Annotated in this window: 49 protein-coding genes, 1 tRNA gene and 3 pseudogenes (2 of these 53 running past the window's edge); 30 read left to right on the top strand and 23 right to left on the bottom strand. The window is 41.5% G+C overall.

Annotated elements, in window-relative coordinates:
- The 4 genes from ACM0OT_RS12175 to apcB form a co-directional block, all read right to left on the bottom strand.
- Positions 1-1,701: the 5' portion of a WG repeat-containing protein gene (locus ACM0OT_RS12175; RefSeq protein ID WP_414564593.1), read on the bottom strand. It extends 780 nt beyond the left edge of the window; the window shows 1,701 of its 2,481 coding nt (coding positions 1-1,701); its start codon is at positions 1,699-1,701; its stop codon lies off the left edge, out of view.
- Positions 1,702-2,020: 319 nt separating this feature from the next.
- Positions 2,021-2,356: a XisI protein gene (locus tag ACM0OT_RS12170; RefSeq protein WP_414564592.1), complete on the bottom strand. Its 336-nt coding sequence runs from the start codon at positions 2,354-2,356 to the stop codon at positions 2,021-2,023.
- The gene (locus ACM0OT_RS12165) at positions 2,344-2,763 is read right to left on the bottom strand and encodes an element excision factor XisH family protein (RefSeq protein ID WP_414564591.1); all 420 of its coding nucleotides are present in this window, start codon (positions 2,761-2,763) and stop codon (positions 2,344-2,346) included. The genes ACM0OT_RS12170 and ACM0OT_RS12165 overlap by 13 nt, the downstream gene beginning before the upstream one ends.
- A gap of 204 nt (positions 2,764-2,967) precedes the next feature.
- A complete protein-coding gene (apcB, locus tag ACM0OT_RS12160; RefSeq protein ID WP_414545029.1) occupies positions 2,968-3,477 on the bottom strand; it encodes an allophycocyanin subunit beta in 510 nt (169 codons plus the stop codon).
- A gap of 362 nt (positions 3,478-3,839) precedes the next feature.
- Between apcB and glnA the strand changes: the two genes are divergently transcribed.
- On the top strand, positions 3,840-5,255 hold the full coding sequence (glnA, locus tag ACM0OT_RS12155) for a type I glutamate--ammonia ligase (RefSeq protein WP_414564590.1): 1,416 nt from the start codon (positions 3,840-3,842) through the stop codon (positions 5,253-5,255).
- A gap of 169 nt (positions 5,256-5,424) precedes the next feature.
- On the opposite strand, the gene ACM0OT_RS12150 is transcribed toward glnA, so the two are convergent.
- Complete coding sequence (locus ACM0OT_RS12150; RefSeq protein WP_414564589.1) at positions 5,425-5,625, bottom strand: hypothetical protein; 201 nt, start codon at positions 5,623-5,625, stop codon at positions 5,425-5,427.
- Positions 5,626-6,027: 402 nt separating this feature from the next.
- Here ACM0OT_RS12150 and ACM0OT_RS12145 point away from each other — a divergent pair, with 402 nt between their 5' ends.
- The 11 genes from ACM0OT_RS12145 to ACM0OT_RS12095 all read left to right on the top strand — a co-directional run bounded on the left by ACM0OT_RS12145 (position 6,028) and on the right by ACM0OT_RS12095 (position 17,945).
- Positions 6,028-6,927 (top strand): ferritin-like domain-containing protein, encoded by a 900-nt coding sequence (locus ACM0OT_RS12145; protein WP_414564588.1) that lies wholly within the window; start codon positions 6,028-6,030, stop codon positions 6,925-6,927.
- 150 nt (positions 6,928-7,077) lie between these two features.
- Positions 7,078-8,409, top strand: coding sequence for a Rieske 2Fe-2S domain-containing protein (locus ACM0OT_RS12140; protein ID WP_414564587.1), 1,332 nt, complete (start codon positions 7,078-7,080; stop codon positions 8,407-8,409).
- Between the two features lie 115 nt (positions 8,410-8,524).
- Positions 8,525-9,367, top strand: a complete 843-nt coding sequence (locus tag ACM0OT_RS12135) for an FAD-binding domain-containing protein (protein ID WP_414564586.1) — start codon at positions 8,525-8,527, stop codon at positions 9,365-9,367.
- Between the two features lie 3 nt (positions 9,368-9,370).
- Complete coding sequence (locus ACM0OT_RS12130) at positions 9,371-9,787, top strand: hypothetical protein (RefSeq protein WP_414564585.1); 417 nt, start codon at positions 9,371-9,373, stop codon at positions 9,785-9,787.
- A 318-nt stretch (positions 9,788-10,105) separates the two neighbouring features.
- Entirely contained in the window at positions 10,106-11,176 is a 1,071-nt protein-coding gene (locus tag ACM0OT_RS12125; protein WP_414564584.1) for a molecular chaperone DnaJ, read from the top strand.
- 108 nt (positions 11,177-11,284) lie between these two features.
- Positions 11,285-12,199 (top strand): ATP adenylyltransferase family protein, encoded by a 915-nt coding sequence (locus ACM0OT_RS12120; protein WP_414564583.1) that lies wholly within the window; start codon positions 11,285-11,287, stop codon positions 12,197-12,199.
- Between the two features lie 140 nt (positions 12,200-12,339).
- Positions 12,340-12,413 (top strand) — tRNA-Asp (locus ACM0OT_RS12115).
- Positions 12,414-12,639: 226 nt separating this feature from the next.
- Positions 12,640-14,076 (top strand): glutamate--tRNA ligase, encoded by a 1,437-nt coding sequence (gltX, locus tag ACM0OT_RS12110; RefSeq protein WP_414564582.1) that lies wholly within the window; start codon positions 12,640-12,642, stop codon positions 14,074-14,076.
- A gap of 209 nt (positions 14,077-14,285) precedes the next feature.
- Positions 14,286-14,780 carry a hypothetical protein gene (locus tag ACM0OT_RS12105; RefSeq protein WP_414564581.1) on the top strand — a complete coding sequence of 165 codons (495 nt, stop codon included), beginning with the start codon at positions 14,286-14,288 and terminating at the stop codon, positions 14,778-14,780.
- A gap of 407 nt (positions 14,781-15,187) precedes the next feature.
- Positions 15,188-17,074 (top strand): ATP-dependent zinc metalloprotease FtsH2, encoded by a 1,887-nt coding sequence (ftsH2, locus tag ACM0OT_RS12100; protein ID WP_414564580.1) that lies wholly within the window; start codon positions 15,188-15,190, stop codon positions 17,072-17,074.
- Between the two features lie 409 nt (positions 17,075-17,483).
- Positions 17,484-17,945, top strand: coding sequence for a DUF29 domain-containing protein (locus ACM0OT_RS12095; RefSeq protein ID WP_414564579.1), 462 nt, complete (start codon positions 17,484-17,486; stop codon positions 17,943-17,945).
- Positions 17,946-18,128: 183 nt separating this feature from the next.
- Here the strand turns inward: ACM0OT_RS12095 and ACM0OT_RS12090 are convergent, their stop codons facing one another.
- The gene (locus tag ACM0OT_RS12090; RefSeq protein ID WP_414564578.1) at positions 18,129-19,814 is read right to left on the bottom strand and encodes a transglutaminase domain-containing protein; all 1,686 of its coding nucleotides are present in this window, start codon (positions 19,812-19,814) and stop codon (positions 18,129-18,131) included.
- A 255-nt stretch (positions 19,815-20,069) separates the two neighbouring features.
- Between ACM0OT_RS12090 and ACM0OT_RS12085 the strand changes: the two genes are divergently transcribed.
- The 12 genes from ACM0OT_RS12085 to ACM0OT_RS12030 all read left to right on the top strand — a co-directional run bounded on the left by ACM0OT_RS12085 (position 20,070) and on the right by ACM0OT_RS12030 (position 33,041).
- On the top strand, positions 20,070-22,976 hold the full coding sequence (locus ACM0OT_RS12085; RefSeq protein WP_414564577.1) for a cation-translocating P-type ATPase: 2,907 nt from the start codon (positions 20,070-20,072) through the stop codon (positions 22,974-22,976).
- Positions 22,977-23,128: 152 nt separating this feature from the next.
- A complete protein-coding gene (gene recF, locus ACM0OT_RS12080) occupies positions 23,129-24,262 on the top strand; it encodes a DNA replication/repair protein RecF (RefSeq protein ID WP_414564576.1) in 1,134 nt (377 codons plus the stop codon).
- A 62-nt stretch (positions 24,263-24,324) separates the two neighbouring features.
- Entirely contained in the window at positions 24,325-24,738 is a 414-nt protein-coding gene (locus ACM0OT_RS12075) for a hypothetical protein (RefSeq protein WP_414564575.1), read from the top strand.
- A 775-nt stretch (positions 24,739-25,513) separates the two neighbouring features.
- Complete coding sequence (locus ACM0OT_RS12070; RefSeq protein WP_414564574.1) at positions 25,514-27,244, top strand: SulP family inorganic anion transporter; 1,731 nt, start codon at positions 25,514-25,516, stop codon at positions 27,242-27,244.
- A gap of 183 nt (positions 27,245-27,427) precedes the next feature.
- Complete coding sequence (locus tag ACM0OT_RS12065; protein WP_414564573.1) at positions 27,428-28,816, top strand: cation:proton antiporter; 1,389 nt, start codon at positions 27,428-27,430, stop codon at positions 28,814-28,816.
- Positions 28,817-29,021: 205 nt separating this feature from the next.
- A complete protein-coding gene (locus tag ACM0OT_RS12060) occupies positions 29,022-29,357 on the top strand; it encodes a cation:proton antiporter subunit C (protein WP_414564572.1) in 336 nt (111 codons plus the stop codon).
- Positions 29,354-30,781: a cation:proton antiporter gene (locus ACM0OT_RS12055; protein WP_414564571.1), complete on the top strand. Its 1,428-nt coding sequence runs from the start codon at positions 29,354-29,356 to the stop codon at positions 30,779-30,781. Before ACM0OT_RS12060 ends, ACM0OT_RS12055 begins: the two co-directional genes overlap by 4 nt.
- Positions 30,778-31,167, top strand: coding sequence for a Na+/H+ antiporter subunit E (locus ACM0OT_RS12050; RefSeq protein WP_414564570.1), 390 nt, complete (start codon positions 30,778-30,780; stop codon positions 31,165-31,167). Before ACM0OT_RS12055 ends, ACM0OT_RS12050 begins: the two co-directional genes overlap by 4 nt.
- Entirely contained in the window at positions 31,164-31,421 is a 258-nt protein-coding gene (locus tag ACM0OT_RS12045) for a hypothetical protein (RefSeq protein ID WP_414564569.1), read from the top strand. Before ACM0OT_RS12050 ends, ACM0OT_RS12045 begins: the two co-directional genes overlap by 4 nt.
- A 72-nt stretch (positions 31,422-31,493) precedes the next feature.
- Positions 31,494-31,772, top strand: coding sequence for a monovalent cation/H(+) antiporter subunit G (locus ACM0OT_RS12040; protein WP_414564568.1), 279 nt, complete (start codon positions 31,494-31,496; stop codon positions 31,770-31,772).
- On the top strand, positions 31,765-32,382 hold the full coding sequence (locus ACM0OT_RS12035; protein ID WP_414564567.1) for a DUF4040 domain-containing protein: 618 nt from the start codon (positions 31,765-31,767) through the stop codon (positions 32,380-32,382). The genes ACM0OT_RS12040 and ACM0OT_RS12035 overlap by 8 nt, the downstream gene beginning before the upstream one ends.
- Complete coding sequence (locus ACM0OT_RS12030; protein ID WP_414564566.1) at positions 32,379-33,041, top strand: Na(+)/H(+) antiporter subunit B; 663 nt, start codon at positions 32,379-32,381, stop codon at positions 33,039-33,041. Before ACM0OT_RS12035 ends, ACM0OT_RS12030 begins: the two co-directional genes overlap by 4 nt.
- A 56-nt stretch (positions 33,042-33,097) precedes the next feature.
- Here the strand turns inward: ACM0OT_RS12030 and ACM0OT_RS12025 are convergent, their stop codons facing one another.
- The gene (locus ACM0OT_RS12025) at positions 33,098-34,537 is read right to left on the bottom strand and encodes a carotenoid oxygenase family protein (RefSeq protein WP_414564565.1); all 1,440 of its coding nucleotides are present in this window, start codon (positions 34,535-34,537) and stop codon (positions 33,098-33,100) included.
- A gap of 69 nt (positions 34,538-34,606) precedes the next feature.
- Between ACM0OT_RS12025 and ACM0OT_RS12020 the strand changes: the two genes are divergently transcribed.
- Positions 34,607-34,912 carry a hypothetical protein gene (locus ACM0OT_RS12020; RefSeq protein WP_414564564.1) on the top strand — a complete coding sequence of 102 codons (306 nt, stop codon included), beginning with the start codon at positions 34,607-34,609 and terminating at the stop codon, positions 34,910-34,912.
- 125 nt (positions 34,913-35,037) lie between these two features.
- On the opposite strand, the gene ACM0OT_RS12015 is transcribed toward ACM0OT_RS12020, so the two are convergent.
- A complete protein-coding gene (locus ACM0OT_RS12015; RefSeq protein ID WP_414564563.1) occupies positions 35,038-37,986 on the bottom strand; it encodes a zinc-dependent metalloprotease in 2,949 nt (982 codons plus the stop codon).
- A gap of 656 nt (positions 37,987-38,642) precedes the next feature.
- On the opposite strand from ACM0OT_RS12015, the gene ACM0OT_RS12010 reads away from it, so the two are divergent.
- A complete protein-coding gene (locus tag ACM0OT_RS12010; RefSeq protein WP_414564617.1) occupies positions 38,643-38,915 on the top strand; it encodes a hypothetical protein in 273 nt (90 codons plus the stop codon).
- A 16-nt stretch (positions 38,916-38,931) separates the two neighbouring features.
- On the opposite strand, the pseudogene ACM0OT_RS12005 reads toward ACM0OT_RS12010, so the two are convergent.
- A pseudogene (locus ACM0OT_RS12005) lies at positions 38,932-39,089 on the bottom strand (MarC family protein); the annotation flags it as partial.
- A 200-nt stretch (positions 39,090-39,289) separates the two neighbouring features.
- On the opposite strand from ACM0OT_RS12005, the gene ACM0OT_RS12000 reads away from it, so the two are divergent.
- Together ACM0OT_RS12000 and ACM0OT_RS11995 are read left to right on the top strand one after the other, a co-directional pair.
- Positions 39,290-40,105 carry a carbon-nitrogen hydrolase family protein gene (locus ACM0OT_RS12000; protein WP_414564562.1) on the top strand — a complete coding sequence of 272 codons (816 nt, stop codon included), beginning with the start codon at positions 39,290-39,292 and terminating at the stop codon, positions 40,103-40,105.
- 144 nt (positions 40,106-40,249) lie between these two features.
- A complete protein-coding gene (locus tag ACM0OT_RS11995; RefSeq protein WP_414564561.1) occupies positions 40,250-41,485 on the top strand; it encodes a PQQ-dependent sugar dehydrogenase in 1,236 nt (411 codons plus the stop codon).
- 32 nt (positions 41,486-41,517) lie between these two features.
- Here ACM0OT_RS11995 and ACM0OT_RS11990 read toward each other — a convergent pair whose 3' ends face one another.
- The 10 genes and pseudogenes from ACM0OT_RS11990 to ACM0OT_RS11945 form a co-directional block, all read right to left on the bottom strand.
- Complete coding sequence (locus ACM0OT_RS11990; protein WP_414564560.1) at positions 41,518-42,108, bottom strand: HMA2 domain-containing protein; 591 nt, start codon at positions 42,106-42,108, stop codon at positions 41,518-41,520.
- A 115-nt stretch (positions 42,109-42,223) separates the two neighbouring features.
- Positions 42,224-42,523, bottom strand: coding sequence for a DUF5132 domain-containing protein (locus ACM0OT_RS11985; RefSeq protein ID WP_414564559.1), 300 nt, complete (start codon positions 42,521-42,523; stop codon positions 42,224-42,226).
- Positions 42,524-42,584: 61 nt separating this feature from the next.
- Positions 42,585-42,958, bottom strand: a pseudogene (locus tag ACM0OT_RS11980) (hypothetical protein); the annotation flags it as partial.
- A 538-nt stretch (positions 42,959-43,496) separates the two neighbouring features.
- Positions 43,497-44,654, bottom strand: coding sequence for an ABC transporter permease DevC (gene devC, locus ACM0OT_RS11975; RefSeq protein WP_414564558.1), 1,158 nt, complete (start codon positions 44,652-44,654; stop codon positions 43,497-43,499).
- Between the two features lie 21 nt (positions 44,655-44,675).
- On the bottom strand, positions 44,676-45,890 hold the full coding sequence (locus tag ACM0OT_RS11970) for an ABC exporter membrane fusion protein (protein ID WP_414564557.1): 1,215 nt from the start codon (positions 45,888-45,890) through the stop codon (positions 44,676-44,678).
- 78 nt (positions 45,891-45,968) lie between these two features.
- Positions 45,969-47,375, bottom strand: coding sequence for an FAD-binding protein (locus ACM0OT_RS11965; RefSeq protein WP_414564556.1), 1,407 nt, complete (start codon positions 47,373-47,375; stop codon positions 45,969-45,971).
- A 159-nt stretch (positions 47,376-47,534) separates the two neighbouring features.
- Complete coding sequence (locus tag ACM0OT_RS11960) at positions 47,535-48,149, bottom strand: hypothetical protein (protein WP_414564555.1); 615 nt, start codon at positions 48,147-48,149, stop codon at positions 47,535-47,537.
- 393 nt (positions 48,150-48,542) lie between these two features.
- Positions 48,543-49,547, bottom strand: a complete 1,005-nt coding sequence (gene hemF / locus ACM0OT_RS11955; protein ID WP_414564554.1) for an oxygen-dependent coproporphyrinogen oxidase — start codon at positions 49,545-49,547, stop codon at positions 48,543-48,545.
- A gap of 59 nt (positions 49,548-49,606) precedes the next feature.
- Positions 49,607-50,590, bottom strand: a complete 984-nt coding sequence (locus ACM0OT_RS11950; protein ID WP_414564553.1) for a Rieske 2Fe-2S domain-containing protein — start codon at positions 50,588-50,590, stop codon at positions 49,607-49,609.
- Positions 50,591-50,722: 132 nt separating this feature from the next.
- Positions 50,723-51,790: a Rieske 2Fe-2S domain-containing protein gene (locus ACM0OT_RS11945; RefSeq protein WP_414564552.1), complete on the bottom strand. Its 1,068-nt coding sequence runs from the start codon at positions 51,788-51,790 to the stop codon at positions 50,723-50,725.
- A 491-nt stretch (positions 51,791-52,281) separates the two neighbouring features.
- Here ACM0OT_RS11945 and ACM0OT_RS11940 point away from each other — a divergent pair, with 491 nt between their 5' ends.
- On the top strand, positions 52,282-52,491 hold the full coding sequence (locus ACM0OT_RS11940) for a plasmid partition protein ParG (RefSeq protein ID WP_414564551.1): 210 nt from the start codon (positions 52,282-52,284) through the stop codon (positions 52,489-52,491).
- A gap of 257 nt (positions 52,492-52,748) precedes the next feature.
- On the opposite strand, the gene ACM0OT_RS11935 is transcribed toward ACM0OT_RS11940, so the two are convergent.
- Positions 52,749-54,350, bottom strand: coding sequence for a peptide ligase PGM1-related protein (locus ACM0OT_RS11935; RefSeq protein WP_414564550.1), 1,602 nt, complete (start codon positions 54,348-54,350; stop codon positions 52,749-52,751).
- A gap of 462 nt (positions 54,351-54,812) precedes the next feature.
- Between ACM0OT_RS11935 and ACM0OT_RS11930 the strand changes: the two genes are divergently transcribed.
- On the top strand, positions 54,813-55,751 hold the full coding sequence (locus ACM0OT_RS11930; protein ID WP_414564616.1) for a phosphoribulokinase: 939 nt from the start codon (positions 54,813-54,815) through the stop codon (positions 55,749-55,751).
- Positions 55,752-55,902: 151 nt separating this feature from the next.
- Here ACM0OT_RS11930 and ACM0OT_RS11925 read toward each other — a convergent pair whose 3' ends face one another.
- The 3 genes and pseudogenes from ACM0OT_RS11925 to ACM0OT_RS11915 form a co-directional block, all read right to left on the bottom strand.
- The gene (locus tag ACM0OT_RS11925; protein ID WP_414564549.1) at positions 55,903-56,133 is read right to left on the bottom strand and encodes a hypothetical protein; all 231 of its coding nucleotides are present in this window, start codon (positions 56,131-56,133) and stop codon (positions 55,903-55,905) included.
- 200 nt (positions 56,134-56,333) lie between these two features.
- A pseudogene (locus ACM0OT_RS11920) lies at positions 56,334-56,507 on the bottom strand (acyl carrier protein); the annotation flags it as partial.
- 539 nt (positions 56,508-57,046) lie between these two features.
- Positions 57,047-57,671, bottom strand: the 3' portion of a protein-coding gene (locus ACM0OT_RS11915; RefSeq protein ID WP_414564548.1) for an ROK family protein. The gene runs 323 nt beyond the window's last position; the window shows 625 of its 948 coding nt (coding positions 324-948); the start codon falls outside the window, past its right edge; the stop codon is at positions 57,047-57,049.

The raw sequence follows: 57,671 nt of genomic DNA, 5'->3' as shown, positions 1-57,671 counted from the left end.
AAACCAATGAGGAAAGTTCCAAGCAAGACTGACATGAAATACGGGAACTAATAGCAATCCAAAAATTATACTAGCGATTGGGCCTGCTGCTGCTGTAAAGCTAGACCATAAACGGTTCCGAAGCTGCTCAAATTCAATATAGACTGCTGCACCAGGTAAAGCTAATCCACCTGTGACTAAGAAAATGCCTGGCAGAATAATACTGTGTATAGGATTAATGTATCGACGCGGGTCAAAGCTTAAATATCCTTTGTCTTTAACTGAAGAATCCCCACCCCAATAAGCTACAATTGCGTGTCCAAACTCATGACAGCTAATAGCAACAATCCACAACAAGCAAGCCATTACTGAAGTTAGAAGTTTGATTCTAACTGGATAGAACTTGCTCAAATTAGCAGTGGTGATCATTTGTGGAAATGTTTTACCATCACGAGTGATGTAAAAACCATCATAGTCATTCTGATAAACTTTAGCGACCCCGTATTGGTCAAACTGCTCACACCGAGTAAATTGAGGTTGAATGGCGAATTTACCAGTTTTATCGATATATCCACATTTATTATCTTTCCCTACAGCCGCAAGCCCATTAGAAAAGCGATATGGCATTACTTCGCTTGGTTGAAGCTGATCAGGATATTGTTTAAATTGTGATTTCAAAGACTCTGAAGATGATATTAAACTTGAACTTGGGTCAAACTGTGGTTTAATAACAACCTTGCCTGTTTTGTCAATAAAACCAATCTTGCCATGAGAAACCACTAAACCAAGTTCTTCAACTAAGCTATCAGCATAATCGAATTGTGGACTAATAGCGAACTTGGCTGTTTTGTTAATATAGCCCCATTTTGTATCTAATTTATCTCCCACTTTTTTAACAACTCTAACGGCTGCTAATCCTTGTGAAAAACTTTTACAACCGTTAAATTGTGGTTCTATGACCACTTTTCCTTGTTTATCTTGAAAGCCACATTCAGTCCACGAGTAAGATAAATATTCTGAGGTTATTACTTCAGGCGGTAAATCTTTCCGCAATATTTGAATTATTGCAAGTCCTTCCTGAAACTCTTTAGCTAACTGAGGTGGGCTGTAGAAGTTGCCCACTAGCTGCCCTGATTTATCCCAGTAAATGTTGGGATTACCAATTGGCTGCCCTGATTTATCCCAAGAAATTAAATAATTAAGTTTGGTTATTCCTTGAAAAAACCGAATTGGAGATTTATCTACAGGCTCAATGATCCATTTGCCCTGTGAATTGATTACGCCCCATAGACCATTTTCTTTAACAGTTGCTACACCACCAGAGAATCGCTGAACTTTATCGTATCGGTAAGGGATTACTAATTCACCTTTTTGATGAATAAATCCCCATTTCCCGTTAAGTTTTACACCTGCCAAACCTTCCGAAAAAGAACTTGAGAAATAATCTTTATCGCCACCATAAAGAGACCTTGATTCACCAACCGTATCATACTGTGGGGGAATGGCTATTTGTCCCTGAAGGTTTATAAATCCCCATTTTTTATTGATTCTTACAGGTGCAAATCCCTCAGAAAATTCGTTGGCATAATCAAATTGAGGTTCAACAACCATCTGTGCAGCTTGGTTAACATAAGCATACCCGCTTCTCTTTCCCGCCATATAAAACTGCACAGGATATAAGTTTTCAGTCTTACTTCCATATCCCTTTTGCAAAACACTCATGGGATATAGTTTTTCAGTCTGGGAGACTTGGATTATATGAAAAGCGATCGCACCTACTAATGACAGCAAAAACAGAACAAGCAACCAAGTCCTTTTCTGGAACCCCATTAGTAGAACTTCTCCTTATCATTGGTATATGTAGCGAGTACTATTCTTCACTACCCAGTAGCAGCAAACCTTATAATCCCATAATTCTAGATATTCTCGTAGATGATTTTGAGAAAATATACACTACGATTTGCGTTAGCGCAGCCCACCGCAGGCATCGCCCTAACTTCTCGCTTCTTTTATTCTTTGTAAATACACAATATCAAGATAATTAAGATACAGCAAAATCCGTGTATTGCCGTAGTTCAGCAGGATGAAAACCCAAAACAATATCTTCGCGCAAGATACCTGCTTCTAATAATGCCTCTGCCACTGGAACAGAAGTACCATCATATTGAATCCACACTTTATCATTAATAATATCTATATGTACCACAGAACCATGTACTCGGCGCACGCCATCCCAACCGATATGTAACACTTCGTAGTGGTCTCGCTCCGAGTCAATGACTGCTTCTGTCTCTATTTGACCGTTAGCAGGCTTGTGACCAGCATAGTCAAATATCAACTGACGAATAATTTCACGATACCGAGCTAGCTTATCCATTTGATAATCCTTTCTAGTTGCTCGTCAAAGACAATTAGGTTTATTCCTATACTATGAAGAATTAGCTGACCAAAGCGTTCGGAAAATATACCTTCATAAACTCGCTTGGGAACTGCTAAATAAAGTTGGCGTTTTGGTTGTAGTTCTTTAAGCACACTGCGATAAACTTCATACTGTCCTACAGCTTCCTGGAGATCATTCACGGGAGAAGGACTCAGAAAACTTTTGATTTCAACAGCTATTTTTTGATTGTCTCTCTCAGCAGCAATAGTAACTCTTTCTGCTCCAATATCTACGTAAAGTTCTCTACCTCCGTATGCAAGGTATAATGGATCGTTGGTTATTGTCCAACCATCTGCTATGAGTGCTTTAATGACTGCGGCGTGGTAGATGTCTCTGGCTGGCATTAGTCAAAAGATAGTTCCAAAAACACAGCTTTAATCTAGCAAAGTTATTTGACAGAGGCGCGATGTTACCATCTGGCGGCGAAAACTTAAATAAAGTCCTTTTCAACGCCTGGTAGGGTTCATAAAAAAGCGATCGCCCCATAAAACCAAAGTGCGATCGCTATTTATAATTCTTATGGGGCAGACACCTTGCCCACCTAAAATCTAAATATCTTTCTCGCTCAATTCACGAGTCATATAATCAAACGGCTCATCAACAAAGGCAGTATCTGCAACACCGTCCGCGGCTACTTGAGCCTTCACCAAGTCCTTAAGAATCTGGATACCATAAACAGTGGGACCAATGGGTACACTTAAAGAATTGTAAGTTTCTCTTAGCCCTTGCAGTACGCGCTCATCCAATACATTCATGTTGCCAGCAACCAACGCATAGGTCGCATAGCGCAGGTAGTAGTCCATATCTCGTAGACAAGCGGCATAACGACGAGTAGTGTAGGCATTGCCGCCTGGACGAATCAACTCTGGCTGTTCTTCAAATAACTTAGAACCAGCCTGTTTTACCAATGAAGCAGCATTTGAGTTAATAGCCGCCGCTGCTTTTACTCGTGCTGTACCACTTTCAAAATAAGATTTAAGGCTATCAATTGCATTCCGGTCAAAATACCGACCAGCAACGTCATAATTCTTAATCAAGCTTGTAACTGCATCGCGCATTCCTTCTTCTCCCAATCATTACTATCTATGGTTTGATATTAATTTGGCTGCACTTATGCACCCGTAAATTTTTGTGCCATTTAAAATAGATGCGGCACAAAAACAATTCATCCGCTATTTAAGGATTCTATGCCAAAGTTGTCCCCTAATGAGATGAACTTTAAGTTTTGTGCAGATGTTGGGGAAAAGGTTAATATAACCTGTAATCCGGATAAGCTGTAACAAAAACTACAAAATCCTCTAATGTCTAGGATTTATGATATTTCAGGTGTGTCATCAACAACTTGGTTCAGATCATCTGGGTTAGGATGCTTTGGAAGATTATGATTTTATGTTAGGAAATTGGTAGAGAAGGAGTAACAATGACAACCCCACAAGAAGTCTTGAAAATGATTCAAGACCAAAAAATTCAGATGATTGATCTGAAATTCATCGATACACCTGGTACTTGGCAGCACCTCACCGTGTACCACAATCAAATCGATGAAAGTTCCTTCTCTGATGGCGTAGCCTTCGACGGTTCCAGCATTCGGGGTTGGAAAGGCATCGAAGAATCAGACATGATGATGGTACTCGATGCCAACACTGCTTGGATCGACCCCTTCATGAAAGAGCCAACGCTCAGTATAGTTTGTAGTATTAAAGAACCCCGCACGGGCGAATGGTACAGCCGTTGTCCCCGTGTGATTGCTCAAAAAGCAATAGACTACCTAGTTTCTACTGGCATTGGTGACACAGCTTTCTTTGGTCCTGAAGCTGAATTCTTTATCTTTGATGATGTCCGTTTTGACCAAAATGCCCACGAAGGTTACTATCATGTAGACTCTGTGGAAGGTCGCTGGAATTCTGGTAAGAAAGAAAGCCCCAATTTGGGTTACAAACCACGCTTCAAAGAAGGTTATTTCCCAGTATCGCCAACGGATAGCTTCCAAGATATTCGTACAGAGATGCTATTAACGATGGCAGATTGTGGCGTACCTATTGAAAAACAACACCACGAAGTTGCTACTGGTGGTCAGTGCGAACTAGGCTTCAAGTTTGGTAAGTTGATTGAAGCTGCTGACTGGCTGATGACTTACAAATATGTCATCAAGAACGTTGCTAAGAAATATGGCAAAACAGTCACCTTCATGCCAAAACCCATTTTTGGCGATAACGGTTCTGGGATGCACTGTCACCAGTCCATCTGGAAAGATGGCAAACCCTTATTTGCAGGTGATAAGTATGCTGGTTTGAGTGAAATGGGACTTTACTACATTGGTGGTATCCTCAAGCACGCACCAGCACTTTTGGCTATTACCAACCCCACAACTAACTCTTACAAACGTCTAGTACCTGGCTATGAAGCACCAGTGAACTTGGCTTACTCTCAAGGTAACCGTTCTGCTTCTGTGCGGATTCCTCTATCTGGCGATAACCCTAAAGCCAAGCGATTGGAATTCCGTTGTCCTGATGCAACTTCTAACCCCTACTTAGCATTCGCTGCTATGCTTTGTGCTGGTATCGATGGCATCAAGAACAAAATCCATCCTGGTGAACCCTTAGATAAGAATATTTATGAACTTTCTCCAGAAGAACTGGCGAAGGTTCCTTCAACTCCGGGTTCTCTGGATTTGGCATTGGAAGCACTAGAAAACGACCATACTTTCTTGACAGAAACAGGTGTTTTCTCAGAAGACTTCATTGAAAACTGGATCGACTACAAGCTAGCTAACGAAATTAAGCAGTTGCAGTTGCGTCCTCATCCTTATGAGTTTCATCTCTATTACGATTGCTAATTCTCAAAACTAGTGAATTAGTGAATTTTTTGCCACCCTATATAGGGTGGCTTTTTTTCACATCTTGTGTCACGTTCACAACCTAGGTTTACTGCAACTCTAAAATCCACAATCTAGATTGTTAGTCTAGACATTGGTTTGCTCAGATTTTCTTGGCAAGGCTAAAAACCTAGCTCATTGCAGCATGGCTGCTTTCATAAATCAACCGAGTTGTAGGATCTATCTTCCCTTGAATAGGATTCCAATATTCGGATATTTCTTCAGGAAGACCGAGTTCTTGTGCAGCACGCATCAGCATTGATTGTTGCCGATTCTTGACTTGCTTGTATTGCAGCATTGTTAGCGCACGGGATCTATCTTGAATAGACATAACACAGTCCTCCTTATGGTTTTAGTTAGTGATATATGCTTAACTATTTATCTCTTCATTTACTAAACTAACACACAATTCTGTAACCAATGTTACAAAATAAGGTTTTGTAATAAAAATTCATGTAAAGAAAATTGTAGTAGCGATTGTCCAAGGCAAATTAGTGAAAAATTGCCCCTAAACTAACAAAAAAGCAATAAATTGTGGTTATTTATGCTTTTGCTTCGTGTCATGCCGAAGAATAGTCATTTCCCCAGGTAGATCATTTTATTCGTTACAATTATTTACACTTAGAAAATTAAACTCATATATCTGGAGTAGGAAAATTGCTTGATTTTTGGCAACTAAGTGCTATTGCCAGTTACCATCAAACTAATATAGTTAACAAAAATTAACCCAACTATGACAGTTATTTATCCACGTAAATTTCAAAATTCCTTGAGTGCCAGGGATATTCTCCAACAGGTAGTTAGCGATCGCGAAATCCATCTTATTACCCTCAATCGCTACCGCTACAGCGAACAACGCAGCTGTAAAGATTTAACCGGGGTCATTGAACAACTCAATGGCAAACCAAAGGAACTGTTACAGGACTTATCTCACCACATCTGTGATGAAGCTCGTCATGCTATGTGGTTAACTGATTTGTTACTGGATTTAGGCGCTGACATCGGTACTCCCCCTGGAACTTCCTATATTGACGAATTTGATCGTTTGATAGATAAAGAATCCTTCAAGACGGAAAGTGACCGAGAAGATGGCATCATTGCTGCATTGGCAGCGATTAATGTCACCGAAAAACGGGGTTGTGAGTATTTTTCGGCTCACATATACGCCCTCAAACAAGCGCCACAAACAACAGAAAACATCAAAATTCGCGAAACCATTGCCAAAATTCTGCCAGAAGAAGCAGGACATGTGCGTTGGGGGAACCGTTGGCTAACAGAAATCGCTCGTAAAAGTCCAGAACACCAACAAAAAGTAGAGCAAGCTAAACAAAAGTATGCAGCTATTGAACAGGCGGCATTTGAATCGGGAATGGATATCACTTTAGGTGCAGAACTACGCCGGGTGACTCATCTCGTGGAAATAGCAAATACAATGCCACTTTGGGAACGGCCCCAGTATTTAATGGAACGCTTACCACAAACTTTGTTAGCACCTGAGTTGCAATTTACGAGGATTCGCGCTGCTCAAACAGCTTGGCAACGTGATCCGCAAACTTTTATGGAGAAATTTGTGCCAATGTTCCTCAACGGCATCAAGGGGATGGAAAATAACCGTCAAAAATCCAGCATGTAAAATACTAGACTTGTTGAACAATTGTGGTTAAGTTGAACATCAAGCTATATATTCCTTTACATCTAACGCACTTCGTGGTGAGAACTACGGCACGCTGTGCGTCTTTGCATGAAATTTTCACATATTAATTCAGCACAGCCAATCTGAACAATGCCATCTGAATTCAACTTCTTCCAAAACTGGTATCCTCTCTCACCCATTGAAGATATTGATCCCACCCGACCAACTCCAGTCACACTTTTAGGAATACGCCTAGTTATCTGGAAACCTCAATCATCTGAAAATTACCAAGTCTTTATAGATCAATGTCCCCATCGTCTCGCTCCATTAAGTGAAGGGCGTATTGATGAAAAAACTGGTAATTTAACCTGTAGCTATCATGGCTGGCAATTTGATTCTCAAGGCATCTGTACCCACATTCCCCAAGCAGAAAATCCAAAAATTGTTAGCAATAATCAAAACAATTTTTGTGTAATTTCACTCCCAGTTTGCCAAGCAAATGATTTACTTTGGGTTTGGCCCGACGCTAAATCGGCTGAAGAAGCTACCAATACACCATTACCACTTTCACCTCAAATCGATGCCAACAAAGGATTTGTCTGGTCTTCCTATGTGCGTGATTTGGAATATGACTGGCAAACTTTAGTTGAAAATATAGTAGATCCTAGTCACGTACCTTTTGCCCATCACGGCGTACAGGGTAAACGAGAATACGCTAGACCCATACCGATGGAAATTGTGCAAGCCACACCAAAGTTAATTGAAGGAATTACTTCCGGACGCTTCAAAACCACAATCACTTTTACCCCACCTTGTTATCTGGAGTATGATATCAACTTTGGCGACTCCGAGAAAAAAATGGGACTTGTAACTTACTGCATTCCTGTATCTCCAGGTAAGTCTCGCATTGTCGCTCAATTTCCCAGAAACTTTGCCAAAACACTCCATAGTTTTACACCACGCTGGTGGTCTCACATCAAAACTCGTAATCAGGTACTTGATGGAGACATGATTTTGCTACATCAGCAAGAAAATTTTCTTCAACAAAGACAGTCAGTTGAAAGCTGGAAAACTGCCTACAAACTACCTACAAGTGCTGACCGTTTGGTGATTGAGTTCCGCAACTGGTTTGATAAGTATTGTCACGGACAGCTACCTTGGAACGAAGTAGGAATTAGTGTGACCGAGAAAGCAAAAATCAATGATAACCGCGCTGTATTGCTGGATAGGTACACACAACATACCCTACTTTGTCATAGCTGTCGTAATGCACTTAAAGTTTTCCAACGCCTACAGTTAGGACTTTTGGTATACAGCATTATTACTGTAGCCGGAGTTGCTTTACTTCCTGATGCAGTCAGAATTAAAGTTGGTTTACCCCTGATGATTACAGCAGCATTAAGTATGGGTGCTTATGCTTGGCTAAAATTTTGGCTAATTCCGAAATTTTATTTTATAGATTATGTCCATGCCCAAAAATAAATTTTTGTTCGTAGTGAGCGATTTATCGCTCTCTTACAAAGTTTTACAGGGCTAGAGTCGCTGACGACAAACTTTTATTTTTTTGAATATTTGTAAACTACATATTAGTTAAAACATGCGAAATGACTTTAGCGATCGTGATGAATTAATAGCCTATATCCGCGAACAATTTCCCCAAGCAGCAGAACGCGATGACCAAATCAGTGAAACCATCGGGGGACGCAAAGCTGCTGTACAAGTACTGCAAAAAGTAAATCCAGTAGCTTACGCCAAAACACGAAACTTGTTAACAGGTGCTGTCACGCGACTTTCACCCTACATTCGTTATGGGGTTTTGAGTTTACGAGAAATTAAAGATTATGTCCTTGACCAAGTAGAAAACCCCCAAGATGCCAGTAAACTAATTAATGAATTGGGCTGGCGTGATTATTGGCAGAGGTTATATGGCAAGCTAGGTAATGATATTTGGCAAGACCAAGAAGAGTACAAAACTGGTTACGCCCCATCAGAATACGCGCCAAATTTACCACCAGACATCATAGAAGGTAGTACAGGAATGGTTTGTATTGATAGCTTCAGCCATGAATTACGGTCAACTGGTTATCTACACAATCATATCCGAATGTGGCTAGCCGCTTACACTGTCCATTGGCGACGCATTCGTTGGCAAGCTGGGGCTAAGTGGTTTCTCCAACATCTGTTAGATGGTGATCCTGCTAGTAATAATATGTCATGGCAATGGGTGGCTAGCACCTTTAGCCATAAACCCTATTTTTTCAACCGCGAAAATTTAGAACGTTACACCAAAGGTATTTATTGTCAAAAGTGTCCACTTTATGGTCATTGTGATTTTGAAGGTAGCTACGAAGAATTAGAACAGCAACTTTTTCCTAAAGGTGAATTTACAAAGAAACCTAACAGTCAAAGTTGGCAACGGGGGAAGAAAGGTAAAAGCTAAAACATGAGTCAACCAATTGTTTGGATACATGGAGACTGCCTCAGTCCTGACAATCCTGGACTACAAGAATATCCTGATGCACCAGCAATTTGGGTATGGGATGAAGCTTTGATTGAAGAATGGCAATTAAGTCTCAAACGTATTGCATTTATTTATGAATGTTTACTAGAGTTACCTGTTGTTATTCGCCGTGGTGATGTGGCACAAGAAATTTTAGCTTTTGCCCAAGAACATGATGCTGATTTAGTGGTGACAGCAGCTAGTCCTAGTCCTCGGTTTAATGATATCTGTGACAAAATTGAGCGTTCTTTAAAGCTAGAAGTGCTGGAGATAGAACCGTTTTTTGTATACGATGGCTACATCGACCTGAAGCGGTTTTCACGTTATTGGAAAGTTGCTGAAAAATATGTTTGGGAATAACTTAACGTAAGTTCAACGTTCGACGGATTTTAAAAACCTCGCTTCCATTCCTCTTCCCTACAAGGCTACGGTGTACAAACATCTCTGTACTGGGTGCAAAATTTGGGTTAAGGGGGGATCAAAACTTTGTGGGATTGGATTTCGGACTTATGTGTACACGTAGCCTTGGTAAGCAGCTGGGAGTGAGGTTATCAAATTTTTGTCCAGGTATTGACTGATTCATCTTGATGTTTCAGTTGTAAAATCTGTATGGCTGTAGGATCTGTATAAGGTTTAACGGTCTTATGCCTTTTAAACTCATTCCCACTGAATCATCCCATGCCACGAAAATTATCATCCCCATACAGTACCAATTCCACGGCATCACTGGCGCTTTCATCCCTCCATATCCGCCTAGAAGCCCTAGACAAAGAACATCAATGGCTTTTAAAACAAATTAAGAGAAAAAGGACTGAACTCAACAATTTTGTTGAACAAATGCGTTCTTTAGCCACAGATATATTTCATCGGTGTAGTCCTAGTTTCCAAAAAGTAGTAGATATTGACCGAGAAATTCATACTTTGTTTGCGGAAATTTTTACTGTCAGAAAGTTTGGTAAACAAAGCAAAAAAGATGTTGAAACAGTTTATTATCAACTCCAGTTAGCGGGAATTATCAGCCCCAAACCAAGAACTAATGAAGAAGATGAAGATGAAGATGCAGAATTAGATGACTTATTTGCAGATGATGAACAAGAAGATGGTTTTTTTGGCGAGACGAATCAAGAATATCATCACTATCAAACATCACAATCAGCACCAGATATTCCCGCTAAAAATAAATCAGATTCCGCACGCAAAATTCGCCAGACATTTTTGAGTTTAGCTGAAATATTTCACCCGGATAAAGTCAAAGATGACGAAACTCAAATGCGTCATACAGAAATCATGAAAGAAATCAACAAGGCTTACCAAGAAGGTGATTTGGCGAGATTATTGGAAATTGAACAGCAACATCAGGTGGGAAAATTAATTGATACTAATAGTGAGGATGACTTAACTAGTACATGCAATCGCATAGAGCAGCAAAATGAATTACTCAAAACTCAATATGAAAAATTGAAACAAGAATTGCGCTTGGTGAAAACTACTCCAGAAGGCGCAATGGTGTCTGATTGTCGTAAAGCTGTTAAAGAGGGAATAGATCCAATTACTCAGATGTTGGCACAAGTAGAATCTGAGATTGAGGTTATTACTGCTATCCGTGATTTTGTAAAGAAATTTCGAGAACAGAAAATGACTATCAAAGAATTCCTGGGTGGCCCGGAGGTGCTGCGTCACATGAATCGGCAAACTATGGAAGATATGCTGGAAGAGATGTTTGCTGAGTTAAATGAAATAATATTTTAAATCAACAATTAACAGGGAACCAAAATAAATACTGCTTGTTCCCTGTTTTCGCCAAGAAGCTTGGTAAGCAATAGATGATCAGCCGCGCAGAAAACTAGACACTGAATTATGTCACAGCAAAAAATATTACTGAAATCAGGTACTTTATGGACAAGTGTCAAACAAACAACTGAACACGCTTTAAAATGCGGGGCGTTGCTATCAATACCAACAAAATTTGAATTTGTTGAGCAAGATGGGGTGAACTTCTTGGTACGTATTTTATCCAACCTAGAACGCAAGGATGCAGCCAAGCAGCAACAGCAGAAAAAAAACACTTCTACTCAGGAATTTAATCCCTTTCTTCCCTATGAAGAGGATTTATTTGTGGCAGATATTTCTGATACTCATGTCTGTATTTTGAATAAATTCAATGTTGTTGACTATCACTTGTTAATCATTACCCGTGCTTTTGAAGAACAAGAAAGTTTACTTACTTTAGAAGACTTTACAGCTATGTGGGTATGTTTAGCTGATTTTGATGGCTTGGCATTCTACAACAGCGGTAAGATTTCTGGAGCCAGCCAGCGACACAAGCATTTACAATTAGTACCTTTACCATTAGCACCATCAGGGATGCAAACACCTATGGAATTGTTACTTAAATCAGCCAAATTTACCAACGCGATCGCAACTATACCAGAACTGCCTTTTGTACACGCTTTTGCATTACTAGATCCCCATTGGGCCCAGTCGCCGCTTGTAGCCGCAGCTAAGACTTTGGAGCTTTACTACAGTTTATTAAGTAGTGTGGGTTTAAATATAGTCAACAGCAATCAATTATCTGCTGCTTACAATCTTTTAGCTACAAAAGAATGGATGATGATTGTACCGCGATCGCAGGAACATTTTGCTTCAATTTCTGTAAACTCTTTAGGATTTGCGGGTGCATTGCTGGTACGTAACGAACAAGAAATGCAAATCCTCAAAAACCAAGGGCCGATGAATATCCTCAAGCAAGTTGCTTTCCCAACCTCGCCATAGCGCGCAAAACAACACTTTCCCCTGTTTTTTAGGGTTTTCTGGACTTTATATCATGACGCGAAAACAAAGTTTTCAATTTTTCGGTAAAAGTACTTGACAAGTCGAAAGAAAATAGAGAAAATAACAAAGTTGCCAATCAAGGGACTGTAGTTCAATTGGTTAGAGCACCGCCCTGTCACGGCGGAAGTTGCGGGTTCGAGCCCCGTCAGTCCCGTTCTAACTTAGATTAATAGTGATTCATACATTCCTTAGCTTTTTCATTGAGGCAGGGAGTGGTGAGTAGGGAGTAGGTAATCAAAGGCAGGAGTGCAGGGTGCAGAGGGGAAGTTTCCCAATCCCCGCTCTTTATTTTTGACTTACCCGAAAGGGTTTCCCCAGTCCCCCGAATTGCAAATTGCTATAAGCTAATTGATCATGCTTCGTGAAAGAGAGAATTAACTGTGACTGTTAGAGTCCGTATTGCACCGAGTCCAACTGGTAATTTACATATTGGTACAGCCAGAACCGCTGTATTTAACTGGTTATTTGCCCGCCACCACGGTGGGAAATTTATTCTGAGAATTGAAGATACAGATTTAGAGCGATCGCGTCCCGAATACACAGAAAACATTCTGGCTGGTTTGAGTTGGTTGGGGCTGAACTGGGATGAAGGGCCGTTCTTTCAATCCCAACGCCTAGATATGTATAGAGAAGCGGTAGAAAAACTTCTAGAACAAGGATTGGCTTATCGCTGCTACACTACCTCAGAAGAACTAGACCTATTACGGGAAACCCAAAAAGCTAAAGGTGAAGCTCCCCGTTACGATAACCGTCACCGCAACCTCACACCAGAACAAGAAGCAGCTTACAAAGCCGAAGGACGTAGCTTTGTGATTCGCTTCAAAATCGACGATGCACGAGAAATCGTCTGGAATGACCTGGTACGGGGAAAAATGTCATGGAGAGGTAGCGATTTAGGCGGTGATATGGTCATTGCTCGCGCCTCAGAAACAGGTACTGGTCAACCACTGTACAACTTTGTCGTTGTGGTGGATGACATAGACATGCAAATTACCCATGTCATCCGGGGAGAAGACCACATAGCCAACACCGCCAAGCAAATTCTGTTATATGAAGCCTTTGGTGCTAAAATTCCCGAATTTGCCCACACACCCCTAATTTTGAACATGGAAGGGCGCAAGCTTTCCAAACGAGATGGAGTCACTTCTATTTCTGATTTTCAGAAAATGGGCTTTACATCTGAAGGCTTGGTAAATTATATGACATTGCTGGGTTGGTCTCCACCAGAGTCAACTGAAGAAATATTCACCTTAGAAACCGCAGCCAAAGAATTTACCTTTGAGCGTGTAAATAAAGCCGGGGCTAAATTCGACTGGGCCAAACTAGATTGGTTGAATAGTCAGTATATCCACAATATGCCCACAGATAAACTGACAGATCTAGTTATACCCTTTTGGCAAGCAGCCGGATTTACCTTTGCAGGAGGAAGAGAACGCCCCTGGTTAGAACAGTTAGTCACTTTAATGAGCCAGAGTTTGGCTCGTCTGACAGATGCTGTAGAAATGAGCAAACTGTTTTTTAGCGAAACAGTAGAATTGACTGAAGAAGGTAGCCAACAACTCCAACAAGAAGGTTCCGCTGTAGCTCTAAAAGCAATTCTCACAGCATTAGAAAATCAGCCCCAACTGTCAGAAGCAACAGCCCAAGAAATCATCAAACAGGTAGTCAAAGAGCAAAAATTGAAAAAAGGACTAGTCATGCGATCGCTCCGCGCCGCCTTAACCGGTGATGTTCATGGCCCCGATCTCATTCAATCCTGGTTACTCCTAAATCAGATTGGTTTAGACAAGCCACGTTTGCATCAGGCGATCTCTTGATGTAGGGAATAGGGACAGGGGACAAGAACCAAAATATTTTTTTCATCCCCTCATCCCCCTCATCTCTAAAGTTACACAAAACTGTTGGCCATTTACTAATGAATCATCTTCATTGCGAATCTAAAATAGGTAGTTAATTTCTCTCATTCTGGGAACTTGGTGTGTAAAAATCGTGTCTTGCAAAACACTGAGATACTTATATAATCGCAATGTCGAAAACAGTACTAAATAAAGGTATAAAATTATCGTTGATGATAGTTATGGTCAGCGTTACAGCAGCCATTCATGCCATCGCTAATGCTCAAGAATCGTCACCAATATTTGGAGATATTACTATTGATCGTCAATTTTCTCCAGACCCTTTGACAGTTCGGGGGATGAGTGGCGGTTCAGTACCTGGGAAACAAATTGCTGGTAGATCGGAAACACCTACTGGCCCATGTACTGGATTCGTAGATGAAACACCAGGACATACATTGAAATTAAAAAGTGCATTTGAATACCTGAAGTTGCTAGTACAAAGCCCTCAGGACACCACCATAATCATTAAAGGCCCTGGCGGAACTTGGTGCAATGACGATTTTGAAGGCAAAAATCCGGGAATCGTTGGTGAATGGCTCCCTGGAGACTACCAAGTTTGGGTGGGTTCATATCAACAAGGCAAGTATTTTCCTTACACTTTGCAAATTACAGAAGTTAAGTAGGGATTGGGGAACTCGGGGCCCCTCTGGGAATAAGGGACAAAAGGGGCAATGGGGATTGGGATATCAGGTGGATGTTTTACAACTGCTCACTCAGAATTTTTTTACGTGATCCAAAAATGCTGCAATGACGTGGGAATAGTTATTGCAGGAATTTGGCTTGTGTTGCCATCTGCTTGTACCTTCTCTTATTGTGCAATGTTGTATTAAAATTAAGTTAACTTTAATTAAGATTCTTGTTGGTATCGCCGTAATGCTTTATCGGCTACAGGGTGATTCACGATCAAAGATCAAATTAAACAAAATGGATTTATAAACGTCCGTTGCACATTTAATCTAGTAACAAGGTGATAAACATCAGTTACTAGAGAGAGATTGTTAATTGTATTGGCATCTAGAGGCAAATTAAAATGAAATTCTCCTGGAGAGTCTTAGTACTCTGGACATTGCCGGCTCTGGTAATTGGCTTTTTCTTCTGGCAAGGGGCCTTTGCTGGCGCTCCTGCTGATATGAGTAGAAATGCAGCCAATACCCGCATGACTTATGGCCGCTTTTTAGAATACTTGGACGCTAACCGTGTCACCAGTGTGGATCTTTATGAAGGCGGGAGAACGGCAATTGTCGAAGCCCGCGATCAAGATATTGAAAACCGTTCTCAGCGCTGGCGGGTAGATTTGCCGATTAATTCTCCTGAGTTAATTAGCAAGCTCAAAGAAAAACACATTAGTTTTGATGCCCACCCCATGCGTAATGATGGCGCTATCTGGGGATTATTGGGGAATCTCATTTTTCCAATTTTATTGATTACTGGATTGTTCTTTTTATTCCGTCGTTCTAGCAACCTTCCCGGTGGGCCAGGTCAAGCCATGAACTTTGGCAAATCTAAGGCGCGCTTCCAAATGGAGGCAAAAACTGGAGTCAAGTTTGACGACGTAGCAGGTATTGAAGAAGCTAAAGAAGAACTGCAAGAAGTCGTTACCTTCCTCAAACAGCCAGAAAGATTTACTGCTGTAGGCGCACGTATTCCTAAAGGGGTGCTATTAATTGGGCCTCCGGGAACTGGTAAAACTTTACTTGCAAAAGCCATCGCCGGGGAAGCTGGCGTGCCTTTCTTCAGCATTTCCGGTTCGGAATTTGTGGAAATGTTTGTGGGTGTGGGTGCATCCCGCGTCCGCGATTTGTTTAAAAAAGCTAAAGACAACGCCCCTTGTATCATCTTCATCGATGAAATTGACGCTGTAGGAAGACAACGGGGTGCTGGTATCGGTGGCGGTAACGATGAACGGGAACAAACCCTGAACCAGTTACTCACCGAAATGGACGGATTTGAAGGTAACACAGGTATCATTATTATCGCTGCTACCAACCGTCCCGATGTACTCGACTCAGCATTGTTACGTCCCGGTCGTTTTGACCGCCAAGTAACTGTTGATGCACCAGATATCAAAGGGCGTTTGGAAGTTTTACAAGTCCATGCGCGTAATAAGAAGCTTGATACCAGTGTATCTTTGGAAGCGATCGCTCGCCGGACTCCTGGTTTTACCGGTGCTGATTTAGCTAACTTACTTAACGAAGCAGCTATTCTTACCGCTAGACGACGTAAAGAAGCCATTACCCTCAGGGAAATTGATGATGCGGTAGACCGGGTAGTGGCGGGTATGGAAGGTACTCCTTTGGTAGATAGTAAGAGTAAGCGCTTGATTGCCTACCATGAAATAGGACACGCTTTAGTGGGGACATTGTTAAAAAACCATGACCCTGTACAAAAAGTGACACTAATTCCACGGGGACAAGCCCAAGGTTTGACTTGGTTTACTCCCAACGAAGAACAAGGATTAATTTCTCGTTCTCAACTCAAAGCCAGAATTACCGGTGCTTTGGGCGGTCGCGCCGCTGAAGAAGTGGTATTTGGCCCGGCTGAAGTAACTACTGGTGCTGGTGGAGACTTACAACAGTTATCGGCAATGGCGAGACAAATGGTGACCCGATTCGGGATGTCCAACTTAGGGCCGCTATCGCTAGAAAGCCAACAGGCAGAAGTATTCTTGGGTCGTGACTGGATGAGTAAATCTGATTACTCAGAATCTATTGCCGCCCGCATTGATGGTCAAGTCCGCGAAATCGTGGAAGAGTGCTATGAAAATGCTAAGAAAATTATGCGTGATCATCGTACTGCCTGCGATCGCTTAGTTGATTTGCTCATCGAAAAAGAAACCATTGACGGCGAAGAATTCCGTCAAATTGTCGCTGAATATGCTGAAGTGCCTGAAAAAGCACAGTATGTCCCCCAACTGTAATATTTGATTTTTTCCAGGCTCCGGTCTGGAAATCCACTAACAAATAATAAATCAACTGAGGATGTCTTATACCATCCTCATTTTTATTTCCGCGCAGCGGTACGGGCCCTTTCAAATTTGGCAACAGAGCAATAAAGCCCTCGCTATCAAAAAAAGTTATCTTACATTTAACGTAAGTTCGATTAACCTCTCCCCAACCCCTCTTTGACGCGGAAAGGGGCTTAAATATCCTGAATTACCAACGAAAAATTAAGCTTTTAAAGCCTCTAACGCCACTTGCTACAAGTCGGCAAAGCCTCCCAACGCAGTGGCTCCTCCTTGCAGGGGGAATGGAAGCGGGGTTTTTAAAATTCGTCGAACTGACGTTACATTTAACGTAGATTAAATTTTGGTAGGTTGAAAAAATTAGATGACATTACCTCAACCAAAAGTCCCGATAAATTCCCAACTTTATGACCAAGATTTTTATCTATGGCTAGAGACGACAGCGCAACAACTAAAAGCAGGCAAATTTGCTGAAGTTGATTTAGCCAATCTCATTGAAGAAATTGAATGCATGGGGAGAAGTGAAAAAAGAGCATTAGAGAGCAATTTAGTTGTGTTATTAATGCACTTACTAAAACATAAATATCAGCCAGAAAAACGCACCAATAGTTGGCTTTCGACTATATTTGAGCATCGGCGCCGATTAAATAAAAATTTGCAAGATAGTCCAAGTTTAAAAAATTACTTTTCCGAAACCTTTGGAGAATGTTATCAAGATGCACGTCAACAAGCAGCATTAGAAACCGGTTTATCACTTGATACCTTTCCTGTGGAATCTCCTTTCACTGCTGATGAATGCTTGCAGCAAGATTTTTTATCTGAGTAGTTGAACACCGAAGCCTGATTTTTGCATAAGTTGGGAGACAACGCCGTGGGAGTGTTCCCCGACTTGTAACAAGTGACAAAGCGACTTGCCGCGAGGCCACCCAACAGACAAAAATCTTGGTATTGTTGGGTTTTACTCTGTACTCCTACGGGAAACAAGCTACAACCCAACTTTGTATATTAACTAATTACTAAATGGCGGTAATTCGTTAACAATGGTAAAGCGAATGTGATTAATTGCTAAGTCACCAAGAGGGATATCATCTTTAGTCAACCTGACACCTTGACTGCTCAAAGTTTCAAAGGAAATACCTTTACCAATTTCAATGTGATACCAGCATAAGCCCATAAAAAAGCGTGTAGGATATGGGCCACCGTGACCCACATCATCAGGATTAGATTCCATTGGTAGCCAGCCGAAGCCGGGAATGTAAAACTCTAACCAAACATGATTAAAGTCTGGTTGTAAGGGCACTCCTTGGTGTTCGCTATGGGGAGGACATTTATATCTACCGACGGTGCGACAGGGAATGCCATTTAAGCGACATAAAGCTAGTAAAACGCCAACATATTCGCCACAGGAACCGACACCTCGTTCTAAGACCAAATCTGGGGTGTCAATGTAAGGCTTAATGCCATAAGACAACTCGTCATAAACGTAGTTGCGAATGTTGTACATTTTTCGCAGCACATTGGTTTCCGAACCAATAGCCTCATGGGCTGCACGACGGACGATGGTTGTATCCATTGCCAAATCGTCATCATCAACTAGGTAGCGCTCTTGAAATTCTGGTGATAGTTCAGGAATATGTTCTACATCTCTAGGTGTAATGCGATACTTAATTCCGCGAACTTCTAACAGGGCTTTCCAACCAAAGATATGTCTTTCGCCGGGAGTGAGGGCATCAAATTTAAAGACTGCTACACGTTGCCCATCAATGACTTCTTCGGTAAAAGGCATACCAATGGGTTCAATATGTTTCACCTGTTGACGTTCAGTTTCTGATGGTAGGGCAATGCGCCATTCTACCTCTGGCAAATACACCTCTTCTAAAGGGGCAATTTCCTCAGCATAGGACATTTCAATCAGGTAGCCGTTAGAGAGGGCGTAGTGCTTATCTGGATTGTGATGATAATGCAGCGGATGAATAAAAGTGCGATCGCGGTAAGTTAATTCATGATTCGGGTCAGCATTGGGATTATCCCGAATATAAGGCTCATCTGAGGCATAAGCGACAAACAGTGTTTCTTTACCTGTTTCATTATTGGTATGGATGGCAATGCCGGTAGGAGAGTCAAATGGCGTGAGGACACTAAATTGAATTTCCCCTGTAGCCCTATCCATCGCGTAAACTGTTTGCTCAGTGCGATCGCAAACCCAAAGGATATCTTGACTCACTGCCAAATTTTCTATACCCACTCCAGGTGCATAAAATCTAGTGATTTCTTTGCGGGTTTCGCGATCAAAAATGAGAATAGATCCGAGCTTCTGGCAGCTAACGTAAACTGTCGATTCCCAAACAGTAACGCCATCAGCAGCGTAAGGCAAGGTGGCAAAATGCTCTAGACCTAAAGACGAGAGCTTAGACAAGTAAACACTGTTTTCACGCGTTACCCACAATGAATCTGACCACACTGCTAAACCTGTAACTTCACTAAATTCCTTTACCTGGTGAGGATTGAGGATTTTGCTATTGTCAGAGGTGGGATCAATTTCCAGTAAATGCCCTTTAGGAGTATCAATGGCAAGTAGCGTATCTTTGATGAAAGCAATGCCACATAATGCGGCAGCTGTTAGCGGTCGAATTGTCCTTTGACCAAACATCTGGCTAGCAATCAAACTAGGGAGTGCAAAACTTATATTACGCATATTTATTTAACGGTTTAGCACGCCTAAAATTTTTTTTGGCGTATACTTTGTCATCCACCCAGTGAATTTTATAGTTCACTATCTTGAATAAAATGTCTAGAAAAATACTATGCATTAAGTAATAGTACATAAATAGAAGGAAAAAATATCAGCAAGTTACTGGCATCACAGCCCTGAATGTAACTTTAGTTGATGCTTTTCCCGTCATTCCTCAATTATGATCGAATTTTGTAACCATTTCCTCTGTCATACACAATGTCTGCTAATTCGTTGCCTGTTCACGAAGCATCTCCATCAGGAGAAGATCCCGCCGTTTGGCATAGTTTGGAAGTTGATAAAGCACTAAACCTGCTTGATAGTAACGCAGACGGTGGCTTAACATCTCCAGAAGTGCAACAACGGGTGCAAAAATATGGCCCCAATGAACTAGAAGAAAATGAAGGTCGCAGCGCTTGGGAAATTTTACTAGATCAGTTCAAGAACATTATGTTGTTGATGCTGATTGCCGTAGCTTTCATTTCCGGGTTTTTAGACTTCATTGCCTGGCAAGCGGGAGAATTTAAGCTAGGTGAAGTGCCATTTAAAGATACAATCGCAATTCTGGCTATCGTCATTCTCAATGGCGTACTTGGCTATGTCCAAGAAGCCAGGGCAGAGAAAGCTTTAGCTGCACTGAAAAAACTGTCTTCTCCTTTAGTGCGAGTCCTCCGTAACGGCAAATTGATGGAGATAGCAGGCAAGGAACTGGTACCAGGAGATGTGATGTTGCTGGAAGCCGGGATGCAGATAGCAGCAGACGGACGCTTGATTGAACAATCGAATTTACAAGTGCGGGAGTCAGCACTAACAGGGGAAGCGGCATCTGTAAACAAGCAAGCAAGTTTATTATTGCCTGAAGAAACATCATTAGGCGATCGCCTGAATTTAGTCTTTCAAGGCACAGAAGTCGTCCAAGGACGAGCCAAGGTATTGGTGACAAACACTGGGATGCAAACGGAACTTGGTAGAATTGCCACCATGTTGCAGTCAGTGGAAAATGAACCGACTCCTTTACAGCAACGGATGACCCAACTAGGTAATGTCCTGGTGACAGGTTCTTTGGTTCTCGTTGCTTTTGTTGTGGTTGGTGGGATTATTCAAGCCAGAGGTTTTAGCAACCTCCGAGATTTGCTAGAAATTTCCTTAAGTATGGCAGTGGCTGTAGTTCCCGAAGGTTTACCAGCAGTAATTACCGTCACTTTGGCATTAGGAACCCAGCGCATGGTACGTCACCATGCTTTGATTCGTAAGCTACCAGCAGTAGAAACTTTGGGTTCTGTAACTACTATCTGTTCTGACAAGACTGGCACCCTCACCCAAAACAAAATGGTGGTGCAATCAGTTTATGCCAATAATAATGCTTTTCGGGTCACTGGAGAAGGTTATGCTCCCACAGGCGATTTTCAATTAAATAGTCAAACAATCTCCGTAGAAGATTATCCAGCAATCTCCGCTTTGCTTGTAGCCTGTGCCGTCTGTAATGACTCGGTGCTACAAAAAGAAAAAGGTGAATGGGCAATTTTGGGAGACCCCACCGAAGGTGCATTGGTAACTCTGGCAGGTAAAGCCGGAATTGAAAAAGACCAATGGCACAGCAAATTACCCCGCATTGGCGAATTTCCCTTTTCGTCAGAACGCAAGCGGATGAGTGTAATTTGTCAAGTTGAAGAAGTTACCACGGGTGAAGCATCTTTAACAGCCGTTGATCCAATAATTGCTAGCTGCTTACAATCTGATAGCTTGAGTGGTGCATCCACACCTTATTTAATGTTTACCAAAGGTTCACCAGAACTAACCTTGGCGCGTTGTACTCAGATTCATTTGGGTGATCACTCAGATCCATTAACTGATGCACAACGCCAAAAGATTTTGGCAGAAAATGACCAGATGGCCAGTAAAGGTTTGCGGGTACTCGGTTTTGCCTACAAACCCTTAGAAGAAATTCCCCCGGAAGGGTCAGATGAGACATCGGAGACGAATTTAGTCTGGCTAGGCTTGGTGGGAATGTTGGATGCCCCGCGCCCAGAGGTGAGGGCAGCAGTACAAGAGTGTCGTGAGGCAGGCATTCGCCCCATCATGATTACAGGCGATCACCAATTAACTGCCCAAGCGATCGCCTTTGATTTGGGAATTGCCCAGGAAGGTGATAGAGTCCTCACAGGCCAAGAATTACAGCGGATGAGTACCCAGGAACTAGAGCAAAATGTTGACCTGGTAAGCATCTATGCTAGGGTTGCCCCAGAACACAAACTGCGAATTGTCCAAGCACTACAACGTCGGGGCCGATTTGTAGCCATGACCGGTGATGGTGTTAATGATGCCCCAGCCTTAAAACAAGCTGACATTGGCATTGCCATGGGCATCACTGGCACAGATGTGAGTAAAGAAGCTAGTGATATGGTGCTACTGGATGACAACTTTGCAACCATTGTCGCCGCTACTAAAGAAGGCAGAGTTGTCTACACCAATATTCGCCGCTTTATTAAATACATCCTCGGTAGTAACATTGGCGAAGTCCTCACCATTGCCTCAGCCCCACTTCTCGGACTGGGAGGTGTTCCCTTGACACCATTACAAATTCTCTGGATGAACTTAGTCACAGACGGTTTACCAGCCTTAGCATTAGCTGTGGAACCCCCAGAACCAGATGTCATGAAGCGCCCGCCTTTTAATCCCCGTGAAAGTATTTTTGCCAGGGGGTTAGGTTCTTACATGATTCGCATCGGGATTATCTTTGCCGTCATTTCAATTTTATTGATGCTGTGGGCTTACAATCACGTCCAGTTGGTAACCGGGCCAGGACTCGATCCGCAACGGTGGAAAACAATGGTATTTACTTCCTTATGTGTCGCCCAAATGGGTCATGCGATCGCTATTCGTTCTAACAACCGACTCACCATAGAGATGAATCCCTTCTCTAATCCTTTTGTCCTGGGGGCCGTGATTGTGACGACGCTTTTGCAACTCATGTTAATTTACGTCCCACCTCTACGAGCTTTCTTTGGTCTGCAATGGCTACCACTGAACGAATTAGCCATCTGTTTTGGTTTCAGTTCCTTAATGTTTGTCTGGGTTGAATTGGAAAAATTATTCTTCCGCTTTATGGGCAAGAAGAGTGTGTAAATGAATGAGGGAGTGAGGGGAGAAGAAGCAGGGGGGCAGGGGGCAGGGAGCAGGGGGAAAAAACTTCTAGCTATGACCAACATTTTCCCTATTGCCTTGTCCCCTTGTCCCCTTATCCCCTTCCAGAGGAGGCCCGATTTTCCCAATCCCTTATGTATCTAAAAAACCTACACCTGAGACATTTTCGTAACTACCAAGACCAGAAGGTTGAGTTTACTGCTGCCAAAACAATTTTGGTAGGTAATAATGCTCAGGGAAAATCTAATTTGTTGGAGGCTGTGGAGTTACTGGCAACATTGCGATCGCATCGGATGGGGCGCGATCGCGATTTCGTTCAAGAAGGTGAGGATATAGCTCAAATTCATGCCACTCTAGAACGACAAGCTGGTACCCATGATTTAACTCTCACTCTCCGTCGCAATGGTCGTCGGACTGTGGCTATCAATGGCGAATCTGTGCGCCGACAAATAGATTTTCTGGGGATGCTGAATGCGGTGCAGTTTTCTAGTTTGGATTTAGACTTGGTGCGGGGTGGCCCTGATCATCGTCGTAACTGGCTCGATACACTGTTAATTCAACTAGAACCGATTTATGCTCACATTTTGCAGCAATATAACCAAGTATTACGCCAGCGCAATGCTTTTTTAAAGCAAAATCAAGACTCAGCACTTAAGACTCAGCAATCAGCACTTGCTATTTGGGATGCTCAATTAGTTACTACTGGTACTAAAGTAATTAGAAGACGCGATCGCGCTCTTCAAAGACTCGCTCCCATCGCTGCGGCTTGGCACGCTAGTATTAGCGGTAGTACCGAAGTCTTGCAAATCAATTATTTGCCTAGTGTACCTTTAGCGCAAAACCAACCAGAAGTTATACAACAAGCTTTTTTAACCAAAATTCAACAACGATCTGCCGCCGAACTCTCCCGAGGTACTACCCTTGTCGGCCCCCATCGTGACGAAGTAGAATTAATTATTAATCAAACGCCTGCACGTCAATACGGTTCTCAAGGTCAGCAACGAACCCTAGTACTAGCTCTCAAATTAGCAGAATTACAACTAATTGAAGACGTTGTTCAAGAGCCGCCACTGCTCTTACTTGATGATGTCCTAGCTGAGTTAGATCCGTCCCGTCAAAATCAATTACTTGATGCTATTCAAGACCGTTTTCAAACTCTGATCACTACCACTCACTTGAGTTCTTTTGATGCCCAGTGGTTGAATTCTTCGCAAATTCTGTTTGTTAAATCAGGGGAAATATTATCGGGGTTAGGGACTAGGGACTAGGGAGATTTTAGATTGCTATCCAAAATTTGTTGCCTCATCCCCGCTTATAATTATCTGAATTTATGCTCAAAAAAAATCATGTTATAGATAAGAATGAGATTGCCTCACTAGGTGCATCCCTGCGAGAAATTGAGCAAAAGCTACTTAAACCAGGTCATCAAGCAGGTAATACTAAAATTTGGTTTCAGGGTGAGGAACCTTATTTTGATATTTTTTTTGAATGCAACAATGATGAAATATTATGGTTTCAATTTACATTAAGAGGTAAATCTCTTTCTTGGGATAAAAGAAAACCAGAATGGCAAACTGGTACTACTAACGAATTATGTCTGAATGATGTTGGCTTTTATGCAGCTACTAAAACAATTGATAATGATCATCAACCAGATTGGGATTTTATTTATTTAGTTAAATCAATTCTGGAAACTAGAGCAAAAGAACCAATTTTTGTTCGGGCTTTGGCATTGTTTAAATAATGCTACCTACATATTTCAGTTTGTCAATTCAGGGGACTTAAAGGTTGTAAATCATAACATAATTTACACACATTGATGATTATTATTTAAGCCGAAAATTATTCACACCTTTGGTGAAGTATATCTTATACTAATTTTTACTAAAAGTTTATTTTATATTGCCATAGGAATTACGTAACCCTAACTTATTTTCGTCATTGCGACCGTAGGGTAAAGCCCTAACAGGCATGGCTGCGCTTACCGCGTAGCGTGTCGGAGGCTCTAGCAATCTCAAAGCCTTGATTTTCGTAGCGAGTGCGTAAGTCCTATGCCAATGATCATAGGTAAATAATTATTAGCTTAATTTTTCTTTATATATTTTGGTAAAACTTATAACTCTAGAAATAAATATAAGTTTTACTTATATCATAAATTATTGCGGTCATTTTTTTAACATGTATAACCTTTTATCTATGAAAGCAATTTAATATTTATTTAATATTAAGGCTTGTAAATGAACAAAATTGACGTATAAGGCTGTAAGCTATTCTTAATCGCCTGAGGGGACTATAAATAAAACTTGCAATCTATGTAAGTTTTTCTTAGTTAAATTTTGAACTGTCTTTGATCTAAGCCTTATCTATGAGGATGTGTATTTAGCATCTTCTCATGTAGAAAGGCATTATAATTTGCTGCTTTACAAAGAATTAAGGTTTTCTTTGCCTGTTTTTTCATACCGATAAAACATGAAACTTACAAATCAAAATTTTGCTGTTTTTATAAACACAACCCCAGTATGTCATTAACTAATACAATCCATTTTAGAAACTTACGAGGCGATTTATTCGGTGGTTTAACTGCTGCGATCGTTTCCTTACCGCTAGCGTTGGCATTCGGTGCCGCCTCTGGTGCTGGGCCTGCTGCTGGTCTCTATGGTGCAGTTTGCGTCGGCTTTTTCGCCGCCTTATTTGGTGGGACACCAACCCTGATTTCTGAACCTACCGGGCCGATGACAGTAGTCATGACTGCTATTGTCAGTTCCAAGATCGCCGCCGCCGACGACATAGAAACCGGCTTGGCCATGGCATTTACAGTAGTGATGCTGGCCGGGGTATTCCAAATCTTATTGGGAGTATTCAAGCTGGGTAAATATATTACCCTCATGCCCTACAGCGTAATTTCCGGTTTCATGTCTGGGATTGGAGTCATCCTGGTCTTGTTGCAAATTGCTCCTTTTCTGGGTCAATCCAGTCCTAAAGGTGGCGTATTAGGAACGGTGCAAAGTTTACCCCAGCTGTTCGCCAATATTAATCCTGTGGAAACAGCTTTGGGAGCGATGACCTTGGCAATTATTTTCTTAATGCCATCTAAAATCAAGCGTCTTGTCCCACCACAATTAGTGGCATTAATAATAGTAACAATAGTTTCCCTAGTATTTTTCGGGGATGTTGATATCAGACGGATTGGCGAAATCCCTATGGGACTGCCAACATTGCAAATACCTACCTTTAATACATCTCAAATCATTGTAATGCTCGTTGATGCAGCAATGTTAGGGATGTTGGGTTGTATTGATACCTTGTTAACAGCAGTTATTGCAGATAGTTTGACTCGTACTGAACACAAGTCCGATAAGGAATTAATTGGTCAAGGTCTTGGTAACTTAGCATCTGGTTTATGTGGTGGACTCCCTGGTGCTGGTGCAACGATGGGAACGGTAGTTAATATCCAGACTGGTGCGAGAACGGCTGTATCTGGTTTGACTCGTGCTTTGATTTTACTGGTTGTAGTTTTGTGGGCAGCTGGTTTAACTCAACCTATCCCAATGGCAGTATTGGCTGGTATTGCTCTCAAAGTGGGGATTGACATTCTCGACTGGAGCTTTTTAAAACGCGCTCATAAGGTATCCCTCAAGGGTGCGCTGATTATGTACGGTGTCATGTTCTTAACCGTATTCGTTGACTTGATTGTTGCTGTCGGCGTAGGAGTTTTCATTGCCAACATCTTAACTATCGAACGTCTTTCTCAGTTACAAGCTCAGGATGTGAAGACGATTACCGATGCAGATGATGCCATTGTCTTGAACGAACAAGAGAAGCAATTACTTGATCAAGCTAACGGACGGGTGCTGTTATTCTATCTGAGTGGGCCGATGATCTTTGGAGTTTCCAAAGCGATCGCTCGTGAACATTCAGCAATGGCAGACTCTGATGTGCTGATTTTAGACCTCAGCGATGTCCCCATGTTGGGTGTGACAGCTTCTTTAGCAATTGAAAATGCTATCCAAGATGCTCATGAGCAAGGTCGTCAAATATTAGTTGTTGGTGCAGGTGGCAAAGTTAAACGACGCTTAGAAAAATTTGGCATTGAAAGATTTGTACCTTCACATCATTTCTTTATGAATCGTTCAGAGGCAATTAAGCAAGCTTTAGTTTTAGTTAATTCTGCTTTTGTCGGCAATGTTGCTGCTACTAGTGACTATGGCTCCACAGCTAGTGACCCTGATAACTACGGATATCAAACTTAATTAAGCCGGGTAGGCATAGCAAAAGTCAAAATTTAAATGCTTGCTGTGACAGGGTTTGGGGATTTTTTTATGTCCTAGCCACCTTGGAGATTGCTATAACTACCCACCATTTCACTATTACTTTTGTATTTTTCCAAGGACTTAATCTAACCGCAGAATTCATCAACACAATAGACAGATAACATGATTTTCTCAGAATTAATAGTTAACTCAGTGTGGCAGAATCCTTTACTCGCAACTACAAACGAAGCCGAAAATGCCCCAATTGTCTTAGCTGGTGTATTACTCAGTTTAATAGTTATTTATCTTGCTAGTAAAATTGGCGGTGAATTGTCTAAAATGATCGACTTGCCTCCCGTTTTAGGTGAGTTACTTGGTGGCGTGTTAGTAGGTGCTTCTGCACTAAATTTGGTTGTCTTTTCTGAAAGCGGTGCAGCTGCTTCAGACTCCATCATTATGACAATCCTGCAATTTATTAACAACATCAGTCCCGAAGCAGTCACATCAATTTTTCAAAGCCAGAGTGAAATCATTTCCGTTCTCGCTGAACTAGGTGTGATTATTCTGTTATTTGAAATTGGGCTAGAATCAGACTTAAAAGAATTACAGAAAGTCGGTTCCCAAGCCGTAGTTGTTGCTTGTGTCGGGGTGGCTGTTCCTTTTGCGGCTGGTACTACAGGATTGATGTGGCTATTTCATGTCCCAGTAATTCCAGCAATTTTTGCTGGTGCGGCACTGACAGCTACTAGTATTGGTATTACCTCCAAAGTTTTGTCAGAAATTGGGCAGTTAAAATCTCGTGAAGGACAAATTATTGTCGGTGCAGCCGTCATTGATGACATTTTAGGTATCATCGTGTTGGCAGTAGTTGCCAGCCTTGCTAAAACTGGTGAGATTGATATTCTCAACGTAATTTATCTAATTGTCAGCGCTACAGTCTTTCTCATTGGTGCAATTTTATTAGGCAAATATTTCAATCAGAGCTTTGTTGCCATTGCTAATAAATTGCAAACACGAGGAAACTTAATTATCCCAGCATTTATCTTTGCCTTCTTCATGGCTTTTCTGGGTAATGCCATTCATTTAGAAGCTATCTTAGGCGCATTTGCGGCTGGCTTAGTTTTGGATGAAACGGATAAACGCAAGGAGCTAGATGAACAGGTTAAACCCATTGCTGATATCTTCGTACCAATTTTCTTTGTAACAGTTGGAGCGAAAGTTGATTTAGGCGTTCTGAATCCTTTCATTCCCGAAAATCGCGAAGGATTAATTATTGCTACCTTTTTAATTGTGATAGCAATTATCGGTAAAATTGTCACAGGTTGGTCGGTTTTCGGCCAAGACGGAATTAATCGGTTAGCGGTTGGTGCAGGGATGATTCCCCGTGGTGAAGTTGGGTTAGTGTTTGCGGGAATTGGTGCAGCTAGTGGTACTCTTGATAAACCATTACAAGCTGCAATCATTATTATGGTGATTTTGACAACCTTTTTAGCACCGCCTTTATTGCGGTTTGCATTTAAACAATCGCTAGAAGAAAAAGAATCTTTAGAGAAAGCCAATTTAATAGGCTAGTACTGCAAGGAAAAAGTCAAAAGTTTATCCCGAGCGAAGTCGTAAAGCCTACGGCATAGCTGCGCTTACCGCGTTAGCGTCTCCGAAGGAGAGGGGTCAAAAGTCAAAAAGCTGATTATGTAGGCTTTTTGACTTTTGAATAATCTGTTTATTTACACCGTGCTTTAATAGCTAATTTTATCCCACTATCCAACAGGTCATTCCCGTGTTAGAAGCATATATATTCGCCACAATATTGTGCGGATTTTTCGGCATCATCCTGAAAAAGAACCTGGTGATGAAGATCATCTCTATGGATGTGATGAGTACGGGAGTTATCGCCTATTACGTGCTGATTGCATCACGAAATGGCTTTTTCACCCCGATTGTTGCCAACGTCGAAAATCGCGCTTACTCTGATCCGGTTCCCCAGGCGGTTATATTGACGGCGATTGTGATCGGATTTTCGATTCAAGCTTTAATGCTAGTTGGTGTGATGAAGCTAGCACGGGATAATCCGACCTTGGAAAGCAACGAGATTGAGAAAAATAACACGCCATGAATAACATTACTATTGCATGGATCGCACTACCGTTGTTTTTGGGATTCGTTATTTATCTGCTTCCCAAACTTGACCGATACCTCGCCCTGGGTGTAGCCCTGATTTCGGCTGGATATGCGTTGTCGCTATTTTTCAACCAGTCGCCGTTGACACTAAATTTACTGGATAGTTTCGGTGTCACATTATTAGCTGATCAATTGAGCGGCTACTTTATATTGACGAATGCGTTAGTAACAACTGCTGTCATCTTATACTGTTGGCACACTGATAAGACAGCTTTCTTTTATACTCAAACCATAATTTTACATGGCAGCGTCAATGCCGCATTTATCTGTGCGGATTTTATCAGTTTATACGTGGCGTTGGAGGTCATCGGTATTGCCGCGTTTCTCTTGATTGCCTATCCGCGAAGCGATCGCTCGATTTGGGTGGCCTTGCGCTACATGTTTGTCAGCAATACGGCCATGCTGTTTTACCTGGTGGGTGCGGTGTTAGTCTATCAGGCGAATCATTCCTTTGCTTTTTCCGGTTTGAGCAAAGCACCGACTGAGGCGATCGCTCTCATATTTTTAGGACTCTTGACAAAAGGGGGGATTTTTGTATCAGGCTTGTGGTTGCCATTAACTCACTCCGAATCGGAAACACCTGTGTCGGCCATGCTGTCAGGAGTTGTGGTCAAAACTGGTGTTTTTCCTTTGGTGCGTTGCGCTTTGATGGTGCCGGAGATTGATCCCATTGTCAGGATATTTGGAGTGGGGACAGCGCTTTTGGGAGTAGTTTATGCCCTTTTTGAAAAGGATACCAAGCGGATGCTGGCGTTAAGTACTGTTTCCCAGTTAGGCTGGATTCTCGCTGCACCAGGTGTGGGCGGCTTTTATGCCCTGGGCCACGGACTGGTAAAATCGGCGCTGTTTCTGATAGCAGGTAACTTACCGAGCCGGAACTTCAAGGAATTGCAAGATCAGCCGATGAATACCACCATGTGGATTCCTCTAGTTATGGCCAGTCTTTCAATTTCTGGTTTTCCCTTGTTCGTCGGCTTTGGGGCCAAGATGTTGACACTGAACAATGTACTCCCTTGGCAAGTTATTTTAATGAATATTGGGGCCGTGGGAACTGCGATGGTTTATGCCAAATTCATCTTTCTGCCCCACGGAAAAGGAAAGAATGTAAAACCCGGTTTGTGGGCACCAATAATTTTATTACTCGCTGCCCTCATTACTGCCAGCAGTCTGTATTCCGAGGCATATACTGTTGCAAATATCACAAAAGCACTAGCCATCATCGGCGTTGGCTGGTTAGCGCATTTTTTAATTTTTCAACGATTAGTAGTCACTTTGCCACGTGTGCTTGAGCAATTTGAGCATCTGATCGGGGTGATGAGTTTGATGTTGCTGCTACTGTTCGGGATGATATTGGCATGATTGGGCATTTAAATTTGATATTGCGACTGACCATTTGGTTTTTGCTCACTGCCGATTTCAGTGTGGCAAATATCATTATTGGTGTCAGCATCTCACTCTTATTGCCGGGTCGTCAGAAAGTCCCGGAAGCATTAAGGGATTGGCTGCGTGTGCTGGGTGAGGTAATTGTCGCCATTCCCCAGGCATATATAGAGGCGTTTGAAATCATCTTCCGTCCCCATAAGCACGAAGATGTGATCATGGAACGAGTCAAACCTCAACGAACACCTGGGCTGATATTCCTGGATATATTCTTAATTACCTTTACGCCCAAAACAATTGTCTTGAAATACCACGAACATGGTTGGTACGAAGTACACCGGATTCGACGGAGGAGAAAGGCATGAACCTAGTAATGATAGCGATGATTCTAGCCTTGCTCATACCCATGTACGAAGCCTGGCAAGATGATGATATTTGGCAAAAAATGTTGGCCTTTGCCAGTATTGCCACCAAAACATCAATCATGATTCTGATGGTATCCGTCTTACGTGATGATTGGATGATTGGTGTTGTCGGGATTATCATCCTCAGTGTGGGTAATGCCGGATTGATGTTATTGGCACATCTACTGAAACGGATGAATGATATCAGTGCCTAAACAAAATTAATTATACACATTGTCTTTCTGTACCCTGTCTCCATAAATGAATTTAATTTTGCCCAACTCCTTATGATCGACTTGTTTAGTTATACCTGCATATTTGTAGGCATCGGCTTCTGGTTTTGGGGAACCTGGCCCCTAGTCGGCGATCGCTCGGTCTTATTCAAGTTGCATAGTCTTTCGGTTGCAGATACCCTCGGATCAATGAGTATTGTTGTGGGACTGCTGCTGAAAATACCCAGCGAATGGCCGCTGCTCATTCTCGGTATCATCTCCTTAGCAATCTGGAATACAGTACTGGGGTACGTGTTGGCATATTGTTCTAGCAGCGATGACGACCATGAATGATAATTATGTCTATATCATCACTGCCCTGCTGCCGTTATCCGCGTTTATGCTGGTGCTTCAGGTCAATCCATATAACGCCCTCGTCATCCAGGGAATATTGGGATCTGTGGCCACATTGGTCTTTGCAGTCTTAGGCGCAGCGGATGTGGCTTTAACCCAAGCATTAATGGGGACTTTGCTGGGGATTACACTGTATGCGATCGCAGTGCGTTCTTCTCTGGTACTGCGTCTGGGTGTGCTGAAAGATGAGTCAGATGAAGCCGATGACAATTTTTTACCCGACGATACAGTCACAGGCCATTTTGGGCAAATGATGGATAATTTCCGCACAATTTTTAGCAAATACTATATGCGTCTTGAGTTAGTCCCTTACACAAATATGCAGGCTTTGCACCGGGCGCTAATGGATAAAGAAGTCCATGCAACTTGTGTCCGGCGATGGCCAGAACACAATGATCAAGACCTCGCAACTTGTGGAGAGGAAAAGCAACTCTATCACACCGAGACCAGGGTTCGACGCATTTATGACATCCTGCAAACCGAACTTTTATTACCAGACACAATATTGACCTATGTAAATGTACCAGAAGCAGGGGAGAAGCATCTATGAAATGGGTCTACATTGCAGCAGGAATAGCGCTTTACATCATATTTCTGATCATGCCCAATCGAACACCTGATTTATTGGATATTTCTATCGTCGAATCGGTTGTCAAAGATAGTGGAGTCCCCAATGCAGTTACAGCTATCATTCTCAGGAATCGGCTGTATGACACTATCTTTGAAGTAGTAGTATTTACCATCGCAGTTATGGGTGCGCGGTTTCTGCTGGCTGATGAAAGACCGTTCTGCACTATCTATCAGTTTACAGATGAACCATCCACGATTTTGGCGCGTCTGGGAGCGACTATTTGCTCATTGGTAGGGATTGAACTGGCGATTAGGGGTCATTTGAGTCCGGGCGGTGGTTTTGCTGCTGGGGTGGCGGGTGGTACGGCCATCGGACTGATTGCGATTACCTCATCATCGGAGTGGATGCAGGCGATCTACAAGCGCTGGAATGCCGCTAGATGGGAAAAGGTTTCGGTGCTGATTTTCATTGCACTCGCGGTGATAACTATGGCAGGATTTGAGTTACCCCACGGAGAGTTGGGCGCACTTGTCAGTGGTGGAGTGATCCCTTTGCTGAATATCTTAGTTGCAGTCAAGGTGGCGTTGGGGTCGTGGTCGGTGATGTTAGTTTTTATTCATTATCGCGGATTGTTGTAACTGTTCAAATTTTGCAAGTTTGATGAACCTCTCCCCAACCCCTCTTGGACACGGCTTTAATTTTTGGATGTCTGCCAATTACCGTGGAAACTGGGGGGAACGACACCGGGTAATCCTAATTTGCAAACGGGTTCTGCATCTAGGCGATCGCCATCAAATACCCACACTTCGCTACTATGAGAATTACCATCGTAAACCACTGTTAACACCCAACTTTGTTGAGGGTTTTGCCTATCTTGTACAGGTAGTGGCTCTGAAGGATAGCGATTTTCTCCTAAGTCTGCTTCGGTGAGGGTTTCCGTTTGGTGATCAAAACAGGCGATGGCATTTAATATTTCTTGGCTAATGTCTGTTCCTTGGCGAAATATAGACATGTATGTGTGCCGCGAAGCCTGACCTACATTTTGCGGTAGTACATTGGGAAATTCACAACTTCTGTCAAATAATGGCTGAATTGATGTCACCTTACCTGTTTGGGGTTGCAGACGCACTCTCGTTAGCGTACATTGCGCTGGGGTATGAGTTTCACCTGTAGCGACTTCTTGAAGATATTGATTTGTTTGAAAGTCTTGATAACGGGCAATATCCACCACCACTAAACCATCAGCATCTACATAACCATTACCAAAATGCCACTGATACCAAGGTTCAGCTTCTCCCCGACTTACCAAAGATAAAGTTTCTCGATCAATCACCAAAATTTGAGTTCCCGCTTGCGGTTGCCAATTCAGCGCCTCACTGTAGGAACTAAGTCCCACTAAGGCAGGAAATATATTTAACCGTACCGCAGGCAGAAAAAATATCAAATACTGTCCAGCTAAAACAAAATCATGTATGAGGGGAACACCCTCTAGTGTGAACTTGGCTTTTTGAATAATCTTGCCAGTAAAATCACTTTTATAAACATTCAGCGTGGCGTTGAGTCCAGGAGTAAGACCAAAGTTAAAAATTTCTTTGGTTTGGTAGTCAACTTTGGGATGTGCAGAATAAGGTGATTCTGGTGGCAAATTATCTAAGTTATCTAAACCCAGGGTTGCTAAAGTTTCCAAATCCAAGGCGTGAGGATTTCCGCCTTCCCAAAGTGCCAATAACTTATCAGGTAATGCCCACACCGAAGTATTAGCAGCATTTTTAATTGGTTTTAGCCATTGATGCCAAATTGGCCCCGGCGCAGTCATGCCATAATTGCCATATAGCCATTTACCTGCTGCGGTTTCTGCCTGATAACCAGCAGTTTGCACATAACGATAAACGCCAGTCACCCCGGCATCAGTAAAGTTAACTGCCAAAATTGCCCCATCACCATCAAACCAGTGTCCTACACGCACACCATCCCGTTCTAACCGTCCAGGGCCATTACGATAGAGTGTACCCCGCAAGCCATCAGGGACTTTACCTGCAATAATTGGCAATGGAGTGAGCGGAAATTCTGTTGCTGGTTCAGCGATCGCACCTGCCCAAGCTTTACGGGTTAATGGTTGAATGGTATTAATCATAGAGAAATTTTTTCTGTTTGCTCCTCGACAAACCAATGTATTATACAAATAACTTTATAAAAATTAACAATGGTAGAACGTCCTATTAAGAAATCGGAACGTCAGTCCCAAGCTAATACTGACAACAATGCCGAAAACTCAGAGTCTACACCTTCTATTGAATCTAATCCCAAAAGCGCAAAACCAAGCATTAATCTTAATCGCTCGTCTGGCGGTGACAAGAAAGCATCTTTTAAGGATGAAATTAAACAGCAGGGTAACCCTGCCCTAGCACGCGGGCCAAAACCCGCTAAAATTCAGCCTCCCGTCAAAAATGAATCGGAACCTGAATCGGAACCTGAATCAGAAGCTATTTCTGATGAGCCTCAAGAATAAAATAACACAATGTTAAATATCTCTCCTCTGTCCATTGGCTGAAGAGAGATTAGGGGGATGCGGGGAGATGGAGGAGAGAATCAATATTTTTGACTTCCCCGCAGGGGTTTTCCCCAATCCCCAACCTAATTACCCTGCAATGGAGCATTCAAGGCTTTTTCAACGCGATCGCGTGTTTCTAATAAGTGGGCTTTGGTATATTGATCTTGCGAATTTACTCGCCGCAATTGTCCATGAAGCTGTCTGAGATTATACCAAGCTAATGTGCGGGCATCTTCGGGTACATATTCTTTTCGCAATACCATACTAATTAAGATATCCAAATACTCGCGTTGCAAGCCTCGCCGCAAACTATTGATCTTCAGTGATCCGCCTTGGGGTTGAATTACTTCTGTCCAGACACCGTTTTGTAAGGTATCAAAAAGCTCTGGCATAGTCAGTGCTTCCCCTGGTTCAGTTTTGAGTTCAATATCCTTGAGGCGGGAAAGGCGATCGCCTGAGAGTAAATCCCGTAAAACCCCACTCTGCAACAACAACACTAAATCGTGAATGGGATAATCTAAACGACCAATCCGAGGAAAACTACCCCAATGATACCAACGAGAAGGTGCTAATTTATTCAGCAGTTCGGGAGAAAAAGTCATAGCATCTTCGGCAAATACATACTTTTGTAGTGTTTTTAATGCCTGCCGTTGTTGTTTCACACTCACTTGTTCAAATGGTAATCGGCGCGGTTGATTAGATGAAATATCACTAGGCCGCAGACGGTAAAACGATTGACCACCAATATACTTGGTAGCATAGTAAACATTCTGAAAATAGTTCCCCAACACTGTACTAAAACGTTCACTCAAATCGCTGTAACTATCGCCAGATGCCGGATAACGTTTTTTCAGACGTTCCCACATCAGCCGCGAATTATCTAATTGCCATTGCGAATACAGCAGCACATCATTACTATTGTCCCAAGCATCGGCTGTGGGGTCGAGGTCAAAAATATCTTCATCTGTGGCGTAACTCAACTCAGGCTTGTAAGACTTGCTAGCAATTTCTTGCAAAAATGGTTTTTCGGCCATGGGAGTTCTGGCGTTAGAGGGAGTATATCCATACTGAATCGCCCACTCATCATAAGGCCCCACTATACTGGGAAAATATTCACCCTGTTTTATTCCTTGAGAGGCAATGTTGGGTGGAATATAATCCATGACCGAAGATACCATTCCTTGAATACGGGTAATTTCGGGATTATTCATTTCCGCTGGTGATAGCATAGTACTACCCCGAAAATTGTGGCGTAAACCCAGAGTATGACCCACTTCATGAGCAATAATTAAGCGTAAGTATTGATGAATATACTTTTGCATCTGGTCTTGGGTGGGTGGAGTATCTTGCAGTAATGACATGGCCAAAGAACCGTAGGCCAATTGATTAGCTGCTTCCATGCCATAGCACAAATCATACTCCCCAGCTAATTTAGATAAATGCTGAAAAATCCCTTTTTGCTGTGGAGAAACTTCGTTACCTTTAGCGGTGAAACTATTACGGCATAGAAACCGATTTTGCACCCATGCAGTCAAGGAGTTTCGGTTGGATGTTTGCGTTTGATTGGGTTGGACAACTTTGCGATACTCACTCTTGAGTAAACGCACAAAACTGGCATCAACGAGGATGTCTGCGTCCAAAATTTCCCCATTTAAGGGATTAACGCGGGATGGCCCCATTGCAAAGAAACCATCTATGGTATTAATCCAGCGAATTGTATTGTAACGAATATCTGCGGGGTCCCATGTCGCATTATCTGGCATTTGCCGGACTTCGATAGCATCTTTGAATCCAGCTTGGAGAAAGGCTTGATTCCACATGAGTACGCCTTCTTTAATAGCATCACGGTACTCAAAAGGTACGGCGTTATCTACCCAAAAGACAATGGGTTGTTTGGGTGGAGAAATAGCAGCGTTGGGGTCTTGCTTTTCCAAATGCCAGCGATTGATGTAGCGTACAAAAGGATCACCGCGATCGTCTTTAGTTAAGTCTTGGTAGGCGGTGATAAAATAACCTACACGTTCGTCAGCCAATCGTGGACGGTAATTATTTTCTGGGAGTTGGGAAAGGCTGTAATGAATCCGCAAAGTGAAGCCTCGACTGTCAGCCAGAGCGCTAAAACCCGGCATTTCCGAGTCGCTGCTACTACCACCAGAGAAATTCAGCACTGATTCCACTTCTAAGTTTTGCGAAAAGGCTTTGGCATTACCAAAATAAGATTGGTCTGTATTGGCGGAAAGCCCTAAATTTAAAGATAGACCCGCTAAATCAGTCAGCAGCAAATCACCCAAATCAATCAGGAGAGTTTTGCGTTCTGGATGAATACTTTTAATGGAAATTGTGTAGAGAATAGAATCACTAAACGAACGGGCGAGCGATCGCGCTTGCGGATCTCCTGGACGGGTGCGAAAATTTACATTACGAATCACAAACTGTAAATTATTATTCACCCGTTGGAAATAAAATAAAAAATCTTGTAAAGGCATCCCACTATAAATACCTCTTTCCCCAATGCCTGATTCTAGGGTAGCCGTAGCCAGGTAGTTTTTGTTAAGCTGCTCTGGCTTAATTTCTAAATAGATTTTATTATTTTCTTTATGGCGATAAAGGTTAAATAGACCCGACAACTTTTCAGTGTCTTTTACTACTTCATCAAAAGGCTCTAATTCATCTTTACTTGTTGGTTTTTCTGACGTATCAGGCTTTTCAGTAGTGTTGTCAGCTTGTAAAAAAGGTTGCTGTCCGGCGATTTTCTGATCTGGAACTATCCAGGTAAAAGGCTGACTTTTTGCCTGTTTTTGCTGATTAATTACCCAAATTTGGTCGTAACGCCCTAGTAACTGATGGGGCTGTGATTCTCCCAAGACTTTTGTTCCTAAATTGCGTTCCCCATTTTTTTTTGTCTCTGGAATTGCCGATACTGCATTTGCTGGTTTCTGGGTGGATAAAACTGGAGTGACAGCAGCACTAGCAGTCATTACTCCTAAAAACAAACCATGCAACAAAAATATATAAAAAGTTACTTTATGCATTTTATTCATCCCTAATAACTATCGCTAGTTAATTTTTAATTTTGACCAAGTAAAGCATCCTTAGACAACCACTATGTTGCCATTATTTTTGACTTTTCACGTCGTGTGGAAAAGTCAACGGAAAATCTAACTTTTCAACCAGAAATTGAAAGTCTCCCACCTGCGAGGAGAGAGGTTTTCCAGATACCGTGAAAAGTTAGGCTGTTATTTGACTTCAGTTTTAATTTTTATTTCTAATTCATATTGCGCTGTTTTACTGTAGTATTTTTTCTAACAATCGCATTTGTAGCAAATGGTACGTATTATTCTGACACTAGATTGGCAAAAATGCCGTAAAAATCTCATAATTTCGCTAAAAATACGTTAATTTGCCGTAAAGATAGCCCAAATTTTTTAATTGATGCTCAATTTTCATCCAGTAATTCAAGCTACTCGCTTAAGGTTATAAAAAGGTTTTTACCTAGTCTCCACCTATGCAAATAGGTATGGCTAAGCCACGCCAGCTACAAAAATCAAGGCATGTTATTATATATTGGCTGATTCCTTGTGAGTATGCCTCTCAATATAGTCTTTAGCGCTCTAATTTCAGCAATTAGATGGTTGGAAACAGATTTGCCTGAATGTTTCAATATATTAAAGAATTGCAATGAAAAATGATGGAAAATACATTCATTAATAAAACATTCAGGGACAGCAATGGCGAGATTGTTTTAGCTCAGATGCCAAACCCACCGCTGATTGTTTGGATAGTAGCTAGTACATTCGCTCTAGTTTTTACAGAGGGCAAAATCAATACAGTGTTAGATGTACTAGCAAATGGCTCCTTATTTACTTGGGCGTGGATGGAATTATTTCAAGGCGTTAATTATTTTCGCAGAGCGCTAGGTTTTGCTGTATTTATTGGTATTTTTGCATCAAAAGTTATCTAGTTTACCTCTTGGGTTAAATTATTTGACCAGCAACAGCAAATAATCCAGTCGTGCGATCGCTACTATAATCGCTTGGGCTATAACTTGGGTTCTCTTTTCTGGTTTCATGCCCTTGGTCAAAACCAAAACTACTGGTATATTGCCTACAGCATCCGCCACACCAAACACAGCCATCAAGTTTAGACAAAAACATAGGTATCTACAACAAACAGGGTTTATCAAGGTTTGATAACAACCTGACCTGACTCTTGCTCAGTTTTCCATCACCATAGAGGAAAAAGGTGACCAAATTTAAGAAAGGCCCCGCAGCTCTGAAAGTAAGGATATATTTTTAAAATCTATCCCAGATAAATTCACTGTTTTTTGTTGAATCTATGAAGTCTTATTTAGCCGCCGCTATTCAAATGACAAGTGTGCCCAATTTACACAAAAACTTGGTACAGGCAGAAGAGTTAATTGATCTTGCTGTGCGTCGAGGTGCTGAATTAGTTGGGTTACCAGAAAACTTTTCTTTTATGGGAGAAGAAACAGAGAAACTCACGCAAGCAGCCGAAATTTACCGGGAAACTGCTCAATTTCTCAAAAAAATGGCGCAGCGCTTCCAAATTACCATCTTGGGTGGCAGTTTTCCAGTTCCTGTGGAAAATACAAGCCAAGTTTATAACACGACAATACTCATCGATTCCAGTGGGCAAGAACTTACCCGTTACTACAAAGTACATTTATTTGATGTTAATGTCCCAGATGGCAACACTTATCGAGAATCTAGTACGGTGGTGGCTGGCAAAGACCTACCCTCAGTTTATTTCTCAGAACATCTGGGTAATATAGGACTTTCGGTTTGTTACGATGTCCGCTTCCCAGAACTATATCGACATTTGTCAGATAAAGGAGCCGATGTCATGTTTGTCCCGGCGGCTTTCACCGCCTTTACAGGCAAAGACCACTGGCAAGTATTATTACAAGCCAGAGCGATTGAAAATACTGCCTACGTTATCGCTCCTGCTCAAACTGGCAATAACTATGGTCGTCGTCAAACCCACGGACACGCCATGATTATCGACCCCTGGGGAGTTATTTTAGCTGATGCTGGTGAAAAACCAGGCATTGCGATCGCAGAAATCAAACCCAGTCGATTAGAGCAAGTCCGTCGTCAAATGCCTTCTCTAGAACACCGCGTATTTAGTTGATATAGCAGGGAACGGGAAAGAGTGCAGGTAGTGGCTTGATTGTACTCCTGCACTTAATTTTTTTGGATAATATCTTTTAATCTGTCCATGAAGTATTAATTATGATCTAAGTTGTGTATAGATGAAAAACAGTTGAATTTCAACATGAAGCTACCAAAAACTAGCAAACTGCTAATTAGTCTCAGCCTCATGGGGCTTGTGTCTTGCAACGGTAATACAACTGGCTCCATCGGTACCAACAATAACCAAGAACCAACACCACCAGTGCAAACAACAGCCGCAACTACCGAAGCTGCAACCTGTCAATTTGTGGAAAACGGCGTTGGTTCCCCAGGACAGGTGAAAGTACGAGCAGAAGAAGTAGTCACAGGCTTAGAGGTTCCTTGGGGAATTGCCTTTTTACCTAATAACCGGATGCTGGTAACAGAAAGACCCGGTAGAGTGCGATTAGTGCAAAATGGAGAATTGCAAGAATCGCCTGTAGCTACTTTAGAAATAACAGCCTCAGGTGAGGGTGGGTTACTAGGAATTGCCGCTCATCCTGATTTTGCCACTAACCGATTTTTCTACTTGTACTACACTGTTGATAACAATGGCTCGCCCATCAACCGAGTTGAACGTTGGCAATTGTCATCAGATGGGCTGAGTGCATCATCAGACCAGATAATTATTGATGATATTCCCGCGGCTCTTTTTCATAATGGTGGTCGCTTGCGCTTTGGCCCAGATGGAATGCTTTATATCGGGACTGGTGATGCCAGAGAACCACAAATAGCTCAAGATGTTGATAGTTTAGCTGGTAAGATTCTGCGTGTAACTCCAGATGGAAAAGTTCCCGCAGATAATCCATTTCCAGGCAATCCTGTGTTTATTACGGGTATTCGTAATACCCAAGGTTTTGATTGGTACAATCCATCTACATTGTTTGTCACAGACCACGGCCCCAGTGGAGAATTAGGCAGAAGGGGTGAGGATAAACTGTCTGTTTTACAAGCAGGTGAAAATATGGGCTGGCCGGCAGTGGAAAACTGCGAAGCTGAACCAGGATTAGTACCTCCATCACTGGTTTGGCGTGAAGCTGTACCGCCAGGTGGAGCGGCAATTTATACAGGAGATTCTATTCCTGAGTGGAAGGGTAATTTAATTATTGGCACTCTGCGTTCCCAACATCTGCATCGAGTTGTATTTGACGCAGATAATCCTCGACAAGTGCAAACTCATGAAGTTTACTTTCAGGGAAGTTCGCCAAATGGTTTTGGGAGAATTAGGGATGTCATCATGGGTGCAGATAACGAATTATACATCACTACTAGTAATTGTGATGGTCGTGGCAACTGTCCTCCAGATCAGGATAAAATCCTCCGCATCACTCAACAATAAAATTTTTAGTCTGCCTCGTAGGCAGGCTGAGATTAGTTTTCTCTGGTGTAGGTGCTATTCTGTACTTGGTTGGTACTATTTAGTTTCATAAAACTATCAAATGCATACCATGCCAACACGTACCAGGGAATTATTTCTAGTTGCAAACCTTTAACCCAGATTTGCCGCATAGATAGCATAATCAGTCCTAAAGGGAACAGTAAGCGCAAATCAACTTCGCCATTTGTTGCCTGTTCAAATTGTTGGTTGAAATCAGCAAATGCGCTAGTGATACTTGTGACGGCTTCTGATTTACCCTCAGTAATATCTACAAAATTAACGCCTAAATCCAGTAGCGTGGTCAGCACTTTTTCTAAGGTTTCATCTTGACCATCATGGTTGATGATGATGCTGCCATAATTAATATTTGTCCGCACTTGACTGATGTCAGGTTGGGCTTTGAGGACATTAGTAATGCGCTGCATTTCCCTAGCATGACGATATGGTCGAGCAATTCTCAACCTGAGTCTTCCTGGGGTTTCACTGATGATTTTTGTAGATATAGGTCTAGATAATTTGTTTAAGCTTGCTTGCTCAATGATTTTGGCTATTTTGGTGGGATTACCATGATTATTTGTTAACACACAGTAGCCTTCCTATATTATGTTTGTGATTTTGCTAGATCAACTTATGGGTTGTAGTGAGGACTAATATTTTGAGGACTAAAGTCCTCACTACAAACTTTTCATGGCAGATAAATCAGCCATGATCTCCTGTGTTATCGCCAACAGCAGTTTCAAATGCTGGGGTTTCTTTTTCTTCGGCAATTTCAGCTTTGACTTCGGCCATAATGTCTTCCCAGGTTTCGCCCATTTCTGCAAAGGCGCCTTTACTCTTTTCGTAGGCGACAATGCCACCTTTAATCAGGGACTTGGCTATGGGTTTACCAATTCCGGCAACTACAGGAATAATCACAGGTGCTAATAGTACAGCGCCTATGCCGGCTATGATTCCAGGAGCGCCAGCATCTTCAACGAAATCAGTAATTTTAGGTGCCATAGTAAATTATCTCCATAGATGTGATAAAGCTTTTTAGGTTAGTCTGGGCGGTATGCTCATCTCATCCTGCTAATGGCAGAGTTCTGTTTCTGAGGATGGGACGTAAACCGTTGATTCCGGAAACAATGGTTGAGCCATTGTTAACTACTGTTACTGCTCAAGGAGTCAGACCAAACAAAACTGCGATCGCCATTGCTGCTATGTGAGGGATGGCAATAATATTGGTATTTTGCTGAATTAGTTTTTTGGCTTGACGCGCCATTGCGATCGCCTGTAATCAAATATTTTAGCTGTTCGCTTGTTGTCTTTGGTCAGCATGTCAACTTCCATGCTTTCTACCGCCAACAAATTGGCAATTACTTTTTGGCTTTTTGGGCGTAGTAGTATATCACTATATTTAATTATACCTTGAAGTTGACCGTTGAGAGCTACATAATTGAGAAATTAGAAATAAAATGTAGCATCAGAGATTGCTACCTCGCAGATGTATAAAGTAAGTCATAATCACAAATAATTAGTTATTCGACAAATACGCATGAGAAAAGGCTCGGCTAGGCCAAGCCCTTATGTATACCAAGCATTTACTACACCAATATTAATTTAAAACTTCTATTACTTTAGTTCATCCTCCTAAAGGATGTGTGCAAATATCTTAACTACTGATAATAAATTACTAGATGATATAGAAAAAAGGTTTGGCTGTGAACCAAACCTAAATAATTGCTGTGCTTAACAACGTACTAAATTAATTTAAACACACTCACTTTATAGTTCATCTTCCTTTGGTATGTAGCCAAAATTTTCCCATAAATCAATTATTGTCTGGTGATAATATTTACTGTTTATTATTGCGTAAAATTGCCATAATTATTGGGTTTAATTATTGTCATAGATTAAGCCAAAATACTATGAGAAAGTTTAATATTGATACCTAGTACCAGAAAGCGGAAGTCGAAAGTCTCAATGGTGTAAATTAAAAAATATCGGCTGGGTCGGCTGAGTTTAATTTTCGCATAGCGATCGCACCAGATATCAAACACATGATCATTGTCAAAATTAGAACTAAAATTATCCGGTCAGGAGTCATAAATAAGGGTAATTTGGTAACATTTCTGGTAAAGCCGTACATAAAAAACGAAACAAATCCACCAGGAATAAAACCACATACCGCTAAAATCAAAGCCTCTTGCAACACTACAAATAATAAGTAAGCATTGCGATAACCCATTGCTTTGAGGGTGGCATATTCCGGCAAGTGATCCATGACATCACTGTATATAATTTGATAAACAATAATTACACCAACTAGAAAGCCAATGGTGACACCCAAGGAAAAGATAAAACCAATGGCGCCATTTTCCTGCCAATATTTCTTTTCAAAATCAATAAATTCCTGCCGAGTAAAAACTTTCACATCATCGGTAAGGTAAGACTGCAATGCTTTGGCTACTACATCAGCATCGCTACCTGGTTTGAGGTTAATTAAACCTAGATTGACTTGACCTGGTTGCTGTGCAGAGAAAATTCGCAAGTAATTTTGGTCACTGGTGATGACACTACCATTAGCAACAAAAGATGCCCCAACTTCATACAAACCACCAATTTTCACTTTACGTCCTTGCAGTTCTGTAGAGACAGATTGACCTTGAGAAATTTGGGCGATCGCTTGTTCATATTTACCACTAGAGTTGCGATCAAATAACAATGTATTGGGATATTTAATCTGGTTTAACTTTTGGTTAACTTCTGGTAAATTAAATACAGGGTTTTCGGGATTAAAGCCAATGACCAAAATTGATTCATCTAATTTTGTTTGGGGACTTTTCCAAACTCCTATGCGAATATACAAGGGATTAACTGACTCAACTTCAGATAAATTGGCAGCTTGAAGTAACCGCCGCCGGGGAAAACTACTAAGTAATCCTAAATTTTGCCCTTGGCGACTCATTAATACTACATCTGCTGTTATCAATTCATGAAAGCGGGTATTGCTATCATATAAAGCCGACTGAAAACCTAATTGCATTAACATTAAAAAATCAGCAAAAGTAATTCCACAAAGGGCAACAATAAAACGCCCTTTTTTCTTCATTAATTGTCGCCAAGCTAGGGGGATTTTTGGTTTAAACATTAGAGGGAGTGGGTTCCTGATTTAAATATCTATTTCAATGTTGACTTGGAGGTTAGTAAATTTAGCTACTTGTTGACTGGCGGCTGGATCTAAACGGATTTTGGCTTCAATTACTCTGGCGTCTGTGGCTGCTGTGGGGTCGCTGTCTAAAACGTCTTTTTTGGCTACTTTTAAACCTATTTGATCAACTTTTCCTATTAAATTACCCTCAAAGGCGTTGCTAGGACTGGTAATACTAGCAGTTTGACCGGGGCGAATTTTGCCAATGTCACTTTCATAAATTTCTGCGATCGCATACATTTGATCAGTTTGTCCCAGTTCCACTATTCCTTCTTCGCCGATGGTTTCGCCGGGACGGGCTTGGATTCGCAGAATTTGGCCGGCTTTGGGTGCGCGGATATATGCTACCTCCAGTTCAACTAGCATTTTTTCAGCCGTAGCGATCGCACTATCTATTTCTGCTTGAGCTATGGCTATATCGGTAGGACGCACTTCTGCTGTTTGTTCTAGGGTGGCTTGGGCTTCTTGAATTTGGGCGGTGATTGTCCGTTGAGTTCTGGCTAAACTGGCTTTTGCACCATTTAATTCTTCTTGAGCGGTTCTTAGAGTTAATCTGCGACCGTCTAACGCTGAAGCGGCGATCGCGCCTGCTTGGTAAAGACTTTCATAACGGCCAAATTCTATCTCTGCATTCTGTAACTCTGCTTCTAAACGCGCAATATTGGCTTTTTGAGTCTGGATTTCTCCCTCTAACTGTGCTTGTAAATTGCTGACAGTTGCTTCTTTAGCCGAGATTTCACCTTGTTTGGCCCCGGCTTTCACCTGCGCCAGCTTTGATTGAGCCACGCGGATTTTCTGCTGTGCTTCTTTTAAATTAGCTTGCAGGCGATCGCGATTATCTAAAATAGCAATTACCTCCCCAGCGCGTACCTCTTTACCCTCACTTACCAACAGTTCAGCAACGCGACTACCACCACTAGGATCAGTAGGAGCGGAAATTCTAATTACTTCGCCTGCTGGTTCTAATCTTCCTAGTGCATTGATGGTTGACATGACAGGTTGATTAACTGGTGTAGTCACAACCGGACTTTTCGTATTAGTAGTATTAGATTGACGAGTTAGATAAACTACACCTGTTCCCATGGCCAACATACAAGTAACACCCAACGCAGCTAACCAACGCAAATTAGCTGGAAACAAAGACGATTTCTTAATTTCCTCAGAATTTCGCAACATCTCAAATCCCTTTTTTAACTAGGTCGGTGCAAATAAGGTTTACTGGTAAGGGTTGTCATTACTTAACCCGCGTATTGTTTAGCCGCAACTTCTAGTCGCCAGGACTGGATTCTGTGCTTCATACTTAAAGAAACCAGGATTAAGTATTTGCTGAGGGTCGTATTTCTGCTTTATTTCATTGACCTTAGGCCAGTAGTCACCGAATTGCGATCGCCATCTTGGTAAATCGAAGTCCGCCCAAGTCGCCAAATATCTTTTCCCACCCATTTGGAAACCCAAATCAGTCAGTAAATTTAACTGCTCTAACACAGGTGTAATCTGAGATTTAGACACAGTAGGATACATACCCAAGCCGATAATTAAATCATCATCGGGTAAAGGAAACATCGGCAATTTGTGATTGTCAGCTTTGAGACAAAATGAACCTACAGGTACAGTTCTAAAATCAACAAAAGAAGGTATGGACTGGAGAGCAATATCAATAAATTCTTTTGCCCGTTTACCAGGTAATAAAATATCAATCCAAGTATTAGCAGTACCCACAGGATGAGGTACCTGTCCTATGGGTTGAATAAACTGTTCAAAAGTCAAATCTTCGGTATGCACATGACGATAAAAATTCAAATCATATAGTGATTCCACATCATTAATATCATTGACAGAATCAACTTCTAGGGTAATTTGCATTCTGTAAAACCACTGTATTAGCGGTTTGATTTTACTTTCCGCCCTAGATACACCTTGTAAACAGGGAGAGAATAAAGATACTAAACCATCAATATACCCTTTTGAAACTAGATGATGTTCATCATGTAAAAGAGTATTTAAATCGTCATAGCAAAGAAAATAACTACGAGTATAAGGGCGATATTTCCTCAGACGACATTTGGCTTTAGTAATAATCCCAAACTGTCCATAACCACACAAAACGTGATAGAAAAGTTCACTATTTTCTTCTGGTGTACACCAAACAATATCTCCCGTTCCAGTGACAACTTCCAAACCCAAACAATTATCAGCTTGAGAACCGTAACGCAAAGAACTCAAACCTAAACCAGCAGCCGAGAGTGTTCCCCCTAAGGTAACCTCAAAGTTATTGGTGAGGACAGGCGGAATTACACCATGAGGTATAGCTGTATCAACTATCTGTTTCCAAGTCACACCAGGATCAGCTTGGAACCAAAATTCATCAGCGCAAAACTCATGAATTTGATTGAAATTTCGCATATCCAAGAGAATTCCACCTTTGTTCAAAGATTGACCACCTAACGAATGTCCTGCGGCCCGTGATGAAATAGTTAACCCTTGTTTAGCAGCATATTTGATAGCTTGAGCTACATCAGTAGCATTTTGCGGACGAATTACAATTTGAGGTTTTTTTTGAATAATGCCACCAAAATCTTGAGAAACCACCTCTAAATCTATCGTTCTATTACTAACTTCTCCAGCAATAATTTGTTTTAAATCGGTAATGATGCTGTTCATAAAATTGGTATTTTAAATTTTTTATCTACGAAAAATGTTTGTAGTGAGGACTCTAGTCCTCAGCTTGATTGCAAACTACAGTTATCAAAGCAGACAATCTTTATTCCTGCAATTGTACGAGATTGACGAAAACCTTAATTAATCGATATTTATCATTAATTAAAAATGCAATTTAATCATCTTCAAAGCAATTTTACACAAGTCAGGAATTAATCCCATAAAAGATAAAAAGCGATATTTTAAACTTAACTCTTTTGTATTAGTCAATATTGTTTTATTAGTTGCTCTTTCATACTTAAATACACAAACACAATCACCTGCTGCTTGTTTACTTAAAATCGCCGCTTTAATTCCCGGAAAAGCTCTTCTTGTGGCTTCTTGTTCCATCTCACAGAAGACAACACAGGGATGATCAAAACCGTATTCTTTGGCAAGAGAAAGAACCGGGCAAACTCTTTGAATTTCCAAAGCTGCATCTGTCCCCTGTTGAGAAACATCTACTACATCCATCACAAAACCCATCAAACCTAGTAGAGGAGCAGCTTGCTGAAAACCTTGAGCTAGAGTATTGTCATCAATAAAAGTACCCATCAACGCCTTTTGTTGTTCAGGATATTTTTCCATCATCTTTTCAAAAGCTGCTGCTTCTCCTAGTTCCTCTACCAGCTTTTTATATTTTTGAAATCGTTTTCTAAACAAATTCATGGATTTGGCTTCATCTAAATTGATGATGTCCTTCATGCGAAGATTACCCGTAACCAGTTCAGTTTCCATGTTCATAATTAATCAGGGAGTAGGGGTAGGTGGGGAGGTTGGGGGAGTGAATAAGCAGTCGCCCAATCCCCAGTCTCTAAATACTCGAATACAAGCAAAGTCCAACTATCCAAATCAGCCCATATTTACAAGCATTCAGGCAAGATAATGCAATATCTATTTCCAGTTCACTAGTTATTCCTTGTTGCCGTTTTGTTGTGTCATAGCTAAAGCCATTCGTCATTACTGACAGCGGTTGGTTGTGGGTAGTGGAGCGATTCCTCAACACATTTTTGGCTTTTTTCTTCAGTGATTTTGTTTTTTTCATCTCAAAAATGACTATGTTATTTACTATGCTGGGTCTTCTCGATTCAGGATTCCATCAGTTCCTAATAATGATCAGGCTCGGTAAATTTATAGCCAATTTCGAGGATTTTTCAATACTTCTTTGAGCATTGCTTCTTTGCTACCGGGTACGGGTTGGTCGTCGTATTCCCAGCTAGCCGCAGGCGGCATACAATTGAACACACTTTGCTGCTTCACCATACCACTGGCTAGACCAAAACGAATGCCGCGATCGCATGACAAAATAAATTCTACATAACGTCCCCGCACTAGATGCTGCCAATACTTGTTCTCTTTTGTAAAGGGCATATCTTTGCGTCTTTCAACAATGGGTATATAAGCAGGAAGAAAAGCATCAGCACAATTGGTCACAAAAGACAACAGTTTTTGGGAATTACCGTGATTGAGATGATCGAAGAAAATCCCACCTATACCTCGGTTTTCACCACGATGGGGTATGTGGAAGTACTCGTCACACGACTTTTTAAAGCGGGGGTAATAAGCAGAGTCGTACCTGTCACAAACTTCTTTATGCACCTGATGAAAATGAACTGCATCTTCCTCAAATAGATATGCCGGTGTGAGGTCAGCGCCACCACCCAGCCACCAATAAACTGGTTGGTTATTATTACTAATCTGAAAATAGCGGTAGTTCACATGAGCAGTCGGCGCCATCGGGTTATGAGGATGAATCACAAAACTAGAACCTGTGGCGAAAAAGCGGTTACCTCTTTTGGTAATCATTTGATCCGCTGCACCTGTAGCTAAGGCCCCTGATTGCTGAAAAGACATTCCCGGAGGTAATTCACCCTCTATCGCTACATAATTAGCTCCCACCTTTTCTAAAACATTGCCATTATGTAGCACCCGGTCAATATATATGGCTTCTTTAGTACTTTCACCAACTGTCCAGATACCCTTGTGGTCACGATTCCACGACTGTTCACATAAGTTTTGACCATCTATTACTGCTAGTGCTTGGCAAGTATTATCAAACATCTGTCTGAAAAACTTGTCAATTACCCCACGCATGGTTACTTGTTGAGTCACAGATTTTTCTAGGACATCAGTCATATTTATCTCCCCACTATTGATTGATGAAGTACATTTATTGAAGGGACTAGGGGTTAGCCCTAGCCTCTAGCCTCTTGTAAAAACTTGCGAAAAGTAATATCCAAAGCATCAGCCGCAACATGCAATTCATCTGATATTTTTGGCATTGATTGGGAATCTAAACTAGCAACTATTACTGTGTCTTCTTGGGCAAGTTTATGGTCAATTTTTCTAAAAAAGCCATCTAACCAAGGTATAGGTAAAACATTACGATATAAAACGCGTTTCACACGAGTATTATTTTCATCAATTGGTAGGTGAGCAACTAAAATTCCAAACTTGATATCAAATCGGCTACCTCTACCTACACTAATTTCTGCGAGGGTGACATTAGGCATATATAAGGTCAATTTTGTCTTTAATTCTGGTCGTCCACCTAGTAAAAGATTCAAAAAACTTTTCGAGTTACCTAATGACTCATAATTGACTTTAGCAACTGCACCCCAATCGTATTTTTCCACATCATAATTAATAGTTTTATTGAGAGGTATTCTTTGACCAAAAGATTTTCTATGGACTGCAATCACATGGGTAAAATCGAGATTAGCTTCCATGAGACGAGCATAGTTAGCATTATCTATGCCATCATCATACACAGGACGCATGGTGGAAACCATGTATTCTGGAAATGTTGGTAAGGGAGGACGTTGTGCTTCTGGTAAATCTCCATAAAATAGCCAAACAAAACCATATTTTTCTTTAATTGGGTAACTCTCTACACGAGCTTTTTTAGGAATAGGTGTCCCTGGTGTATTAGAAGGAATTTCATTACATTGTCCATCAGCTTGAAATTTCCATCCATGATAGGGACAACGAATACAATCTTTCTCAATCCAACCCAGAGAAAAGGCAGCACCACGATGGGGACATTGGTCTTTCAAAGCTATAATTTGTCCTTGAGAGTTACGATAGAGGACAAATCTTTGATTAAACATCACAACTTGCTGAGGCTTATTGGTAATAGCCGAGCTAAATTCACAAGCATACCAAAAGTCTTTCAACATATTTGTCTCCTAATGTTTGTTAAATATGTTGTCCTATCAAATTAATTCCAAGTTGTACTTGCAAGCTGGAAAATTAGAAAATTACCAACACAGCTAAATCTGTAATTTATGAAAATTAGAATCACTGTGAATTTAGTTCATCGATGATGTATATACAGGTTGTATTGGTTTTTGGTGAGAATTGTCTAATTTATTTTTATTAAAGTCCTCGCCCCAGCCCATAGATAAATATTTTTGGCGAAGCTGGCGATAAGCTAGGGTTAAAGCATCAGCAGGAACATGAACTTCAGTTGATAAAGTTTCCGGTATCAATTTGGGATATTGGGACTCGGTTACTACCCTATCTTCCAAACCAACTTTATGGTGAAAATTCACGAATAACCCATCAGCCCAAGAGTAGGTAAAGAAATTACGCAATTGAATGCGCTTGCTCAGTGTGGTGTACTTATCCACAGGAATATGGATAGCATAATTGATGATTTTGCCCCGACCAAAGTCACTTTCAATTTTAGTTATATTTGGCAGATAGAAGCTGGTTGTGGCATTTAATTGTGTCTGTTTTGGACGAAAAAAAGATTTAAATATACCATTTTTAGGCTTAGTATAGTTTTTGTAGATAATTTTGGTACTGAATCCCCAGTCTTCATCTTGAACTACATAGTTTTCAACTGTGGGATCTTGAGATAATCCCGCCCCAAAAGAATTAGCATGAACGGCATAAAGATGGGCAGGATCAAGAGAATTTTCTATGACACGAGTGTAGTGGGTTTGCATCTCGTATTCTAGATAAATAGGATGCATTTTGGGGTCATGATATTCTGGAAAAGGAGGAATTGGCGGTCTTTCTGATGGCGGTAAATCACCATAAAATATCCAGATAAACCCATATTTTTCCTGCACTGGATAACTGGTGATATTAGCTCTTTTAGGAATAGGTACTCCTGTTTCATTGGAAGGAATTTCTAGACATTGCCCATCAGCTTGAAATTTCCATCCATGATAAGGACAACGGATACAGTTATTTTCTAGCCAGCCCTGAGACAATGCTGCACCACGATGGGAACACTGATCCTTTAGTACGACTACTTGCTCTTGAGAATTGCGGTAGAGGACAAATCTCTGATTTAACATCACAATTTGCTTGGGCTGGTTGCTCACAGCTGAACTAAATTCACAAGCGTACCAGAAGTTCTTTAGCATCCCTAAGCTCCTAAGATTCTCGATAAATGACTGAACCTAAAGTGATTTTTCACTGGATGATGGTTTATTCGTGAATACAGGGATAGCTGCAAAGGTAAGTGTTTTTAGACAGTCACCGGATACCAGCAGATCAAAAATACCCGGAATAATGCCTACAGGCGATTTACCAATATTTCTCCCTCGGAAGTATTATTTGTGGTTTGTGGGCACATGAGCATTTGGTTTCATCGCATAAAAGTATTTATTTAACAGCAAATAAAGCCAAAATTTGCTTTTTTAGCTTCTAGAGTATTCGTTAACCCGCTCTGACACTTTCTGGCGTCTATTGCCTTTGTTGTGTGTCATCCTTTGGATAGAGTTGGAGTATCTTTCCTTGGGCATAGGTGATACTATACCAATGCACTGGTGCATTAGTCAACCAATGTATAATTTTTCCCGATAAACCATTACACCAATAAACTAGTAAATAGGTTTATTAGTTGGAGTATAGTGTGGCACAAGGAGAAGCTTCGATTCGGGTATACCTGCCCCCTGAAACGAAAGACAGGTTTAAAACAGTTTGCTTTTTTAAAGGGCTGAATATGTCCGACGTTTCAGCCGAACTTATTGAAGATTGGTTAGCAAAAAATGATATGGAACTGCCAAAATCTCAGAAAAACTCGCCCGCGCCTAAAAGTGAAAAAAGTAATAAATCGGCATGATTCAAGAAAGTAAATTAAATAAATTGCATCTCTAATTCTTTCTATAACTGGGCTGTGTAGTTTTACTGGTGCAGGAAGTCTTTATTGGGGACTGGGGATCAGGGGTAATGGGGACTGGGATGGAACAATTTTTTTCCCTCCGCACCCTGCACCCCTACTCCGTTTCACTCACTTTTGAACGCTAGTTGTTACAAGTCGGCATAGCCGACGACAGTCGCCCCAACGGACTGGCTTCTTTTGATTTTCTCCTTGACGTGCTAGCTATATCCTTCCCAAGCAATGGGAAAGGTGTAATCTGAAAATAGAGGAAAATCCGGATTGTCGCTGCGGGTTTCTTCGTCCAAAACTTTCACGACTTTGTTGTATATGTCTTCAGCTTGTTGTGGTGAATCGCCGATGCTGGTTAAGCCCAACTTGCCAAACTGGGAAAGACAACCCATGAGATGAAAGACTGTGCCTGTTTCTGTACCACTGTCAAAGTGCAATCGATGATGGGCGATAATATCCATTAAATCGTTGGGTAACAATCCGCGATAACGGTCTTTTTGTAGATTGTCGGTAGCTATATAGTATTTGGGTCGCCCTTGCTGACTGTAAAATAATCCTGTGGATAGGTCATAGCGACCGTTGGTTAATAATTTCAGTGTCATGAAAGGATGAGTTGTGCCACCTTTTCGCAAGTTAATTTCGATCGCCTGAATATCCCACTCGCCATTGCCCTTGTCAACGGTGATAAAATCAACACCAAAGCGCTCAAATGCACCTTTTTCGGAAAGTTTTCTGCCAATTTGTAATCCCCATTGCTGCAATTGCATCCGATAGCTGGGATCAGCAGGAAATCTGCAACCCAAATAAATTTGTCCGTCTGGCCCGCCGAGAATTTGGTCATGGGTGGAGACAATTTCTACTTCGCCAGTGGGTGTGATGCGTCCTTGGACACTAGGCGATCGCTTGATTTCTCCTTCTACAAAAGCTTCAGCTATGGCGCCCAATTCCGTAATCCGTCCGGAAAAATTCGCCCAACTCTCTTTTTTGGCTTGAAAGCGTAAATTTGTAAAGCGATCGCTAATTGCTGCTACTGTTTGCTCATGAGAAACTTTCCCTGGTGCTACATTCATAATTGGTCTCAAATCTAGCAGGGCGTTACCTTCTCCAGAAATGCCTTCATCAAGTTTCACGACTATGCGTTGTAATGTTGGTTGGCGTTCCCATAACTCACAAGCAACTTCTGCTAAATCTTCCTGATTCCACACCTTTTGACTTCCGTCTGGTAATGGTACTTTACTTTCCGCAAAGATTTGCCGACTACCACTTTTTGTCCCCCAAGTTTGTAAGTCTGGGGCGGCTGCATACAATGGCACATTTAATCTCAAAGATAATTCAGCTTCCAAAAATGTGGAATTGTAGCAAGTCATAAATGATTTTTCTAACCGCAGTGCTTGGCGAATTCGCTCTAGCAACCGGGGACGTTCTAAAATTTTGGCAGTTAGGGGTCTTAGGGAAGAATCATAAGTGGAAAGTAACAACAAACGATTGCGAGCATGGGAAAACGGAATACCCGGTAATAATTGCAAATAGTAATCAATAATACTCGGATGCAGAGGCATGGAAGTAACATAAATCAGCCTTGTGCGGGGATTTCGCAAGCGCATCAAAGAAAATAGCAATCTTTCTTCATAATGCTCACAACCTTCAATTTTTTGGAGTTCACGCTGGTCGATGCTGAGGGAGGGAATAATTAAAATATCCGCCTCACTATTGTCAAATAGTTCGATAGTTGGCCAGCGATCGCACAAAGTCAACTGAAGATGGCGAAACTTATCTACTTTGTCAAAATCTGTAATATTCAGCGTCACCATAATCCCTACCCCGTCATCGTCCCCAACACTGCTTTACTACTCTGGTATATACCAAAGAAAGTCAGATACCGCGAATATGCAACACTTCTTTGAGTGGAGATATTAGTAATCTAATTCTGTCACAGGGATTATTTTTATTACCTGTACCATGAGACTCATAAAATCGTACCAGTAAGCAGAGATTTGTTGATATTTGTCAATATCTGCCGCTTATTTACATATAAATCTTTTTGGTAAACAAGATTTGTCATCAAAAGCTATTAATAAAAATGAATAGCATTCTTATTTGATGTGGTAAAAATTCAGTAAATATTAATTCCTGATTCCTGACTGCCTGGGAAAATGTATAGAGATGTTGCGTACACTAATACACCTGATTTATTTGTCAATTACCTTCTAAAATAAAGAACATTATCTGAACAAGTTGATTACTGTACTTATTGCTCGTATCGGGAGGGTATGATGAGCCGTCCAATAATTCTGGGGATTGTCGGTGACAGCGCCGCAGGCAAAACAACGCTGACTAGGGGAATTGCTCAAGTACTTGGTCCAGAAAATGTCACGCTTATTTGTACCGATGATTACCATCGTTATGATCGCCAGCAACGTGCAGAAATTGGCATCACAGCCCTCCATCCTGACTGTAATCATCTAGATATTATGCAGCAACATTTATCGCTGCTACGCACAGGACAGCCAATTCTCAAGCCAGTTTACAGCCATAAAACCGGGACATTTGAGGCGCCAAAGTACATCAAGCCCAATAAATTCGTAATTATTGAAGGATTACTTGGTTATTCTACCCGTGCAGCTCGTGAAGCTTACGACGTGAAGGTTTATCTTGCACCGCCAGAACCGCTACGCGCTCAATGGAAAGTCAAGCGGGATACCCAAAAGCGCGGCTACACGGCTGAACAAGTCTTAGCAGAACTAGAAAAGCGTGAACCAGACTCAGACAGTTTTATTCGTCCGCAACGGCAATGGTCGGATATAGTTGTGAGTTTTTATCCAGCCAGTGATGATGCTGATGGTAGTAATGGACATTTAAATGTCCGGTTAGTATTGCGACCAACAATCCCTCATCCTGATTTTACACCAATTCTTAATTTAACTAATGGTAATTCTCAGTCAGCCATCCGCTTGGGATTAGACCGGGATATGAGTAAACCTGTGGATGTGTTGGAAGTTGATGGTCATGCGACTTTAGAACAGGTAAATAAATTAGAGCATATTTTATGTTCGGATATGCCTTACCTACTCAATGTATGCGATCGCGAAAGTAATCCAGAATTGGGCAAAATCGCAGGGACAACTGGAGAGACATTGCAAAGTTACCCTCTGGCGCTAACTCAGTTGATTATTACTTACCATATGCTGAAAGCGACGCAAATTTATCAATAACTGCCATCGGGAGTGGGGAGTTGGGAGTATTGCAATTAATTTAAAGACGATTTACGAGAAAGCCCATAACCGATAATTTTTCTAGCACTTTGTCTGATATGGTCGCTCAAATGCCGATATTCAGACCAAAAAGAGGGCAGTACTGCCGATTTCATAGTTGATCATAATCCAAAGCCTTAGCCTGTCCCTCTGCGATTTCTTGTTTAGCGCGTTGTGCAGCTGCTACCAGTTTTTGTTGCGTTTTCTGGAAAGATTCGCTCCATTGAATTTCATCTTGCATATCATTAATGTAATCTCGAAGATGGTCAGCAACTTGTTTCTGTACCTCAATCGGTAAAGACTCCATCATTTTCACTACTGTAGTGATAGGTGCTGAAGACATAGTGTAATTCTCTTATTTAACTATTCATCATTTTGACGCAGAATCGGGTAAGTCTTCATCTAGCTAAGATTTTGCTCAGAAATTTGCTGGTGAATATAGTCCAATATTTCTCCAACGGTGCAAGCTACCGGTTCCGAATCACCAAGACTATTATAGTTGTAAGACGGAGGCCATTTCTTCACTGAGTCTAAAAGACTATGATCATCAGGTATTTCAATATCAAATTCTTCTTCTAGTGCCATTGCAAGTTCACGAGTATCAATTTCATCTGCACCTAAGTCATTAGATATGTGACTACTTAAAGTAAGTTTATCCGACTCAACGCATAACTGTTCAATTAGTATATCTTTAACTTTAAGAAAAATATCAGCCATTTTCTTATCCCTACCAGACGCTTCTAATTGTCTAGTTAACGGCAAGATATTTTTCTCATATTCTGCTTGTCTTTCAACTTCAATTCGCGCCTGTTCTGCTTGTCTTTCAGCTTGAAGTCGTGCTAGTTTTGCGCGTTTAAATTCTTGAATTTGTGCTTCTTCCGCTTGTCGTTCGGACTCAATTATTGCTTGTTCTGCGCGTTTAACTTTTTCAGCCGCTATACGCTCCTTTAAAACTTCAATCCAGGAGTTAAGAACATCACGGACAAAAGAAAACTCGACCTTGTATCCACTCTGACTATAAATTTTTGTAGCTATCTTCCAAACCATCTCATCATGTTTGGAAAGTAGAGAATTTAAACCATACTCGCTAACTTCTACAACCTCATATAAATGATTGTTGATTACTTTTGTCAAAATATATATTTCATAATCTTGATTATTTCTAGTCATTAAAACCTCTGTAAAATTGGTGTAAAAACATCTGAATATATCTCAGATAATGATTTTATTACGAACCAAGAACTACGAATTACGAATTACAAAACAGATTCAGCTAAAGCCACAGCACCCCAAAGCGGCGCATCATCACCCAACGCCGCTGGGACAACTGCAAAATCAATTTCCGGTAACGCTGTCTCCCGCGCCACCTTTTGCACCACATCCCACCAATTACCTCCAGCTTTAGTCACACTCCCACCCAAAATAAATAACTCTGGGTTAATCAAATTCGCTACATTCCCAATACCCACACCCAAAGCCCAAGCACTTTGAGATAAGATATCTTGTGCTAACTCATCACCTTGCGCTGCTGCTTCACTCACCACCTTTCCTGTAATCAACTCCAAATTATTACTCACCAACCCCCTCAATATTTCGCCTGTGTGCGGTTCATTTTCCAAACCTTCCCGCGCATTTTTCGCCATATAAGGCCCCGACGCTAATCGTTCCACACATCCCCGCTTCCCACACAAACACACTGGCCCCGCAGGATCGACAACCATGTGTCCAATTTCGCCAGCCATTCCGCCCACACCCCGCCAAGGCTGGCCATTGAGTATCCAACCACCACCCACACCAGTACTGATGGTGATATAAAACAAACTATCGTGTCCCGCACCAGCACCAAAGCGGTATTCACCCAAAGCCGCCACATTAGCATCG

Source organism: Anabaena sp. CCY 9613 (genome assembly GCF_963920895.1).
In the GTDB taxonomy this organism is placed as follows: Bacteria; Cyanobacteriota; Cyanobacteriia; order Cyanobacteriales; family Nostocaceae; genus Cyanocohniella.
Note: the sequence above shows the minus strand (reverse complement) of the source record. Positions and strands in the feature narration are given on the sequence as shown.

Coding starts and splice junctions, on each gene's coding strand:
- ACM0OT_RS11945 (WP_414564552.1), bottom strand. CDS start 51,790: ATGCTAAAGAACTTCTGGTACGCTTGTGAATTTAGTTCAGCTGTGAGC.
- ACM0OT_RS11935 (WP_414564550.1), bottom strand. CDS start 54,350: ATGGTGACGCTGAATATTACAGATTTTGACAAAGTAGATAAGTTTCGC.
- ACM0OT_RS12020 (WP_414564564.1), top strand. CDS start 34,607: ATGGTAGAACGTCCTATTAAGAAATCGGAACGTCAGTCCCAAGCTAAT.
- recF (WP_414564576.1), top strand. CDS start 23,129: ATGTATCTAAAAAACCTACACCTGAGACATTTTCGTAACTACCAAGAC.
- ACM0OT_RS11930 (WP_414564616.1), top strand. CDS start 54,813: ATGAGCCGTCCAATAATTCTGGGGATTGTCGGTGACAGCGCCGCAGGC.
- ACM0OT_RS11985 (WP_414564559.1), bottom strand. CDS start 42,523: ATGGCACCTAAAATTACTGATTTCGTTGAAGATGCTGGCGCTCCTGGA.
- ACM0OT_RS12040 (WP_414564568.1), top strand. CDS start 31,494: ATGATCGACTTGTTTAGTTATACCTGCATATTTGTAGGCATCGGCTTC.
- ACM0OT_RS12090 (WP_414564578.1), bottom strand. CDS start 19,814: ATGCGTAATATAAGTTTTGCACTCCCTAGTTTGATTGCTAGCCAGATG.
- ACM0OT_RS12045 (WP_414564569.1), top strand. CDS start 31,164: ATGAACCTAGTAATGATAGCGATGATTCTAGCCTTGCTCATACCCATG.
- ACM0OT_RS12120 (WP_414564583.1), top strand. CDS start 11,285: ATGTCACAGCAAAAAATATTACTGAAATCAGGTACTTTATGGACAAGT.
- ACM0OT_RS12165 (WP_414564591.1), bottom strand. CDS start 2,763: ATGCCAGCCAGAGACATCTACCACGCCGCAGTCATTAAAGCACTCATA.
- ACM0OT_RS11950 (WP_414564553.1), bottom strand. CDS start 50,590: ATGTTGAAAGACTTTTGGTATGCTTGTGAATTTAGCTCGGCTATTACC.
- ACM0OT_RS12000 (WP_414564562.1), top strand. CDS start 39,290: ATGAAGTCTTATTTAGCCGCCGCTATTCAAATGACAAGTGTGCCCAAT.
- ACM0OT_RS12145 (WP_414564588.1), top strand. CDS start 6,028: ATGACAGTTATTTATCCACGTAAATTTCAAAATTCCTTGAGTGCCAGG.
- ACM0OT_RS11960 (WP_414564555.1), bottom strand. CDS start 48,149: ATGGAAACTGAACTGGTTACGGGTAATCTTCGCATGAAGGACATCATC.
- ACM0OT_RS12095 (WP_414564579.1), top strand. CDS start 17,484: ATGACATTACCTCAACCAAAAGTCCCGATAAATTCCCAACTTTATGAC.
- ACM0OT_RS12170 (WP_414564592.1), bottom strand. CDS start 2,356: ATGGATAAGCTAGCTCGGTATCGTGAAATTATTCGTCAGTTGATATTT.
- apcB (WP_414545029.1), bottom strand. CDS start 3,477: ATGCGCGATGCAGTTACAAGCTTGATTAAGAATTATGACGTTGCTGGT.
- ACM0OT_RS12025 (WP_414564565.1), bottom strand. CDS start 34,537: ATGATTAATACCATTCAACCATTAACCCGTAAAGCTTGGGCAGGTGCG.
- hemF (WP_414564554.1), bottom strand. CDS start 49,547: ATGACTGATGTCCTAGAAAAATCTGTGACTCAACAAGTAACCATGCGT.
- ACM0OT_RS12085 (WP_414564577.1), top strand. CDS start 20,070: ATGTCTGCTAATTCGTTGCCTGTTCACGAAGCATCTCCATCAGGAGAA.
- ACM0OT_RS12010 (WP_414564617.1), top strand. CDS start 38,643: ATGGAAAATACATTCATTAATAAAACATTCAGGGACAGCAATGGCGAG.
- ACM0OT_RS12150 (WP_414564589.1), bottom strand. CDS start 5,625: ATGTCTATTCAAGATAGATCCCGTGCGCTAACAATGCTGCAATACAAG.
- ACM0OT_RS12015 (WP_414564563.1), bottom strand. CDS start 37,986: ATGCATAAAGTAACTTTTTATATATTTTTGTTGCATGGTTTGTTTTTA.
- devC (WP_414564558.1), bottom strand. CDS start 44,654: ATGTTTAAACCAAAAATCCCCCTAGCTTGGCGACAATTAATGAAGAAA.
- ACM0OT_RS12130 (WP_414564585.1), top strand. CDS start 9,371: ATGAGTCAACCAATTGTTTGGATACATGGAGACTGCCTCAGTCCTGAC.
- ACM0OT_RS11965 (WP_414564556.1), bottom strand. CDS start 47,375: ATGAACAGCATCATTACCGATTTAAAACAAATTATTGCTGGAGAAGTT.
- ftsH2 (WP_414564580.1), top strand. CDS start 15,188: ATGAAATTCTCCTGGAGAGTCTTAGTACTCTGGACATTGCCGGCTCTG.
- ACM0OT_RS11970 (WP_414564557.1), bottom strand. CDS start 45,890: ATGTTGCGAAATTCTGAGGAAATTAAGAAATCGTCTTTGTTTCCAGCT.
- ACM0OT_RS12065 (WP_414564573.1), top strand. CDS start 27,428: ATGATTTTCTCAGAATTAATAGTTAACTCAGTGTGGCAGAATCCTTTA.
- ACM0OT_RS12075 (WP_414564575.1), top strand. CDS start 24,325: ATGCTCAAAAAAAATCATGTTATAGATAAGAATGAGATTGCCTCACTA.
- glnA (WP_414564590.1), top strand. CDS start 3,840: ATGACAACCCCACAAGAAGTCTTGAAAATGATTCAAGACCAAAAAATT.
- ACM0OT_RS12050 (WP_414564570.1), top strand. CDS start 30,778: ATGATTGGGCATTTAAATTTGATATTGCGACTGACCATTTGGTTTTTG.
- ACM0OT_RS12125 (WP_414564584.1), top strand. CDS start 10,106: ATGCCACGAAAATTATCATCCCCATACAGTACCAATTCCACGGCATCA.
- ACM0OT_RS12140 (WP_414564587.1), top strand. CDS start 7,078: ATGCCATCTGAATTCAACTTCTTCCAAAACTGGTATCCTCTCTCACCC.
- ACM0OT_RS11995 (WP_414564561.1), top strand. CDS start 40,250: ATGAAGCTACCAAAAACTAGCAAACTGCTAATTAGTCTCAGCCTCATG.
- ACM0OT_RS12055 (WP_414564571.1), top strand. CDS start 29,354: ATGAATAACATTACTATTGCATGGATCGCACTACCGTTGTTTTTGGGA.
- ACM0OT_RS12105 (WP_414564581.1), top strand. CDS start 14,286: ATGTCGAAAACAGTACTAAATAAAGGTATAAAATTATCGTTGATGATA.
- ACM0OT_RS12135 (WP_414564586.1), top strand. CDS start 8,525: ATGCGAAATGACTTTAGCGATCGTGATGAATTAATAGCCTATATCCGC.
- ACM0OT_RS12035 (WP_414564567.1), top strand. CDS start 31,765: ATGAATGATAATTATGTCTATATCATCACTGCCCTGCTGCCGTTATCC.
- ACM0OT_RS11925 (WP_414564549.1), bottom strand. CDS start 56,133: ATGTCTTCAGCACCTATCACTACAGTAGTGAAAATGATGGAGTCTTTA.
- ACM0OT_RS12070 (WP_414564574.1), top strand. CDS start 25,514: ATGTCATTAACTAATACAATCCATTTTAGAAACTTACGAGGCGATTTA.
- ACM0OT_RS12030 (WP_414564566.1), top strand. CDS start 32,379: ATGAAATGGGTCTACATTGCAGCAGGAATAGCGCTTTACATCATATTT.